The sequence below is a fragment of the Streptomyces sp. NPDC093225 genome, from assembly GCF_044753805.1.
Taxonomy (GTDB): Bacteria; Actinomycetota; Actinomycetes; order Streptomycetales; family Streptomycetaceae; genus Streptomyces.
This window is the reverse complement of the sequence record NZ_JBIVNX010000018.1, coordinates 1-57,671: the sequence shown is the minus strand read 5'-3', so window position 1 is coordinate 57,671 and position 57,671 is coordinate 1. Positions and strand designations below refer to the sequence as shown.

Genomic DNA, 57,671 nt, shown 5'->3' with positions numbered 1-57,671 from the left:
AGGAGACCGTGTACCTGCTGCGCTCACCTGCGAACGCACGCCGCCTCATGGAAGCTGTCGCGCGCGACCGTGCCGCCTCGCACTGAGCCCCTGTCGAGTGACTGCGAAATGACTGCACTGACGATAGAATGCAGTCATGACTGCATTCACGATTCGCGAGGTGCCCGACGACATCGCCCGCCGCATAAAGATCCGCGCCGCCGAAGCCGGGCAGTCCCTCCAGACCTACCTGCTCAGCCTCGTCACCCGTGATGCCGCTCAGCCCACGCTCGCCGAAATGGCGGACCGCGCCGAGCGCTACGCCACGGAGGACATCGACATCCAGGACGTCCTCGATGCCATCGACGCGGGCAGGGCAGGCCGTTGATCGTCGTGGACTCCTCCGCCGTGGTCCTGTTCCTCACGGACCGGGGCTCCCGGGGCGCCGCCGCCCGTCGACGCATCGGCGAGGAGGACGCACTCGCCGCCCCCCATCTGCTGGACACCGAAGTCGCTTCCGCCCTTCTCGGCATGGCGCGTGGCGCCAAAATCGCCACCGCGAGCCTCGACGAGCACTTCAAGACCTACCAAGGGCTGCGCCTACAGCGGCACGAGACAGGCCTCCTACTCCCCCGGGTCCGCCAGCTGTACGCCAACCTCTCGGCCTACGACGCCACCTACGTCGCCCTCGCCGAGGCATTGGGCGTTCCCCTGCTGACGGCGGACGCACGCATCGAACGAGGCGTTCAGAGGCCGCGATGCGGCATCGAGGTCATCACTGCCGGCGACGGCGCTCCTACGACATGACGAAGGCCCCGCCGCCCCGAAGGGTTGCGGGGCCTTGGCCCACATGGGATGAGTGGAGATGGCGGGAATCGAACCCGCGTCCAACGGTGCAAAAGGAGGGCTTCTCCGAGCGCAGTCCGCTTCGATTTTCTCGGCCCCGGAGATCACGCGGACAAGTCTCCGACGGGCTCAGTCACTGTTTGGTTTCCCTCCGACCCCCGTGACCGGGGTTAGAGGTTTAGATCCCTAGTTGACGCCAGGATCCGGGTCGGGATCGAGCCCGGGCTGACGCTCCTCACAGAGGCTTCTGCTCGTTACCTGAATCAGGCAGCGAGGGCGAAGCGGGAGTTATCGCTCTTGGTGTTGGCGATTATTTTTTGCGACACAGGGTTAACGAGATCATTGCCGCTTCCTCGGCTCGCTTCCCCTACTTCGACATCCGCTGTCGAAACCGATCATCCCCATGTTGATTTATCAAGCTGCGCCCCACGTGTGAGGCACAGGGCACATCGTACAGAAGCAACGCACGACCGTGCCAGCCTATTCCGGGCCGGCCGCCGGACCGGACACCGGCACGACCACGGGCAGGCCACGGGCGCGACCACCGGCACGACCACCGCGCCCGGCGGTCAGAGCGTGCCGCGCTCCTTGCGCTTGACGGCCGAGATGGCGCGGGCCGTCTCGCGGCGGTCCTGCTTCTCGCGCAGCGTCTGGCGCTTGTCGTACTCCTTCTTGCCCTTCGCCAGCGCGATCTCGCACTTGGCCCGGCCGTCCTTGAAGTACAGCGAGAGGGGCACGATCGTGTGACCCGTCTCCTGCGCCTTCGACTCCAGCTTGTCGATCTCGACCCGGTGGAGGAGCAGCTTCCGCCTGCGGCGGGCGCTGTGGTTGGTCCAGGTGCCCTGGCTGTACTCCGGCACGTGCACGTTGTGCAGCCACGCCTCGTGGCCGTCGATCTGCACGAAGCCGTCCACCAGCGAGGCCCGGCCCTGGCGCAGCGACTTGACCTCGGTGCCGGTCAGGACGAGACCGCACTCGTAGGTGTCGATGATCGCGTAGTCGTGCCGCGCCTTCTTGTTCTGGGCGATCAGCTTCCGCCCTTTTTCCTTAGCCATAGTGCGGTCATTTTCGCACTACGGGGCGGCCCCGAGGCCACCCAATACTCCTCGCGCCCGCTCCTCCGCGCGGTCCGCCGCCACCAGGTCCGGACTGATCCCCCTGCCGTCCAGGCTGCGGCCCGCCGGAGTGCGGTAGTGGCCCACGGTCAGCTCGGCCACCGAGCCGTCCGGCAGCTCGGTCGGCATCTGCACCGCGCCCTTACCGAAGGTCCGGGTGCCGACCGTCACCGCCCGTCCCCGGTCCTGCAGGGCACCGGTGACCAGCTCGGCCGCGCTCATCGTCCCGCCGTCGATCAGGGCCACCAGCGGCCGCCGGGTGTCGCCGCCCCGGTCGGCGTAGAGGGCGCGCTGGGCTCCGCGCACGTCGTACGTGGCCACCAGGCCGCCGTCGAGGAAGGCGGAGGCGGCGGCGACGGCCTCGGTGACCAGGCCGCCGCGGTTGCCGCGCAGGTCGAGCAGCACCCCGGCACCCGCCGGAGCGGTGCGCACGGCCTCGCGGACCCGCTCGCCGGAGCCCTTGGTGAAGGACCCGACCTTGATCATCACGACGCCGCCCGACAGTCGCGTCACGGTCACCGGTTCGCTGCTCAGCCGGGCGCGGACCAGGGTCTCGGTCCAGGTGCGCGCGCCGCGCCGCAGGACGAGGACCACCGGCGTACCGGCCCCGGCGCGTTGCGCGTCGCCGCGCAGCAGCGCGACGACCTGGCCGGGCCGCAGGCCCGTGGCGCGGTGCCCGTCGACGCTCTCCAGCAGGTCCCCGGCCCGCACGCCGGCCCGGGCGGCGGGTCCGCCGGCCTGCACCCGGGCCACCCGGACGATCCCGTCCCGGCCGCGCTCGACGAAGATCCCGACGCCCGTGTAGTGGCCGCCGAGGGCCTGCTCGAACTCGGCGTACTCGGCGTGGTCGTAGACCGCGCCCCAGCGGTCGCCGCTGCGGCTGACCACGTCCTCGGCGGCCTGCTTGCCGGACTTGCCGTCGGCCACGGCCGCGGCGGCGGCCCGCTCGACCGCGTCACGGTAGGCGGCGGGGTCGACGTCCGACGGTGCCGCCGGCGTACGCCCCTGGGCGCCCGTACGCCCCCCGGCCTCGGCGGAGGCCGCCGGCGGGAGTTCGCGGTCCCACCAGCCGCCGGCGGCCGCGGTCCCGAGCACACCGAGTAAGACCCATGTCAAAGCGGCCCCGCGACGCAGGTCGCGGGGCCGGATACAGAAGGCTGAGCCACCCGGCATGGGGCCGAGTCTAGGACAACCCCCGGCGCGGAACCGGCGGTTCACGGTTCCGCTCCCGGGGCGCTCGTCACACCTTCAGGTACTTGCGCAGGGCGACGAAGGCCGCCATGGCCGGCATCAGCAGGCCGATGGCGAGCACCAGCGGCAGCTTGGTGACGACGTGGTCCCAGCCGATGAAGTTGATCAGCTCGAGCTTCTTCGACAGCGAGACGCCGTGGTCGATCACGAAGTACTGGCCGCAGACCAGCATCCCGCAGGCCACGAAGGCGCCGATGAGCCCGGCGAACGCGGCCTCGGCGATGAACGGCATCTGGATGTAGAAGCTGGAGGCGCCGACCAGGCGCATGATCCCGGTCTCCCGCCGACGGCTGAACGCCGACACGCGCACCGTGTTGACGATCAGCAGCAGGGCGACGACCAGCATCACGAGCATGACGCCGAGCGCGGCCTTGTTGAGGATGTCGAGCAGCGAGAAGAGGTTGTCGAGGACACCGCGCTGGTCCTGCACCGACTGGACGCCGTCCCGGCCGGCGAAGGCGGTGGTGATGACCTTGTACTTCTCGGGGTCCTTGAGCTTGACCCGGAAGGACTCCTGCATCTGGTCCGGGGTGACCGAGGTGACCAGCGGGGAGTCGCCGAACTGCTCCTTGTAGTGCTTGTAGGCCTGGTCGGCGGACTCGTACTGGACCGTCTCGACCAGGTCCATCTTCTTGAGGTCGGCCTCGATCTGCTTCTTCTGGTCGGGGGTCACCGCACCCTTGGTACAGGTGGGGCTGCCGCCGGTCTCCGCCTCGTTCTTGTTGCAGAGGAAGATGGAGACGTTGACCTTGTCGTACCAGTAGCCCTTCATGGTGCTGACCTGGTCCCGCATCAGCAGGGAACCGCCGAACAGGGCCAGCGACAGGGCGACGGAGATGACGACCGCGAAGGTCATCGTGAGATTGCGACGGAGACCGACGCCGATCTCCGACAGGACGAACTGGGCGCGCATGGCGTCCTTTCAGTGCTGGGGTTCAGACGCCGCGCGTCAGTGCTGGTAGCCGTAGACGCCGCGGGACTGGTCGCGGACGAGTCGGCCCTGTTCGAGTTCGATGACGCGCTTGCGCATCTGGTCCACGATCTGCTGGTCGTGCGTCGCCATGATCACGGTGGTGCCGGTCCGGTTGATCCGGTCCAGCAGCTTCATGATGCCGACGGAGGTCTGGGGGTCGAGGTTGCCCGTGGGCTCGTCCGCGATCAGCAGCTTCGGACGGTTCACGAAGGCGCGGGCGATCGCCACGCGCTGCTGCTCACCGCCGGAGAGCTCGCCGGGCATGCGGTCCTCCTTGCCGCCCAGGCCGACCAGGTCGAGGACCTGCGGCACGGCCTTGCGGATCTCGCCGCGCGGCTTGCCGATGACCTCCTGGGCGAAGGCGACGTTCTGCGCCACCGTCTTGTTGGGCAGGAGGCGGAAGTCCTGGAAGACGGTCCCCAGCTGGCGCCGCATGTGCGGCACCTTCCAGTTGGAGAGTCTGGCGAGGTCCTTGCCGAGCACGTGCACCTGGCCGTGACTGGCCCGCTCCTCGCGGAGGATCAGCCGCAGGAAGGTGGACTTGCCCGAGCCGGAGGAGCCGACGAGGAAGACGAACTCGCCCTTCTCGATCTCGAGGGAAACCTCCCGCAGGGCGGGGCGGTTCTGCTTCGGGTAGGACTTGGAGACGCTGTCGAATCGGATCACGGGTGCACCACGGTCGCCGGGAGTAGGTGTGCGTGACCATACGCGACCCGGCGCGAGGGTGGCAGCCTGCGACCGGAGATGCCTGATATGTCCCCGTTATCTGTGCGGATACGTCCGGTGCGCTAGCGGCCGGGGTGGCGATTGCCCCAACGGGCCGCGCCGAATGTCGCGGGAGCTGGCACAGTGGTAGTGGGAACCGTCCCGTTCCCGACAGCGTTCTGTGGAGGGACGAGAGGAGGATGGCGCATGACATATGACCGGCTCGTGTGCGCGAACTGCGCGGCACCCGTGAGCGAGGGTCGCTGCCCGGTGTGCCGGGCGAACCGGGAGCGCCTCCAGCAGGAGAGCCCCTTCGCCGGTCTGAACCCGATGGCGCTCGTCGCGCTCCTCGCGGTCCTGGCGGCCGCCGTGGCCCTGCTCGCCCGCTGACCAGCGCGTTCCGCGCGTCGGCGACGGTTTTCGCGGGGATGCGGCACAGCTCGCCCGTCACGCACCGATCGTATGCAGGCAGGGGAAAGGGCCCGGAAGCATCGCTTCCGGGCCCTTTCCCCTGCCTGATGTCTGCTCGCGCTTCCCGCGTCAGCTCTGGACGGTCTCCTGCTGCTTGCGCCAGCGGATGCCGGCCTCCAGGAAGCCGTCGATCTCGCCGTCGAGCACGGCCTGCGGGTTGCCGACCTCGAACTCGGTGCGCAGGTCCTTGACCATCTGGTACGGGTGCAGGACGTAGGAGCGCATCTGGTTGCCCCAGGAGCTGCCGCCGTCCTTGAGCGCGTCCATCTTGGCCTGCTCCTCCTGGCGGCGCCGCTCGAGCAGCTTGGCCTGGAGGACGTTCATGGCACTGGCCTTGTTCTGGATCTGCGAGCGCTCGTTCTGGCAGGAGACCACGATGCCGGTCGGGATGTGCGTGATGCGCACGGCCGAGTCGGTCGTGTTGACGCCCTGGCCGCCGGGGCCGGAGGCGCGGTAGACGTCCACGCGCAGCTCGGACTCGTCGATCTCGACGTGGTCGCTGGTCTCGACGACCGGGAGCACCTCGACACCCGCGAAGGAGGTCTGGCGGCGGCCCTGGTTGTCGAAGGGCGAGATGCGCACCAGGCGGTGGGTGCCCTGCTCGACGGAGAGCGTGCCGTACGCGTACGGGGCCTTGACCACGAAGGTGGTCGACTTGATGCCGGCCTCTTCCGCGTACGAGGTCTCGTACACCTCGGTCGCGTAGCCGTGCCGCTCGGCCCAGCGCAGGTACATGCGCTGCAGGCGCTCGGCGAAGTCGGAGGCGTCGACGCCACCGGCCTCGGCGCGGATGTTGACCAGCGCCTCGCGCTCGGCGTACTCGCCGGAGAGCAGGGTGCGGACCTCCATCTCGTCCAGCGCCTTGCGCACGGCGACGAGCTCGGTCTCGGCCTCGGCGCGGGTGTCCGCGTCGTCCATCTCCTCCGCGAGGTCGAAGAGGACCGCGAGGTCGTCGATGCGGCCGCGCAGGGTCTCGGTCTTGCGGACCTCGGCCTGGAGGTGCGAAAGCTTGCTCGTGATCTTCTGGGCGGCCTCCGGGTCGTCCCACAGGGACGGGGCGGCGGCCTGCTCCTCGAGCACGGCAATGTCTGCCCTCAGCTTGTCGAGGTCCAGGACGGCCTCGATCGACCCCATGGTCGAGGAGAGGGACTTCAGCTCTTCGGAAACATCGACGACTGCCACGGGTCCAGCGTAACGGCTGCCGGGCCCGACGTTCCCCGGAGTATCACGACGGGGGCGCACCGGGGGCGCACGGGAGCGACGCGGAGGCCACCCCGGGGGTGGCGGGGAGGTGCGGCGGCGGCCGTCCCGGGGCGTTACGGAGCCCTCGCGGACCCGGTGCCCCCGGCCGTCCCGAGGTCGCCCCGAGGCCCCCCACCTGCCGTCGGACGGTCGTCCGGAAGGTCACGAACCCGCATCTCGGGGGGTGCACCGGCGCCCGGATCCCGCGCGCGGCAAGGGGCGCGTCCGGTATACGGACGCACCTGTCCGCAACCGGGGCGCCGGCGGGGGGCCCGGCGTACCCTTCGCTTATGACTCTTCTGCTCGTGATGCGACGCCACGTGGACTACATGCGCGTCACCACCATGAGCTGTCAGCCGCCGGACTGAACCTCAGCTTTCCTTTCCGTCTGCTTCGGTCCTGTTCCGCGGTCACGCAGCCCACGGCCCCTACCCCTCCGCCGTGGGTCCCTCCTCGCCGCGCCCCGCCACCCTTGGGGGAACAGGGCCCCGTGACATCCGAAACGGAGCCGTCATGTCGTCCGCGCACCCCTCCTTCTCCTCCTCCTTCTCGTCCTCCCTCACCTCCTCCCTCCCGGTCCTCGACCTCTCCCTCGCCGACGATCCCGCCACCCGCGAGGACTTCCGCCGGCAGCTGCACGCGGCGGCCCGCGACACCGGGTTCCTGCACCTGACCGGCCACGGCGTGAGCGAGGCCGAGATGGCCCACATCCTCGACGTGACCAGGGCGTTCTTCGCCCTGCCCGAGGCCGACCGGCTGGCCGTCAGCAACCTGAACTCCCCGCACTTCCGCGGCTACACCCGCATCGGCCACGAGCTCACCGGCGGCGCCTCCGACTGGCGCGACCAGCTCGACGTGGGCGCCGAGCGGACCGCCCCGGCCGTCGGGCCGGCCGACCCGGCGTACCTGTGGCTGGAGGGGCCGAACCAGTGGCCCGAGGCGCTGCCGGAGCTGCGGACGGTGGTACTGGACTGGCAGCGGCGGCTGGCGGCGGTCGCGCACCGGCTGCTGCGGGAGCTGCTCGCCTCGATCGGGGCGCCCGAGGACTTCTTCGACGCCGCCTTCGACCGGCCCCACCTGCACACCAAGCTGGTCCGCTACCCCGGGTCCGCGCCGTCGGGCGCCGACCAGGGCGTGGGCGCGCACAAGGACTACGGGTTCCTGACGCTGCTGCTGCAGGACTCGGTGGGCGGCCTCCAGGTGGTCAAGGACGGCGGGTTCGTGGACGTGCCGCCGCTGCCGGGCGCGTTCGTGGTGAACCTGGGTGAGCTGCTGGAGATCGCCACGGAGGGGTACCTGACCGCCACGGACCACCGGGTGGTGAGCCCGCCCGGTGCGACGGAACGTTTCTCTGTGCCGTTCTTCTACAACCCGCGGCTCGACGCCGTGATCGACACCGTGCCGGGCGACTACCTGGCGCACGCGCCGGGCGTCGCGCACGACGCGTCGAACCCGCTGCACGCGGAGTACGGCCGCAACGAACTCAAGGGCTGGGTACGGGCCCACCCCGCGGTGGCCCGCAAGTGGCACCCGGAGCTCCTCGCGGCGTAACCCCCGGGCTCCGCCCCGCGCCCCCGCGCCTCGATCGCCGGCGGGGCCGGGGGCGCGGCCTCCGCCCGCCCCCGCTCCGCCGCTACGCGCCGGACTCCCCGGGGCTCCGCCCCGGACCCCGCGCCTCAAACGCCGGCGAGGCTGGAACTGCCGGGACCGGCACCTCCAGCCCGCGCGGCGATGGAGCGCACCCGGCGCGCAGCGCCGGGGTTCCCGGGCTCAGCCCGGGAGGGCGGCGTCCGCGGTCGCTGAGGGAGCAACTCCAGCCCGCGCGGCGTTTGAGCGCACCCTGGCGCGCAGCGCCAGGGATTGCCGGGCGGAGCCCGGTGGGCGGCGTCTGTGGTCGCAAGCCACAGTTTCGGGAAGGGGTGGGGAGGGGACATCGCCCCGCAGGGCCCACCGGCCCGCGGACGGGCCACACGGCGCACCGCCCCGGGCTCAGCGGGGGCTCCGGGCCGGAGGGCCGGGCCACCCGGGACCGAGAACCGCGTCGAGGGCCGCGTCGAGGGCCGCGTCGCGGGCGGCCGGGGCCGGGAGGGTCAGGGGGTCGAGGGGGCGGAGCGCTCCGTGCCGGAGGACGGCGGTGTGGACGAGTCGTCCGCGGAGGCGGCCAGCCACCCGACCCCCACCGCCGCAGCCAGCAGCAGCGACACCGTCGTCAGGACGAGCCGCCGCTTGCGGACCGCGTCCGCCCGGTGCCGCGCGGACCCCGGCCGCGGCGCCCCCGCCGCACGCGGAACCCGGGCCGTCCCGAGCGCCCCGCCCGCGAGCTCGTCGGGCGCCGGCACCCGCATCGAGGTGTGCGTGTCGCGGTTGGAGTCCGCCGCGGAACCCCGCACCAGCGGCACCGCGCCGCGCCGCCGCACCGGCTCCCCGTCCCCGGCGGCCGGCGGCGCCTCGTCGTGCGCCGGCTCCCGCTCCTCCTCCACGTCGTCCGGCTCGTCCACGTCCAGCGGCGGCATCCCCGCCAGCATCGGCAGCAGGTCCCGCAGCCGCACGGACAGCTCGGAGGCCCGCAGCCGGGACGCGGGTGCCTTGGCCAGGCACTGGACCATCAGCTGCCACAGCTCGTCGGGGATGCCGGGCAGCGGGACGACGGTCTCGGTGACGTGCCGGCGCAGGACCGCCCCGGGGTGCCCGCCCCCGAAGGGCGTGAAACCGGCCAGCAGCTCGTAGAGCACCGTCGCGAGGGCGTAGATGTCGACCGCCGCCCGCGGCGGCAGGCCCTCGACGATCTCGGGCGCGAGGTAGTCGGGCGTACCGATGATCCGCGTCCGCGAGGAGGTCGGGCCGGCCGGGCCGGCGCCCGACCGCGCGGGCGTGTCGATCAGTTTGGCCACGCCGAAGTCGGTGAGCAGCGCCGGGTGCGCCCCGCCGGGGCCGAGCGGCCCCTGCATGTCGAGGAGGACGTTCTCCGGTTTGACGTCGCGGTGCACCACGCCGGCCCGGTGCGCGAAGGCGAGCGCGTCGGCCACGTCGGCCACGATCGCGACCGCGGCCTCGGGCGCCAGCCGGCGCTCGCGGTCGAGCCGGGTGCGCAGGTCCGTACCGCGGACGAGGTCCATGACGAGCGCGAGGTCGTCGCCGTCCACGACGAGGTCGCGCACGCCCACGACGTTCGGGTGGTCGAGGCCGAGCAGCGCGCTCCGCTCCTGGACGAAACGGCCGACCAGCTCCTGGTCGGACGCGAGGTCTTCGCGGAGCAGCTTGACGGCGACGGGCCCGTCCGGCCCCTCGCCCAGCCACACCGTGCCGGCACTGCCGCGCCCCAGGATCTGGTGGGCGGTGTACCGGCTGCCGATCTTCCGTGCCACGACTGCTCCCTCAGCGGCTGGAGTACGGACCAAAGCTACGCGGCCGGGAGGGGGTTGGAGGCCCCGGATCGCGGCGACCTTCACTTCTGCGGGCGAAATCACGTCCCAGAAGTCGACAAATCTACGAACTCGGCGTGCCGCGGACCCCGGACGGACCCCGGGGAACGCCGAAGGCCGCACCGGCGGGATGCCGGTGCGGCCTTCGGGCGCGGTACGCGCGGGCCCTCGATCCACGACGGACCGGGGCGGACGCGTCAGGAGCCGGTGGAACCCCCGCCGCCCCCGCTGACGCTGCTGCCGAGGTCGCCGACGAAGTCGACGATGTCGGAGCCCCAGCTCCACAGCTGGTCCCACCAGCCCTTGCCGGTGCCGATCCACTCCTGCAGCGGCGTCAGCTCCCAGATGAGCCAGCCCGCGACGAAGAAGAGCAGGATCGTGAACAGGCAGCCCTTGAGGCAGCCCAGGCCCGGGATCCGCATCGGGTTGGCGCTGCGGCGGCGCGGCTCGCGCGGCTCGGGCGCGGGGCGCGCCGGGGCCTGCGGCCGCTGCGGGGCGGCCGGGGGCGCCTGGTACGGCTGGGGCTGGGGCGCCTGCTGGTACGCGGGCGGCGGGGCCTGCCGGTACGGCTGGGCCTGCTGCTGCGGGGCCTGGTAGTGCGGGGGCTGCGGCGGGTACGGCCGCTGCGGGTGCGGCTGCTGCTGCTGCGGCGGCTGGTAGGGCTGCTGCTGGTACCCCTGGGGCGGCGGGGCCTGGTTGTACGGCTGGGGTTGCCGCGGCGCCTGCTGCGGCCGGGCCGGCGGCGGCGCCTGGCGCTGCGGGCGGCGGCGCAGCGGGTCCTCGCTGGGGTCGAGGTACTGGATCTGCGTCTGCTCGTTGCGCTCGCGGGCCGCCTGCAGCTGCGACTGCCACGGGTGCGGGTTGTCCGGCCGCTCGACGGGCGGCATGACGGCCGTGGGGTCGGCCTGCGGGGCACCCGCGCCGGCACCCACCGGCGGCAGGACGGAGGTCGCGTCCTCGGAGCCGCCGGGGCCGCCCGGGGCGCCGATCGGCGGCAGGACGGAGGTCGCGGCGTTCGGGTCGTACGCGCCCCGGGCGCCGTACGGGCCCGGCGCGGCGGAGCCGCTGGGCAGCACCTGCGTCGCGTCGGCCGCCCCGGGCGTCTCGGGGACCGGCGCCGGCGACGGGTCCGGCGCGAGCAGCGCGCCCACGCCGAGGGCGGCCTCGACCTCGGACGGGGAGGAGTGCACGCCGATGCCGGCCGCGACCACGCGCAGGCCGCGGGCCAGGCTCTGGGCGCTGGGCCGCTCGTCCGGCTCCTTGCGCAGGCAGCGCTCGATGACGGTCCACAGGGGTTCGGGCAGCGTGGAGGGGCGCTGCGGCTCCTCGCTGAGGTGGCGGTGCAGGACCTCCAGCGCGGTGCCGCCCGCGAACGGGGGCCGGCCGGTGACCAGCTCGTACAGCAGGATGCCGGCGCCGTAGATGTCGACGGCGGAGGTCTGCGGGCGGCCCTCGGCGGACTCGGGGGCGACGTAGGCGGGGGTGCCGACGAACTCGTGGGTGCGGGTCAGGCCCGGGGAGTCGGCGAGGCGGGCGATGCCGAAGTCGGTCAGCATCGGCCGCATCCGGCCGTCCCGCTCGTCGACCAGGACGTTCGCGGGCTTGAGGTCGCGGTGGACGACGCCGTCGGCGTGGCTGGCGGCGAGCGCGTCGGCGATCTGGGCGGTCAGCAGGCTGGCGGCGACCGGCGTGAACGGGCCGTTCTCGCGCAGGTACTTGTGCAGGTCCGGGCCGTCGATCAGGTCCATGACCAGGGCCAGCAGGTCGCCCTCCACGACGAGGTCGCGGGTGCGCACGATGTTGGGGTGGGTCAGGCGGAGCAGGACCGAGCGCTCGCGCAGGAAGCGCATCACGACGTCGGCGTCGTTGGCGAGCTCCTCCTTGAGCACCTTGATGGCGACGGTCTCGCCGGGCTGGCCGGCCACGGCCGCCTCGGCGCCCGCGGTCTCCCGCTGGCGGGCACGCCAGACGGTCCCGGTGGCACCGCGACCCAGCGGCTCCTCCAGGAGGTACTTGCTGCCGACTGGCCGCACGTCACGCGCTCCCTGCTGTCAGTTTTTCGTTCCGTGCCACTTTAGGGGGTGGCACCCCGGAAGACGCGGGCCTCGGAGTGTTGGTTGCCGTACATACGTGCGGTGGGTGATCGCCGCCGGGACCCGCACGCCGGGATCGCGGCAGGTCGGCGGCACCACCGGGGGTGCACCGGCGCGAGGGCGCGCCGGGGCGCGCGCCCGGGCGCCCATGACGACGGATGTGTGACGGTTCGCGTCCGGATTTGCACGGCGGGGCGATCGATCAAGATCATTTGTTGGCGGGTGCCGGGCGTGTTGTCGGCGGCAAGTGCGAGGATGCATCCCGTACGGAACCGCGGAGTCGGGAGCTCCCCGGTCCGGCAGACCTGACCGGGCGTCGCACGCCCGTGCCGGGCGGGGGGATCGCGGGACAGCGGGCCCGTTCCCTGCCGGGGCACGGCGGTGCGCCCGGGCGCACCGCGCAGAAGGGACCGCTGAGGGCCATGCAGATCCGGCTCACCGTCCTGGGGCCGCGCAGCGGCCACCAGACCGCGACCTGTGACGTGCTCGTGACCGCGCCGGCCGGCACCCCGCTGGCCGCCGTGGCCTCGGGCCTGGCCGCGACCGTCGGCGGCCCCGACACGGGCGGCACCGTGATCCTCTACGCCGGTCGGGACCGGCTCGACCCGCAGCGCCGGATACTCGGCGAACCGCCCCTGGTGGACGGGGCGGTGCTGTCCCTGCACGTGCCGGCCTGCGAGGACGACCCGGCCGACGACGCCGCGGCGCGACTGCACGTGGTGGCCGGCCCCGACGCGGGCGGCGTGCACCTGCTGCACGGCGGCCGGATCAGCGTCGGCCGCTCCGCCGACGCCGACGTGCCGCTGGACGACCCCGACGTCTCGCGCGTGCACTGCGCGGTGACCGTGGCCGAGGACGGCCGGGTCGCGGTGGCCGACCTGGACTCCACGAACGGCACCGCCCTCGACGGCCGCCCGCTCGGGCGCGCCCCCGTGCCGCTGCCGCCGGGCGCGCTGCTGCGCGTCGGCGAGTCCACCCTGCGCCTGGCGCCCCCGACCGCGGTCGCGGCCCTCGCGACGACCCCGGACGCCGAGGGCCACCTGCGCGTCCACGTCCCCGGCGACCCGGAGGAGGCGAGCGCCACTCCCGGCGGCAGCGGAACGGGGGCCGGCTCCACCGGCAGGGGCTCCGACGACGCGTCCGCCCGCGCGGACGGCCCGGCCGGCGGGCGGGACGCCGGCGGGGCCGCCGCGGGCGGGACGGCGGCGGGAGGAGCGGCCGCGCAGTACGGCCGCCGGGCCGCCGACGGCCGCCCCGCGTCCCCCGTCCCGGCCGGCGACCACACCCACGGCCACCGGGTCCCGGGGGCCTCCGACACCGGCCCGGCCGGGGCGCCCGGTCACGCGGCCGCGGCGGCCGCGCCGGCTCCGTACGCCCGCCAGCACCCCGTGGCCGAGGACCCGGAGGTCGGCGAGCCCCCGGTCCGACAGCGGTACGGGACCGTCAGCTCCGCCACGCACCTCGTCGACCCGTACGCCGACCGGGGCACCACCGGGCACGGTCCCGCGGACCCCGACCGCCAGGCCACTCAGGGGCGCGGCCGTACGTACGCCGGCCCGTACCCGGCCGCCCCGGGCAACGCCGCGGCGCCGCAGCACTACGGGCGCGTCCCGCACCAGCCGTCCGCCGGCGACCGCTCGGCCCCGGGTGCGCGGGCATCCGCCCCGCAGCAGCCACGGCACGCCCCGCAGCACCCCGCGCCCGGACCCGGCCATCCCTCCGCGGGTCCTCAGACGTACGGCCCGGGCACCGCGGCCGGCCCCCAGCACCCCGGCTCCGCCCCCGGCTTCCCGGCCGCGGGTCCGCAGGTGCCCGGGGGCGGGGCGCCCGGTCTCCCCGACGGCGGGCCGGTCCCCGGTACCTCCGCCGCCGGCGCGGCCGAGGCCGAGGCCGCGGAGGCACCACGGCGGCGGCGCGGGTTCGGGGCCTGGGCGCGGCGGTGGGCGGGACGGGACGGGCAGGAGACCGTCGCCGCCGGGCCCGAGCAGGCCCCGGCCGCCCCCGACGCCCGGAACGACGACCACCGCCCCGACGCGGCCGAGCTGCTGCTGACCGCCCTCGGACCGGGCCCCCGGCTGTGGGAGCGCGGCCGCCGGCACCCCGAAGCGCTGGAGGTGCGCCTCGGCTTCGGCGTCGCCGCACCGCTGCGCGCCTGCGGCGGACTGGGCCTGGCCGGCCCCCGGGCCCGGCTGGCCGGACTGGCCCGCTCCGTGCTGGCGCAGCTCGCCGCCCTGCACGCCCCGCGCGACCTGGAGATCGTGCTGATCAGCACCGACCGGGCGCGGCCGCTCCCGGACCGGCGTGCGGAGTGGGCCTGGCTCGGCTGGCTGCCGCACGTGCGCCCCGGGCACGGGCAGGACTGCCGGCTGCTGCTCGCGTACGACAAGGACCAGGCCGCCGCCCGGACCGCGGAGCTCACCCGGCGGCTGGACGACGGTGCCCTCGGCCCCCAGTGGGCCTCGCAGGCCCGGGAGGCGGTCGCCGCGGCCGCCGCCGCGTACACGGGCCCGTACACCGTGCTCGTGCTCGACGGGGACCCAGGCCCGGGCCCGCTGCGCGACACCGTCGCGCGGCTCGCGGGGCACGGCCCGGCGGCCGGCATCCACGTCCTGTGCCTCGCCGAGGCGCCCTCGGCCTCACCCGCCTCGCCGCTGGACGAGACGTACGAGACCGCCTGCGCCGCCTCCCCCGCCTTCCGCGAGTGCGGTACGGCCGCGCTGCTCAGCGGCGACGTCGCCACCGCCGTACGGGTCCTGCCGGTGCGGGGCGGCCGGCCCGCCGGGCACGGACGGCTGGTCACCGCCGACGCGGTCTCGGCCGCGTGGGCGGAGCGGTTCGCCCGCGCCCTGGCCCCGCTGCGCGCGGACTGCGCGGGCCCGGAACCGCAGCGGCCGGCCGCCGCGGCGCTGCCCGCCACCGCCCGGCTGCTGGACGAGCTGGGCCTGGCCCGGGCCACGCCCGCGTCCCTGATGGCCCGTTGGGCCGCGGCCACCGAACAAGGCCAGGAGGTCGGCGGGCTCGCCGAGCTGGTGCTGGGCGGCGGCCGCCGCGGGCCGGTGGGCGCCGAACTCGTCGCCGAGGGCCCGCACCTGCTCATCGAGGGTCCGGCCGGCAGCGGCCGCACCGAGCTGCTGCGCTCCGTCGCGGCCTCGCTGGCCGCGGGCGCGCGCCCGGACCGGCTGGGTCTGGTGCTGCTCGACGGAGCGGGCGGCGAGCGCGGCGGAGGCCTCCAGCCGTGCACGGAACTGCCGCACGTGTCGGCACACCTGGTGGCCGCGGACCCGGTGCGGATGCGCGAGTTCGCCCAGGCCCTGGGCGCGGAGCTCAAGCGCCGGGCGGAGCTGCTGGACGGGGTGCCGTTCGCCGACTGGCACGCGGCCCGGGCGCTGCCCGAGGGCCGGGAGGCGGCGGCCCGGGTGGTGGCCCCGCGCCGGCCCGGCCCGGCGGAGTCGACCGGCGACCTCGATCCGGCGCGCACGGGCACGCTGCGGCTGCGGGCCGCGGCCGTCCGGACGGAGGTGGGCCCGACGCCGCTGCCGCGGCTGGTGGTGCTGGTGGACGACTACGACGCCCTGGTCGCCCCCGCCCTGGGCAGTACGGGCCGGCCGGCCGCGGGGTCGGTCGTGCGCGCGCTGGAGGCGGTGGCCCGGGACGGGGCGCGGCTCGGCGTGCACCTGGTGGCCACCACGTCGAGACCGGACCGTACGGCGGACACGGAGCTGGGCCGGGCCGCGGGGCTGCGGGTCGAGCTGGAGGCCGTACCGGCGTCCGGGGGCGGGGCGGACCGGCCCGCGCCCGGGCGGGGGGTGCTGCGGCACCCGGACGGGCGGACCACGCCGTTCCAGGGCGGGCGGGTGACGGGGCGGATACCCCGTACGGCGACGCAGCGGCCGACGGTGGTGCCGGTGGAGTGGGAGCGGATGGGGGATCCGCCGGCTCGGCGGCCGGTGCGGGAGCTGGGGAACGGGCCCACGGATCTGGCGCTGCTCGCCAGTGCGTTGGACCGTGCGTCGCATCTGGTGTCGGCCGTACCGGTGCTCTTTCCTGCGGCCCCTTAGGAGGGTCCGGCCCCTTCGCGGGCCGGACCGGTGGGGGTGAGGGCTGCGGGCCGGGCACACCCCGGGAAGGGGGCGCGCCGCGGGACGCGCCCCCCGGACGCGGTATTGCGTCGGTGTGGGGGCGGGCGTAGACCTGGGGGATCGGGATTCCGGGAGACGGGGGCAGTCACGTGCGAAGCCGAGACCGAAACCGAAGCCGGCACGGCGTCCGCGGGCACGCGGGTGTGCGCGCCTGGGTGGTGCTGGCCGCCGCCGGGGCGCTGGTGCTCACCGCCTGCGACAGCGACGGCGGCAGCAGCGGGCCGAGCGGGAGCGGGTCACCGAGTGCGACCGGCGCCGGGACGACGGTCCGGTTACCGGACCTGACCGGCCAGCAGGTGTCGGTGGCCGCGGTGTGGACGGGACCGGAACAGGCCAACTTCACCAAGGTCCTGAAGGAGTTCGAGAAGCGCACGGGGGCGAAGACCACGTTCGTCCCGGCCCAGGACCCCATCGTGACCTTCCTCGGCACCAAGATCGCCGGCGGCCAGCCGCCGGACGTGGCCCTCCTCCCGCAGGTGGGCGCGCTGGCCCAGGCGGTGGAACGGAAGTGGGTGCAGCCGGTCGGCAAGGAGGCCCAGGCCCAGCTGGACCGCAACTACGTCGACCACTGGAAGGAGCTCGGCCGGCTCGACGGCACCCAGTACGGGGTGTACTTCAAGGCCGCCAACAAGTCGCTGGTCTGGTACAACACCCGGGCCTTCGACAACGCGGGCGTCTCCGAACCCCCGCGCACCTGGCAGGAGTTCCTCAAGACCGCCGACGAGCTGTCCGCCTCCGGCACGCCCCCGGTGTCGGTGGGCGGCGCGGACGGCTGGACCCTGACGGACTGGTTCGAGAACGTCTACCTCTCCCAGGCGGGCCCGGAGAAGTACGACAAGCTGGCCCGCCACGAGCTCAAGTGGACCGACCCGAGCGTCACGCAGGCCCTGACCACCCTGGCCCAGCTCTTCGGCCGCAAGGACTTCCTGGCGGGCGGTCAGAGCGGGGCACTGGCCACGGAGTTCCCGAAGTCGGTGACGCAGACCTTCACGGGCGGCGACCAGCCGGGCGCGGCGATGGTGTTCGAGGGCGACTTCGTGGCCGTGAACATCGCCCAGACCCAGGCGAAGATCGGCACGGACGCGAAGGTGTTCCCGTTCCCGGCGGTCGGCAAGGACGCGCCGGTGGTCTCCGGCGGCGACATGGCGGTCGCGCTGAAGCCCTCCGAAGGGGCGCAGGCGCTGCTGACGTTCCTGGCCTCGCCGGACGCGGCGGCCGTGTGGGCCAAGGAGGGCGGGTTCATCTCGCCGAACCGGAACCTGGACCCGGCGGCCTACCCCGACGACATCCAGCGGGGCATCGCCAAGGCGCTGGTCTCGGCCGGCGACGACTTCCGCTTCGACATGTCCGACCAGGCCCCGGCGTCCTTCGGCGGCACCCCGGGCGCCGGTGAGTGGAAGGCCCTGCAGGACTTCCTGAAGAACCCGAAGGACATCGCCGGGACCCAGGCGCGGCTGGAGTCCGACGCGGCCAAGGCCTACGGGCACTGATCCCCGTGTCCGGCACTCCGGAACGGACCGCGCCCGTCACCCGGGCGGCCCCCCGCGACCCGCGGCGGGCCGCCCGGAACCGGCGGCTGACGGTGGCCGCCCTGTTCCTGCTGCCCGCGCTGGTGCTGCTCGGGGCGCTGGTCGTGCACCCCATCGGCTACTCGGTCTACCGCAGCCTGTTCGACCGTACGGGCGACCGGTTCGCGGGGCTGGACAACTACCGGCGGCTGTTCACCGACGAGGCCACCCGCACGGCGCTGGGCAACACCGCGGTGTGGGTGGTGGTCGCCCCGGCCGTGGCCACCGCGCTGGGCCTGGTCTTCGCGGTGCTGACCGAACGGGTGCGCTGGGGCACCGCGTTCAAGCTGCTGGTGTTCATGCCCATGGCGATCTCGATGCTGGCAGCGGGGATCATCTTCCGGCTGGTCTACGAGCAGGACCCGGACCGGGGCGTGGCCAACGCGGTGTGGGTCGGGGTGCACGACACGTTCGCCCCGTCCTCGGCGTTCCCGCGGGCCCGGCCGCGCCCGGACGCCGCCCTGGTCCCGGCCCCGGGCGGCGGGTACGTGACGCGGGCGCCGGTACGGGCCGGGGTACCGGTGCTGCTCCCGCTGGTCGGCGTACCGCCGGAGGCGCTGCCGGACGGCACCCGGCCGGCCCGGCCGGCGGCCGCGGAGCCCGGGAGGGTGACGGGCACGACCTGGCAGGACTTCACCCGGGGCGGCGGGGGCCGGCGCGACGCGGTGGACCCGCGCGAGTCCGGGTACGCGGGCATGCGCGTCGAGGCGGTCGTGGACGGCAGGGTCGTGGCGGCCACGAAGGCCCGCGCGGACGGCACGTTCACGCTCCCCGCGGCCGCCGACGGGGCGGTGCTGCGGCTGCCGGCGGCGAACTTCCGCGAGCCGTACGCGGGCGTGGAGTGGCTCGGCCCGGTGCTGGTGACGCCCGCGGTGATCGGCGCGTACGTGTGGATGTGGGCCGGGTTCGCGATGGTGCTGATCGGCGCCGGGCTGGCGGCGGTGCCGCGGGAGCTGCTGGAGGCGGCCCGGGTGGACGGCGCCAACGAGTGGCAGGTGTTCCGGCGGGTCACGGTGCCGCTGCTGGCGCCGGTGCTCGCGGTGGTGCTGGTCACCCTCGTGATCAACGTGATGAAGATCTTCGACCTGGTGTTCGTGATCGCTCCGGGCTCGGTGCAGGACGACGCGAACGTCCTGGCCCTGCAGCTGTACCGGACCTCGTTCGGCACCGACGCCGACCAGGGCGTGGGCTCGGCGATCGCGGTGCTGCTACTGGTGTTGGTGGTGCCGGTGATGTGGTTCAACATCCGCCGCATGCGACGGGAGGCCCGCCGATGAGTGCCGTACCGCAGGCGACCGGAGGCCGGCCGGCCCGGGCCGCGGCGCCCGCCGCCCCGGCCCGGGGCGGGGTCGTCGCCCGGCTGGCGTCGCGCGCCGCGAGCGGCGGGACGCGGGTCTTCCTCGTGCTCGCGGCCGCGTTCTGGCTGCTGCCCACGATCGGCCTGCTGGCCTCCTCGTTCCTGGCCCCCGGCGACCTCAGCTCCGGCGGCTGGTGGCAGGTGCTGACGGCGCCCGCACGGCTGACCACCGAGAACTACGCCCACCTGCTCTCGGACGAGCGGATCACCCGCTCCCTGGTGAGCACCGTCCTCATCACCGTGCCGGCCACGCTCCTGGTGCTCGCCCTCGGGGCCTTCGCCGGGTACGCCTTCGCGTGGCTGGAGTTCCCGGGCCGCGACGCGCTGTTCCTGGTGGTGGTGGCGCTGCTGGTGGTGCCGGTGCAGGTGGCGCTGATCCCGGTGTCGGAACTCTTCGGCGCCATCGGGCTGTTCGAGACCACGGCCGGCGTGGTGGTGTTCCACACCGCCTTCGGGCTGCCGTTCGCGGTGTTCCTGCTGCGCAACTTCTTCGCCGAGATCCCGCGCGAGCTGCTGGAGGCGGCCCGCCTCGACGGGGCCGGCGAACTGCGCCTGTTCGCACGGGTGGTGCTGCCGCTGGGCGGGCCGGCGATCGCCTCGCTGGGCATCTTCCAGTTCCTGTGGGTGTGGAACGACATGCTGGTCGCGCTGGTCTTCGCCGACTCCACCCGACCGCCGATCACGGTCGCGCTGCAGCAGCAGGTCCGGCAGTTCGGCAACAACATCGACGTGCTGGCGCCCGGGGCGTTCATCTCGATGGTGGTGCCGCTCGTGGTGTTCTTCGCGTTCCAGCGGCAGTTCGTCTCCGGGGTGCTCGCCGGCGCCATCAAGTGAGGGAACGGGGCGGGGCGATCTTGTAATCCGACGGATAACCCGGTTGCCACGCCCCGCGTAACCCGGTCACCCGACCAGCGGTTCCTGGGCAATATGCCCGCGCCGACCCCTGGATGTGCCGTGCCCCGGTTCAGCGTCATCGTGCCCGCGTACAAGGTCCAGGCCTACCTCCAGGAGAGCCTGGACTCCGTCCTGACCCAGTCGTACACCGACCTCGAAGTGATCGCCGTCGACGACTGCTCCCCGGACGCCTGCGGCGAGATCATCGACCGGTACGCGGCCCGTGACCCCCGCGTCACTGCCGTCCACCTCCCGCACAACCTCGGCCCCGGCGCGGCCCGCAACGCCGGCCTGGCCCGGGCCACCGGCGACTACCTGGTCTTCCTCGACGCCGACGACACCCTGGTGCCCGGCGCGCTCCAGGCCGTCACCGACCGCCTGAAGGCCACCGGCTCCCCCGACGTGCTCGTCTACGACCACGCGCGCACCCACTGGACCGGCGAGACCGTCCGCGAACGGCTCGCCGGCCGGCTCCGCGAGGACGGCCCCGCCAGCTTCCGGCTCACCGACCGGCCCGACCTGCTCGGCCCGGTGCTGCTCATCGGGGACAAGGCCTACCGGCGCGAGTTCATCGAGCGCGCCGGGCTGTCCTTCCCGCCCGGCCTGTACGAGGACGTCCCGTGGACGTACCCGGCGCTCATGACCGCCACCTCCCTCGCGGTCCTGGACCGGGTGTGCGTCCACCACCGGCAGCGGCGCACCGGTTCGGTCCTGTCCACCAGCACCCGCCGCCACTTCGACGTCTTCGCCCAGTACGACCGGGTGTTCGCCTTCCTCGCCGGCCGCCCCGAGCTGGAGCGCTGGCGTCCCCTCCTCTACCGGCGCATGGCCGAGCACCTCACCGGCCTGTACGCCGCCCCCGACCGCCTCCCGCGCGGCTCCCGGCGCGAGTTCTTCCGCCGCGCCCGCGCCCAGCTGCGCCGCTACCGCGTCCCCGGCGCCGTAACCGCCCCGGGCGCCGTACCCGCCCCGGGCACCCGGATCCGGCACGCCCTCGTACGGCTGGGCGACCACACCACGTACCGCGCCCTGACCGGGGCGCGCACCGCGTTCCTGCGCGCCCGTACCCGCACCCGCGCGCTGGGCCGGGCGGTGCGCGAGCGCCTGATGCTGCTGCACCACCGCCTCCAGCGGCTGCTGCCGCTGCGCCCCGACCTCGCCGTGTTCTGCGCGTACGGGCACGGCGGCTACGCCTGCGACCCGGCCGCCGTCGAGGCGAAGCTGCGCGAGCTCGCGCCCCGGTTCCGCACGGCCTGGATCTGCGGCCCGGAGCACGACGCGACCGTGCCCGCCGGCACCGCCCGGCTGCGGCCCGGCTCGGCCGGCTACTGGAGCGCGCTGGCCCGGGCCGGGTACCTGGTCACGAACACCGACGTCGATCCCCGGTTCGTCCGCCGGGCCGGCCAGGTGCTGCTCCAGACCCAGCACGGCACCCCGCTCAAGCGCGTGGGCCTGGACCTGGTCGACCGCCCGGCCGCCGCCCCGACCCCCGACGTCGCCGGGCTGCTGCGCGGCGCCGACCAGTGGGACTACCTGCTGTCGGGCAACCACCACTCCACCCTGGTGTGGGAGAAGGCCCTGCCCGCCCCGTACACCACCCTGGAGTACGGGGCCCCGCGCAACGACGTCTTCCACCGCGCGGGCTCCGCCGAGGTGCTGGAGATCCGCGAACGGCTCGGCATCCCGCCCGGCACCACCGCGATCCTGTACGCGCCCACCCACCGCGACTACCGGCGCAGCCGCCCCGACCACCTGGACTTCGAGCGGGTGCTGCGGGACCTGGGCCCGCGCTTCACGATCCTGGCCCGCGCGCACCGCACGTACGGCGGCCCGCTCGGCCGCGACCCGCACCCGCGGCTGGTGGACGTCTCGGACCACCCCTCGGTGGAGGAGCTCTGCCTGGCCTCCGACGCACTCGTCACGGACTACTCCTCCCTGATGTTCGACTACGCCTGCCTGGACCGGCCGATCGTGGTCCACGCCGACGACTGGGAGGCGTACGAGGCGACCCGCGGCACGTACTTCGACCTGCGTTCCTTCCCGCCGGGCGCGATCGCCCGCACCGAGGACGAGCTGGTCGACATCTTCGCCACCGGCCACTGGAAGGGCTCCCGCTCGGCGCAGCTGCGGGCCGCGTTCCGCACCCGGTTCTGCCCGTACGACGACGGCCACGCGGCCGAGCGCGTGGTCCGCCGGGTCTTCCTCGGCCAGACCACCGGCCTGCCCCCGTTCGTCCCCCTCGAGGACCGCCGTCCCGCCCCCGCCGCACCCGGCACCGGCGCCACCACCCCCGGCCAGCGCCGCGCCGCCCCCGCGTACGACCGCCTGACGCTGGACTGACCCCGCCCGGCCCGCGTCACCCGTCGGGTCGAAGAACGCGCGGACGGAGCGGGCGGCGGCGTGGCCGTCGTCGTACGAGCAGGACCAGGTGCGGAAAGCGGGACGGAAGGCGGGGCGGAAGGCGGCGGACCCGGGGCGCGCGCCCCTCGGGCGGCCCAGCCGGGAGCGCCGGCGGGGTGTTCCCGCTGCCCCGTTCGGCCCAGTTCGGGTGACTCCCGCCCTCCGGACGGGTTGAGGTTGCGCGAGAACCGTAACCTTCGCCACCTTCGACATATTTCTGCACCCTTCGTCCCGGAAGGCAGCCCCTGTGAAGCCCCGCCTGAGCGTTGTCATCCCCGTCCACGACGTGGCCCCGTACCTGCTCGCGTGCCTGCGGTCGGTGGCGGGGCAGACGGAGCCCTCGCTGGAGGCGGTGCTGGTCGACGACGGGTCGACGGACGAGAGCGGGCAGATCGCGCGCCGGTTCGCCAACCGCGACAGCCGCTTCCGGTACGTCCGCCAGCCCGACGCGGGGCTGGCCGCGGCCCGCAACACCGGCGTCCGGCACACCACGCCCGGGGTCCCGTACCTGACCTTCGTCGACAGCGACGACCTGGTCGCCCCGGACGCGTACGAGCGGATGCTGGCGAGCCTGGACCGGACCGGCTCGGACTTCGCGACCGGCAACGTGTGGCGGATGCGCGGCCGCGAGTGCGAGCAGTCCTGGCAGTACCAGTGGCTGCGCGACGACCTGGAGGCCACCCACATCACCCGGCAGTGGGAGCTGCTCACGGACCGCTGGGCCTGGAACAAGGTGTTCCGCAGATCGTTCTGGGACCGGCACGCCCTCGCCTTCCCCGAGGGCCGGCTGTACGAGGACGCCCCGGTGACGATCCCGGCCCACTTCCTGGCGGACTCCGTCGACGTGCTCCAGGGGCACGTGTACTACTGGCGGGTCCGGGAGGGCTCGCTCGCGCACCGGGGCACGGACGTGGCGGGGGTGCGGGACCGGATCACGGCCTGCGAGGAGATCAGCGAGTTCCTGGCCCGTTCGGAGGCCGCCACCGCCGCCGGCGCCGACGTCCCGCGCCCCGGGTCCGTGCCCCGCCATCCGCTCGCCGGCCCGTTCGGGCGCACGTACGTACGGCCGTACGGGCGGTCCTCCATGGAGGCCCTCGCCCGCCCCCGCACCGCGCCCACCGGCTCCACCGGCCACCAGCGCACGTACGACGCCTCCTGCCTGCGCGACGACTTCATGCGGTTCCTGCGCCGGCTCCCCGAGGGCAGCCCCGAGTACCGCGACACCCTGCTGGCGGGCACGGCCGCCTTCCTGGACCGGGCGGGCCCGGACATCACCGACGGGCTGCCGGTGGACCTGCGCGCCCAGTACCAGCTGGTGCGCGAGGGCCGGGTGCCCGAGCTGCTCGACCTCATCGCCGAGGGCCCGGTCTTCGACGTGCGCCGCCACCACGCCGTCTTCCCCGGCGTGCCGCTGCCCACCGCCACGACCCGGCTGCGCGGTGCCACCGACCTGCCCGTGGTGGCCCGGCTGCTGTCCGCCACGTGGCTGCCCGAGGGCCGGCTGCGACTCACCGGCTACGCGTACATCCGCAACCTCGGCGCGGCCGCCCCACGGCTCCCGCTGCGCACCGGCGTGCTGCGCTCGGGCCGGCGGCTGCGCCTGGTGCCCACCCGCAGCACGGTGGCGGCGGAGGCCACCGAGCAGTCCGGGCAGAGCCGCCACAACTACGACGGCTCCGGCTTCGCCATGACCGTCGACCCGCACGCGCTGCGCACCGGCGACTGGCACATCGGCGTGGTCAGCGGGCTGCGCCGGGCGGCCGTCCGGGCCCTGGACCCGGGCCAGGCCCAGCCGCTGGTCTTCGACCGCGGCCTGGGCACCCGGGTCACGCTGGACTTCTCCGACGGCCGGGCGGTGCTGCGGGTCCGCCCGTACGCGGGCCTGGTCACCGGCCACGAGCTGCGCCCGGACGGCCGGTTGGCACTGTTCGGCACGCTCTTCGCGCCCGCCGCCGGCCCGCAGGCCCCGGCCCAGCTGCGCGTCGGCCGGCCGGGCGGGGAGGCCGTGGTGGTGCCCGTGGCGGTGGACGGCGCGTCCTTCACCGCGCTGCTCGACCCGGCCCTGCTGTACGACGCCCCGCCCGGCCCCGCCCGCCGGCCGGAGGCGCTGCCGGCCCCGGACGGCGAGGTGTGGACGGCCGAGCTGGTGCGCGAGGACGGCAACCCGGCCGAACTGGCCGCCTCGCCCGCACTGACGCCGGGACGCTACCCGCTGTGCGTGCTGACGGACCCGTACGGGCGGCTCACCCTGGAGGTCACGGAGCGGCCCCTGCTCGACTCCGTCGCCTGGGACCAGCACACGGGCACCCTGACCCTGGCCGGCACCTGCCCGCCCGCCGTGACGGCCGCCGAGCTGGTGCTGCGGCACACGGCACTCCACGAGGAACTGCTGGTGCCGCTGGCCCCGGTGCGCGGCAGGTTCACCGCGTCCCTCGCGCCGGGCGGCGGGCCCACGGGCCGCACGGCGGGAGCGAGGAGGGCCGCAGCCTCCGGCGCCCCCGCCCGCACCGCCCCCGGCGGCCTGCGCGAGGGCGAGTGGACGGCGTACCTGCGCGAGCCCAGCGGCACCGAACACCGGCTGCGCATGCTCGCCACCACCGCACAGGAACTGCCGCTGCACTTCACCGTCGGCGTGCGGGAGTTCACGGTCGGCCGACGGCACGGCGACCGGCTCCACCTCACCGCCGGTTCGCTGCTGCCGCGCGCCGAGCGGGGCCCGTACCGCCAGCGCATCCTGCAGACCGCCCACTACCCCGCGCACCGCTCCCGGCCGCTGCACGACGCGGTGCTGTACGCGGAGTCGCCCGCGGCCCGCGCCGTCCACGCCGAACTGCTGCGCCGCGGCACCGAGGTGGAACACCTGTGGATCACCCACGACCAGCGCCTGGACCCGCCGCCGTCGGCCACGCCCGTCGAACTGCACAGCGGCGCCTGGTACGAGGCGCTGGCCCGGTCCCGCCGGATCGTGACGGCCGCGGACCTGCCCGACTGGTTCGAGAAGCGGGCCGAGCAGACCGTCGTACGGGTCTGGCAGGGCACCCCGGTCAAACGGGTGGGCGCCGACCTGACGGGCGGGCTCTACGCCGACCACCGCAGGCTGGAGGCCCTGCCCCGGCTGGCCCGCCAGTGGTCGGTGCTGGTCTCGCCGAGCCGGTTCGCCACCGGGGTGCTGCGCCGGGCGCTCGGCCACGCCGGCGAGGTGCTGGAGGCCGGCTCCCCGCACAACGACCTGCTGCTGGCCCCCGACCGCGAGAAGGCCGCGGACGAACTGCGCCGCGCGCTGGACCTGCCGACCGGAGCCACGGTCGTGCTGTACGCCCCCACGTTCCGCGACCACCTGGCGCACGGCGAGGCCGGCACGCCCACCGCGGCGGAGGGCCCGTTCGGCTTCGACCCGAGCCGCCACCTGGACCTCCCGGAGCTCGAACGGTCCCTGGGTGCCGACCACGTCGTCCTGGTGCGCCGACACCCCCTGGCCACCGGACCGGCACTGCCGCGCACCCCGTTCCTGCGGGACGTCTCCTGGCTCCCCGACCCGGCGGCACTGCTCCTGGTGGCCGACGTGCTGGTCACCGACTACTCGTCCCTGATGTGCGACTTCACGCTCACGGGACGGCCCGTCCTGCTGCACACCCCGGACCTGGAGGACTACCGCGACCGGGTGCGCGGCCTGAGCCTCGACCTGGAACGCCAGGCCCCGGGCCCGCTGCTCCGCACCACCCCCGAACTGTGCGCGGCCCTGCGCGAGGCGCCCGCGGTCCGCGCCCGCCACGCGGACGCCTACGCCTCCTTCCGCGCCGCGTACTGCGACCTCGACGACGGCCATGCGGCCGCCCGCGTGGCGGACCGACTCCTGGCTCCGTGAGCCCCCCAGCCCGCTCAGCCCCCTGAGCCCCGGACCACTGCCCGTGCCCGTGCCGGTGCCCGAACCGAGCGAAGCCCCCGCAGGCCGCCCCGTGGTGTGCGGGGGAGGCGCTTGACTGCCCATGGCAGGCTGGTCCGGAGGCAGGCCTGGGCCGGAGGTGGCCGAAGGCCAGGCGAAGCCCCGAAGCCTCCGGGGTGGGCCTGCCGCAGGGCCTGCAGGCCATGGGCGGTCAAGCGCCGAGGGGACCCGCACACCACGGGGCGGCCCCGCGAAGCGAGCCCACCCCGACGCAGATGACCCCACCCCGACGCCGGCGAAATCGCGCCCGTTCCGGCCAGCGCCCCTCGTGACACCCGGGCTGGGGCCGCGTCACGCCCCGGGGACGGCCCCCAGCCCCGCCACCACCGCGCACGCGAGTTCGTCGAGGTAGCGCGGGGGCAGGTCCTCCCGGATCACCACGAGCCGCCAGTACAGCGGTCCGATCACCAGGTCCAGCGCCCGAGCCGGCTCGGTCCCCTCGGGGAGTTCACCCCGCTCGACGGCGGCCCGTACGACGTCCGCCGCGATGCCCTCCTGGCCCTGCGTCAGCACCCCGCGCACCGCCTCGGCGATCTCCGGATTGCGGGCGGACTCCACCAGCAGGTCCGGGATCACCTGGGAGGCGACCGGGTGGCGCAGCAGCTGGGCCATGACCTCGAGCAGCGCCCGTACGTCGCCCTGGAGCGAGCCCGTGTCCGGCGCGGGCAGCCCCTGGGCGGCGAACGCCGAGACGAGGTCGAGGACGAGGTGCAGCTTGGAGCGCCAGCGGCGGTAGACGGCCGTCTTGCCGACGCCGGCCCGACGGGCGATCGCCTCGATGGACATCTTCGAGAACCCGACCGAGGCCAGTTCCTCGAAGACGGCGGCCCGGATCGCCTCGGTGACGTCCTCGCGCAGGACGGCCGCTCCGGCGGGCGCGCGGCGGGCGGACTGCGGGGCGGCGGGCTCGGTCGTCATGCGAACGAGCATAGCGGGGGCTTTCGTCACGACGATACGGTTGCGTCCCGACGTAAGACCGCCCTACCCTCCACGTAGCGACGATACGGACCCGTCCCATCGTTCATCCGCCAGCCGCACCACCCCAGCCGACCGTCGAAAGCGACCTCCTCCGTGAGCCTGACGACCGCGCCACCACCCCCCTCCGCCCCGCCCGGCCACACCCGGGTGCGACTGCCGAGGAAGCCCCCCTCCCCCGAAGCCGCCCGGCTGGCCGCCGCGCACGGGCTGCGCGTCAGCGGCGAGCGCCCGGGCCTGTCCGCGTACGCCCGCCAGCTGTGGGGGCGCCGCCAGTTCATCGCCGCCTTCGCCACGGCCCGGATGAACGCCACGTACAGCACCGCCCGGCTCGGCCAGGTCTGGCACCTGATGACGCCGCTGCTCAACGCCGCCGTCTACTACCTGATCTTCGGCGTCGTCCTGAACACCCGGCAGCACACCCCCCAGTTCATCCCGTACCTGGTCACCGGCGTGTTCGTGTGGGACTTCTTCTCCAGTGCCCTCAACTCCGGCACCCGCGCGGTCTCCGGCAACCTGGGCCTCGTACGGGCCCTGCAGTTCCCCCGCGCCGCCCTGCCCGTCTCGACCGTCGTGCAGCTGTTCCAGCAGCTGCTGGTCACCATGGGCGCACTGGTCCTCATCCTGCTCGCCTTCGGCCAGCCGCCCCGGCCGTCCTGGCTCCTCGCCCTGCCCGCGCTGCTGCTGCTCGCGGTCTTCTGCGCGGGCTGCGCCCTGGTCATGGCCCGGATCGGCAGCCGGAACCCGGACGTCTCGCAGCTGATGCCGTTCGTGCTGCGCACGTGGATGTACGCCTCCGGCGTGATGTGGAACATCAGCCACACCCTCCAGGAGCACCACGCGCCGCAGGCGGTCGTGCTCGCCTTCCAGTGGAACCCCGCGGCCCTCTTCATCGACCTCATGCGTTTCGCCCTGCTGGACAGCTTCCACGCCGGCCAGCTGCCCCACCACGCCTGGGCCCTCGCCGTCGGCTGGGCCGTGCTTGCGGGCGTCGGCGGCTTCGTCTACTTCTGGAAGGCGGAGGAGGAATACGGCCGTGGCTGACACTCGCGTCCCCACCGTGATCGCCGACGACGTGCACGTCGTCTACAAGGTGCAGGGAGCCGGCGGCGGCCGCGGCAGCGCCACCTCCGCCCTCAGCCGGATCGTCACCCGCCGCGAGCGGCCGGGCGTGCGCGAGGTGCACGCCGTCAAGGGCGTCAGCTTCGTCGCGTACAAGGGCGAGGCGATCGGCCTGATCGGTTCGAACGGCTCCGGGAAGTCCACCCTCCTCAAGGCCATCGCGGGCCTGCTGCCGACCGCCGCGGGCCGGATCTACACCGACGGCCAGCCCTCCCTCCTCGGCGTGAACGCGGCCCTGATGAACGACCTGACCGGCGAGCGCAACGTCATGCTCGGCGGCCTGGCCATGGGGATGACCAAGCAGCAGATCCAGGAGCGCTACCAGGAGATCGTCGACTTCTCCGGCATCAACGAGAAGGGCGACTTCATCTCCCTCCCGATGCGCACGTACTCCTCGGGCATGGCGGCCCGACTGCGCTTCTCCATCGCCGCGGCCAAGAGCCACGAGGTGCTGATGATCGACGAGGCGCTGGCCACCGGCGACGCCCGCTTCCAGCGCCGCAGCCAGCAGCGCATCGAGGAACTGCGCAAGGAGGCCGGCACGGTCTTCCTGGTCAGCCACGGCATCGGCACCATCCGCGAGACCTGCGACCGGGCGATCTGGCTGGAGTCGGGGGTGCTGCGCATGGACGGCCCGACCAAGGAGGTCTGCGACGCGTACGAGGCCTTCACGCGCAAGAAGTAGCGACAACCGGCACCAGCACCAGCACCAGCACCAGCACCAGCACCAGCACCAGCACCCCACAACACCAAGGGCCCCCGGACCGAAACGGTCCGGGGGCCCTCGCGCCGTTCAGCGACCGAGCGACTAGCTGTGCGTCCGCAGCAGCGTCCGCATCGTCCGCATCGCGACCGACAGGTTCGCCAGGTCGAAGTCGTCCGACCCGTGGATCTCCTCCAGCGTGGTGCGCGCCCGGCCGATGATCGCCGCGTTCTGCTCCTCCCAGGCCTTGAACCGGTCCTCGGGGGTCGAGCTGCCGTTGCCCACCGACAGGACGTCGGCCGTGAGCCCGGCGTGCGCGGCGAACAGGTCCTCGCGGATGGAGGCGCGGGCCATGGACTGCCAGCGGTCGGCCCGCGGCAGCTCGATGATCCGGTCCATCAGCTGGGTGATGTTCAGCCGGTCGGCGAGGTCGTAGTACACCTCGGCGACGTCCAGCACGTCCTTGCCCACGCGGTCGGCGATCGCGACGATGTCGAGCGTCGGGAAGGCCGAGGAGAAGCCGGCGACCTTGACCGCCAGCTCGTCCGGCACGCCCGCCTCGGTCAGCTCGTCGAGGACCAGCTGGTACCACTCCAGGTCCGCGCCGCGCACCAGCTTGGGCAGCTCCGCCCAGACGGTGGAGACCCGCTCGCGGAAGAACTCGATGGTCTCGGTCACCTGGAGCGGCTGCGGCCGGTTGTTCAGCAGCCAGCGGGTGCCGCGCTCGACCAGGCGGCGCGAGTGCAGCCGGATCCGGGTCAGGACGTCGGCCGCGACCTGGTTGTCCAGGCCCTCGACGGCGTCCCACACGTCGGCCATGTCGAAGATCTCGCGGGCCGCGAGCTGCGCCCGGACGATCTCCTCCAGGGAGGCACCGCTCTCCTCGCGCAGGCGGTGCAGGAAGGTCGAGCCACCGGTGTTGATGGTGTCGTTGACCAGCACCGTGGTGATGATCTCCCGGCGCAGCGCGTGGCCCTCGATCTGCTCGGGGAACCGCTCGCCCAGGGCCTGCGGGAAGTACGCGAACAGCAGGCGGCGCAGGTACGGGTCGTCCGGCAGATCGGTGTGGATCAGCTCGTCCGCCGCCGTGATCTTCGTGTAGGCGAGGAGCACGGCCAGCTCGGGCTGGGTCAGCCCCTTGCCGTTGCCCAGCAGCTCGCGGATCTGCCGGTCCGCGGGCAGGAACTCCAGCGCACGGTCCAGCCGGCCCTCGCGCGACAGCCGGCGCATGAAGCGCTGCTGGGCGTGGAGCAGGCTGGGGGCCTGGGCGCTGCCGTTGCCCAGGGCGGTGTTCTGCGCGTAGTTGTTGCGCAGCACCAGGCGGCCGACCTCGTCGGTCATCTCCGCGAGCAGCTTGTTGCGCTGCTTGACGGTCATGTCGCCGTCCGCGACCACCGCGTTCAGCAGGATCTTGATGTTCACCTCGTGGTCCGAGGTGTCCACGCCGGCGCTGTTGTCGATGGCGTCGGTGTTGACCTTGCCGCCGGTGCGGGCGAACTCGATGCGGCCGAGCTGGGTCAGGCCCAGGTTGCCGCCCTCGCCGACGACCTTGACGCGCAGGTCGGCGCCGTTGACGCGGATGGCGTCGTTGGCCTTGTCGCCGACGTCCGCGTGGGACTCGGTGCTGGCCTTGACGTACGTACCGATGCCGCCGTTCCACAGCAGGTCCACGGGGGACGCCAGGATCGTCTGCATCAGCTCGGCCGGGGTCATCTTGGTGACGCCCGCCTCGATCCCGAGGGCCTCGCGCACGTGCGCGTTGATCGGGATGGACTTCGCGCTGCGCGGGTGGATGCCGCCGCCCGCGGACAGCAGCTCCGTGTCGTAGTCCGCCCACGAGGAGCGCGGCAGATCGAAGAGGCGGCGGCGCTCGGCGTACGAGACGGCCGCGTCCGGGGTCGGGTCGAGGAAGATGTGCCGGTGGTCGAAGGCGGCGACCAGGCGGATGTGCTCGGAGAGCAGCATGCCGTTGCCGAACACGTCACCGGACATGTCGCCGACGCCGACGACGGTGAAGTCCTCGGTCTGGGTGTCGTGGCCCAGCTCGCGGAAGTGCCGCTTGACCGACTCCCAGGCGCCGCGGGCGGTGATGCCCATGCCCTTGTGGTCGTAGCCGGCGGAGCCGCCGGAGGCGAACGCGTCGCCCAGCCAGAAGCCGTACGCCTCGGCCACGCCGTTGGCGATGTCGGAGAAGGTCGCGGTGCCCTTGTCGGCGGCGACGACGAGGTAGGTGTCGTCCTCGTCGTGGCGGACGACGTCCTTCGGGGGCACGACCTCGCCGGCGATCATGTTGTCGGTGATGTCGAGCAGCGCCGAGATGAAGATCTTGTACGAGGCGATGCCCTCGGCCAGCCACGCGTCGCGGTCCACCGACGGGTCCGGCAGGTTCTTCGCGACGAAGCCGCCCTTGGCGCCGACCGGCACGATGACGGTGTTCTTGACCATCTGCGCCTTGACCAGGCCGAGGATCTCCGTACGGAAGTCCTCGCGGCGGTCGGACCAGCGCAGGCCACCGCGGGCGACCTTGCCGAAGCGCAGGTGGACGCCCTCGACGCGCGGCGAGTACACCCAGATCTCGAACGCCGGGCGCGGGGCCGGCAGGTCCGGGATGGCCTGCGGGTCGAACTTCATCGAGACGTAGGAGTGCGGCTGCCCGGCCGCGTCCGTCTGCCCCCTCTTCCCGATCCCGTCGCTGGCGTTCTGGAAGAAGTTGGTGCGCAGGGTCGCCTTGATGAGGGTGAGGAAGGAGCGCAGGATGCGGTCCTCGTCGAGCGAGGCGACCTGGTCCAGGGCCCCGTCCAGCTCCTCCAGCATGGCGTCGATCAGCTCGGTGCCCGCGGCCTGGCGGCCGGGGGACATCCGGGCCTCGAAGAGCGAGACCAGCAGCCGGGTGGTGTGGACGTTGTTGCGGAGGGTGTCCTCCATGTAGTCCTGGCTGAAGGTGGAGCCGGCCTGGCGCAGGTACTTGGCGTACGCGCGCAGGACGACGGCCTGCCGCCAGGTCAGCCCGGCGCTCAGCACGAGGCTGTTGAAGCCGTCGTTCTCCGCCTCGCCCATCCAGACCGCGGCGAAGGCCTCCTGGAAGCGCTCGCGGGCGTCCTCGCCGAGGTCGCCGTTGCCGCCCACGGCGGGCATCCGCAGACCGAAGTCGTAGATCCACGCCTGGGTGCGGTCGGCGCAGCGCAGCTCGTACGGGCGCTCGTCGGTGACCTCGACGCCGAGGCGCTGGAGGACCGGCAGGACCGCGGACAGGGAGACCTGCTCGCCGCGGCGGTAGATCTTGAAGCGGCGCTCGCCGGCACCGGCGTGGACCGGCTCGTACAGGGAGAGCGCGAAGCCGCGGTCGGTGGCCTTGAGCCGCTCCAGGTGGACCAGGTCGGCGACGGCGGCGCGCGGCGAGTGGTCGCCCTTGTAGCCCTGGGAGAAGGCGTCGCCGTAGCAGCGCATCAGCTCGGCGGCGCGCTCCTCGCCCAGCTCGTTGACCAGCGCCTCCTGGAAGCCGTCGGCCCAGGAGCGGGCCGCCTCGACCAGGCGGGCCTCGACGCGCTCGGCGTCGGCGTCGGTGAGGTCGGGCAGCACGGTGCCCTGCGGGACGCGGACGACGAAGTGGATCCGGGAGAGGACCGACTCGGTGTTCCAGGCCGTGAAGTCGACGCTGGAGCCGTTCAGCTCCTCCTTGAGGATGTCCATCAGGCGCAGCCGGACGCCGGTGGTGAACCGGTCGCGCGGCAGGTACACGAGGGCCGAGTAGTAGCGGCCGTACTCGTCCTGGCGCAGGTACAGCCGCAGTCGGCGGCGCTCCTGCAGGTACAGGACGGAGGTGACGATCTCGCGGAGCTTGTCGACCGGGGTCTGGAACAGCTCGTCGCGCGGGTAGGTCTCCAGGATCTGCAGCAGGTCGCGGCCGTCGTGGCTGGACGGCGCGAAGCCGGCCAGCTCCAGGACCTCGGCGACCTTGCGGCGGATGACGGGCACGCGGCGCACCGACTCGGTGTACGCGGCCGAGGAGAACAGGCCCAGGAAGCGGCGCTCGCCGACGACGTTGCCCTCGGCGTCGAACTTCTTGACGCCGACGTAGTCCAGGTAGCTCGGGCGGTGCACGGTGGCGCGGCTGTTGGCCTTGGTCAGCACCAGCAGGCGGTGCTCGCGGGCCTTGGCGCGGGCGTCGGCGGGCAGCCGGTTGAAGGACGGCGAGACCGGGTGGCCGTCCTCCTTGCCGTGGTGCGGGTCGGCGCGCAGGATGCCGAGGCCGGTGCCGGGGACGGCGGCCAGCGAGTCGCCGTCGACCAGGTTGTACTCGCGGTAGCCGAGGAAGGTGAAGTGGTCGTCGGCGAGCCAGCGCAGCAGCTCGCGGGCCTCTTCGACCTCGTACTGCTGCAGGTCGGTGGCGACGTGCTCCTCGGGCAGGCCGTCGGCGATGCGCAGCGCGGCGTCGCGCATCTTCTCCCAGTCCTCGACGGCCTCGCGGACGTCGGACAGGACGCGCAGCAGGTCGGCGGTGATCTGCTTGAGGTCGGCCTTGTCGGTCTCGCGGTCGGTCTCGACGTGGATCCACGACTCGACGAGCGCGTCGTGCGGGCGGGCGGTCTTCGGGCCGTGCGCGTCGCAGTCCGGGCCGAGGATCTCGATGAGCTTGCCGGTGACGTCGCGGCGGACGACGACCTGCGGGTGGATCACGACGTGGATGCCGCGGCCCTGGCGGGAGAGCTCGTTGGTGACGGAGTCCACGAGGAAGGGCATGTCGTCCGTGACGACCTCGACGACCGAGTGGCTGGAGGTCCAGCCGTTCTCCTCGACCGTGGGGGTCTGCACGCGGACGCTCGCGGTGCCCTGGGGGCGGTTCTCGGCGAGCCGGTAGTGCGAAAGGGCGGCACCGAAGACGTCGACCGGGTCCCGGTCCAGCAGGTCCTCGGGTGCGGTGTGCAGGTAGTAACGCTGGAGGTACGAGAGCAAGGTGCCCTCGTCGGGCCGCTCCCTCTGCTCGGACCCAGTCGGAAGTGTCCCCCCGGCCGGGCTGTTCTCAGCGACCCGGGCGGCCCGTGCGAGCAGCTCGGCCTTTGCTTCGTCCAGCTTGGTCTGCATGTCCTCTGGCTCCTGTCGCGCGCCGTTGCGTGACGTAAGGGAAGAAGGGTGTGGCGCAGCGCCGCGACACGGGATGTCCGGCCCCGTTCGACGCTATGCCGTGGGAAAGGGCGACCGGAAAGGAATCAGCCAAGATCGGCGAGGGCTTCCGGCAGCGGGAATCAGCGACTGCCCGGACGCGTCGGCGTGCCGGGCGCAGGCCGGGGGCTGCGCTGCCCCCGATGGATATCGCGCTGATCACGGGTCCTAGGCTATCTCGCCTTCCCCCCACCGCGTCATGAGCTGCATGTGTACAAAACCCTGGCGGTAACTTTGACACTCTGGACAGCGACGGCGGGCGGAGTGCCCCTCGAGCTCGCTATTGAGCCAGTTCAGCGGCGGTGGCCACGGCCTCCGCGAGGGTGTCGACCACGGGGACGCCCACCCTTTCCAGACTGGCTCGACTGTGCGAGCCTCCGGTGTAGAGCACCGCGCGGGCACCCACGTGCGCGGCGGCCGCGGCGTCGTCGGCCGCGTCGCCGATGACGACCGTACGGGCCGCCTCGACGCCGTCGAGGGCGGCGAGGTGGCGCACGAGGTGGCCGGCCTTGCTGGTGTGCGAGGGGCCGGTGCGGCCGTCCACGCGCAGGAAGTACCGGTCGATGCGGTGGGTACGGACCAGGGGGACGAGCCGCTCGTGCGGCGCGAGGGACAGCAGGGACTGCGTCAGCCCCGCCTCCTGCCAGCCGGCCAGCAGCTCACGGGCTCCGTCGGTGAGGCCCACGTGCTCGGCGAAGATCCAGTAGTGCCGGTGGAAGACGTCGTCCATGACGAGCCACTCGGCGTCGGTGGGCATGCGGCCCATCAGGCGCTCGTAGAACTTCGGCACGGGCACGCAGTACAGCTCGCGGTAGCGCTCCAGCGTGATCGACTCCAGCCCGAGCTCGGCGAACGAGGCGTTCGTCGCGTCGATGACTGCGTGGATGTCGTGCAGCAGCGTGCCGTTCCAGTCCCACACGATGTGCGGTGCGTGCGTCCCCATGCCTCCGACGGTACCCGTCCCGTACGGACGTGACGGTCAGGGGGGCGGGGCCGGGACCTGGGCCGGGACCTGGATCGGGACCTGGATCGGGGCGCGGCCGGGACCCGGCCGGGGATGATTCGTCCCCGGCCCGCGTCATCGTCCCCGGTGCCGGTCCCCGGTCCTCGTCCCGGTCACTGCACCAGGTTGGGGATCTCCTGCACGCCGAACCACAGCAGCTCGTGGTCCTCGGCGCCGTCGACGGTGAACTGGGCGTCGTCGTCACCGTGGTCGGCGGCGCCCAGGGCGTCCGCGGCGGCCGCGATGTCCGCCACCGCGTCGTCGGCGTCGACGTGCACGGCCGCGGCCCGCTTGAGCGCGACGGCGCCGGCGACCCGCACCTCGCCCAGGGTGGCCTCGTCCATGCCCGGCACGGTGCTGGCGGCCTTGTCCTCCACGTCCACGGCCACCACCACCCGGCGGCGGGCGGCCCCCGGGTCACCGGCGAGCATCCGCAGCGAGGCGGCCGCGGCGCGGCTGAGGGCCGCGTACTCCAGCTCCTCGATGTCGTCCGAGACGTACCACTCGCGCAGCGACGGGGTCACGGCGTACGCGAGCAGCGGGGCGGGGCCGAGCTCGCCCGCCGCGTGCACCTCGGCGAGACCGGGAAGGGTCAGGGGGACGTACACGCGCATGGCCGCCGCTTTCGGTAGTCGTCGTCGCCGTTCGGGCGCCCTCAGGATACGTGCGGCCGTCCCCCTTCGTGGTGCGGACCCCGGCCTTGCGGCCGTCCACTTCCGTCCCCTCCGGAACGGGTCTGACCAGCCGCTACACGGTCGCGGTCACACGGATAGGTGAACCCGGCGGGGGCCCGCCGGGCCGCCCCGACCGCGTTGCGGGGGACGTCGTCGGCCCGTAGAAGATCCCCGACCAAGTTACTGCCCGGTACTCACGGCCGGGCCCGGCGGACGGGGACAGCGCATGGCGACGGACGGGACCAGGCCGGCTGGACGGGGACGGCAGACGGGGGCGGACCCGACCCGGCCCGGCGGACGGGGGTCCCGGGCGGGGACGGACCCGACCCGCCCGGGCGGGCGGCACGACCAGCGGCGGCCGCGCGATCCGCGGGTGCCGCGGCAGGGGACGCCGCCGGCACCCGTGGCCGTGGGCGGCCCCGCCCGGTCGGCCGTCCTGCCCTCCACGGGGGCCGCGGTGCGCGGCGTACGGCCGCACGACTGGTTCGCGGAGCGGCTGCTCGCGGTGTTGAGCGGGCAGCGACCGGTGCACTGGATGCTCGGGCACACCGTCGCCCCGGCCTACGACCAGCTGATCGACCTCGCTCCGGGGGCGCCGCTACGGCCGGCGTCCCGCGTCCGGCCGCGGGTCAGCCGGTGCGACTGGCGGGCGCCGGTGCCGGGGGTCCTCGAGGCCTTCGCCCGCATCGCGGCCGGTGACCGCGTCACCGCCATGGCCTTCCGCCTCGAGCGCGGCCCCGACCACCGGTGGCGCTGCGCGGCGGTGGAAATCGGCCCCCGCCCCTGACCCACCCCGGTCCCGGCCCGCGCGGCCCTGGAGTTGCCCCCAGCGACCGCGGACGTCGCTCCGCCGGGCTCCGCCCGGAAGACCCTGGCGCTGCGCGCCGCGTGCGCGCAAACGCCGCGCGGGCTGGAGGTGCCCCGCACCGGGCTCCGCTCGGAAGACCCAGGCGCTGCGCGCCAGGTGTGCTCGAACGCCGCGCGGGCTGGAGGTGCCGGTCCCGGCGATTCCAGCCTCGCCGGCGTTTGAGGCGCGGGGTCCGGGGCGGAGCCCCAGGGGGTGCGGGCGGTGCCGGCCCGGGGCCCGTCCCGCCCGGGTGCGGGCCCCCAGCCCGCCCGGCGATCGAGGGCAACGGGGGCCGGGGCGGAGGCCCGGGAAACGGTGAAAGGGCGGGTAGGGGACCGGCCCCGCAGGGCAGCGGCCCGCCGCCGACGCGACGGCAGCGAGCCCACGAGGCCCGCCACGGGCGCCACGGGCCGACGGGGCGACCGCACGGCGGCCCGAACCACACCGCGACGGCGAGACGGCACTGTACGGGTCCGCACGACCTCGCACGGCCCCCCACCGCCGTACGGGTCGCACGGCCCGCCACAGCCCCGCGCCGGCGCCAGCGGACCGACCCGAGCCGGCCCGGCCACCCCGCGGAGGCGCCACCGGCGCCACCCCACCCAGGCCCCCACCCCGGCGATCGGGGCGCGCCCCGGAAGCCCCCGGAAGCCCCCGGGAGCCCCCGGACGCAGCCGGGGCCGGTACCAAGCGGTACCGGCCCCGACCCGACTCACACGGCGTGCGTGAGTTACTTCTTGCGGCGACGCCCGCCCGCGGCCTTCGCCGCCTTGCGCCGCTCCGCCCGCGTCAGCCCGTCACCGTCGCCCAGGCCCGCGCCGCCGTCCTCGAAGTCGCCCTCGACGACGCCGCCCTCACCATCCACGGTCGGGGCGGAGAAGTGCAGCCGGTCCGGCCGCTGCGGCGCGTCCAGGCCCTTGGCGCGGATCTCCGGGCGCGAGTCCTGCGCCGGCACGGCGTCGGCCATGGCCGTGTCCGACACCGGCACCTCCTCGACCTGCTGCTCGACCTGGACCTCCAGGTTGAACAGGTAGCCGACGGACTCCTCCTTGATGCCGTCCATCATGGCGTTGAACATGTCGAAGCCCTCGCGCTGGTACTCGACCAGCGGGTCCTTCTGCGCCATGGCGCGGAGGCCGATGCCCTCCTGCAGGTAGTCCATCTCGTACAGGTGCTCGCGCCACTTGCGGTCCAGCACCGACAGGACGACCCGGCGCTCCAGCTCGCGCATGATGTCGGAGCCGAGCTGCTTCTCGCGGGCTGCGTACTGCTCGTAGATGTCGTCCTTGACGGACTCGGCGATGAACTCGGAGGTGATGCCGTCCCGGCCGCCCGCGGCGTCCTCCAGCTCCTCCACCGTCACCTTGATCGGGTAGAGCTGCTTGAAGGCGCCCCACAGGCGCTCCAGGTCCCACTCCTCCGCGAAGCCCTCGACCGTCTCGGCCGCGATGTACGCGTCGATGGTGTCGTCCATGAAGAAGCGCACCTGCTCGTGCAGGTCCTCGCCCTCCAGGACGCGGCGGCGCTCACCGTAGATGACCTCGCGCTGGCTGTTGAGCACCTCGTCGTACTTCAGGACGTTCTTGCGCGTCTCGAAGTTCTGGGTCTCGACCTGCGACTGGGCCGACGCGATCGCGCGCGTCACCATCTTGTTCTCGATCGGCACGTCGTCCGGCACGTTGGCCATGGCCATGACGCGCTCGACCATCTGGGCCTTGAACAGGCGCATCAGGTCGTCGCCCAGTGAGAGGTAGAAGCGGGACTCGCCCGGGTCGCCCTGACGGCCGGAGCGGCCGCGCAGCTGGTTGTCGATGCGGCGCGACTCGTGGCGCTCGGTGCCGAGAACGTACAGGCCGCCGAGCGACTTGACCTCCTCGAACTCCGCCTTCACGGCCTCCTCGGCCTTCTGGAGCGCCGAGGGCAGGGCGTGCGCCCACTCCTCGATGTGCTCCTCCGGGTCGAGGCCGCGCTGGCGCAGCTCGGCCTCGGCGAGGTCGTCCGGGTTGCCGCCGAGCTTGATGTCGGTACCGCGGCCGGCCATGTTCGTGGCGACCGTGACCGCGCCGCGGCGACCGGCCTGGGCGACGATCGTGGCCTCGCGCTCGTGCTGCTTGGCGTTGAGGACCTCGTGCGGGATGCCGCGCTTGGCGAGCTGCTGCGAGAGGTACTCGGACTTCTCGACCGAGGTGGTGCCGACCAGGATCGGCTGGCCCTTCTCGTGCTTCTCCGCGATGTCGTCGACGACGGCCGCGAACTTGGCCACCTCGGTGCGGTAGATCAGGTCGGGCTGGTCCTTGCGCTGCATCGGCCGGTTCGTCGGGATCGGCACGACGCCCAGCTTGTAGATCTGGTGGAACTCAGCGGCCTCGGTCATGGCCGTACCGGTCATGCCGGACAGCTTGGCGTAGAGGCGGAAGAAGTTCTGCAGGGTGATCGTGGCGAGGGTCTGGTTCTCGTCCTTGATGTCCACCCCTTCCTTCGCCTCGATCGCCTGGTGCATGCCCTCGTTGTAGCGGCGGCCGGCGAGGATACGGCCGGTGTGCTCGTCGACGATCATGACCTCGCCGTCGATGACGACGTAGTCCTTGTCCTTCTTGAACAGTTCCTTCGCCTTGATGGCGTTGTTCAGGTAACCGACGAGCGGCGTGTTGACCGACTCGTACAGGTTGTCGATGCCCAGCCAGTCCTCGACCTTGGCGACACCGGACTCGTGGATGCCGACGGTGCGCTTCTTCTCGTCGACCTCGTAGTCGCCGGTCTCCTCGATGCCCTTGAGCGGGTTGCCCGGCTCACCCTTGGTCAGGCGGGTCACGAGCTTGGCGAAGTCGCCGTACCACTTCGTGGCCTGGTCGGCCGGACCCGAGATGATCAGCGGCGTACGGGCCTCGTCGACCAGGATGGAGTCGACCTCGTCGACCACGGCGAAGTTGTGGCCGCGCTGCACCAGCTCCTCGCGCGACCACGCCATGTTGTCGCGGAGGTAGTCGAAGCCGAACTCGTTGTTGGTGCCGTAGGTGATGTCGCAGCTGTACTGCTCGCGGCGCTCGGCCGGCGACATGTTCGCCAGGATGCAGCCGATGCTCAGGCCCAGGAACTTGTGGACGCGGCCCATCATCTCGGAGTCGCGCTCGGCCAGGTAGTCGTTCACCGTGATCAGGTGGACGCCCTTGCCGGACAGCGCGTTGAGGTACGCCGGGAGCGTGCCGACGAGCGTCTTGCCCTCACCGGTCTTCATCTCGGCCACGTAGCCGAGGTGCAGCGCGGCGCCGCCCATGATCTGCACGTCGTAGTGGCGCTGGCCGAGGACGCGCTTGGCCGCCTCACGGACGGTCGCGAACGCCTCGGGGAGCAGGTCGTCGAGGCTCTCGCCGTTCGCGTACCGCTCCTTGTACTCCTCCGTGAGGGCCTTCAACTCGGCGTCGGAGAGGTTGACGAAGTCCTCTTCGATGGAGTTGACCTGGTCCGCGATGCGGTGCAGTTTGCGCAGGATCTTGCCTTCGCCTGCACGCATGAGCTTGGTGAGGACGGACACTGAGGCTGGTCTCCTTGCCGGTCGGGCCTGGGCACTGGTTCGTACACGGGCACGGCAGGTGGGCCCCACCGCAACGGCCATCGTAAGCGAGGACGTGGTCGCGCCGGGAGGTCCGCCATCGCCGCAGAGCAGCGGGCGCCCGGAATGAGAACGTACGGGGGACCCGGAAGGTGCCGGTCTCCCCCCATCTCCCCCGAAAACTGTTCGTCGACCTCCCCCGACGACCGGATAATCCGTTCATGGAACCGACCGCCCTGACCACCGAGCGCCTCGTCCTGCGCCCGCACGTGCCCTCCGACGTCCCCGAGACCCACGCGGCCTGCCAGGACCCGGAGATCCAGCGTTGGATCCCGGTGCCCGTCCCGTACGAGGAGAAGGACGCGGTCGAGTACGTCACGCAGAACGCGCCCGCCCGGTGGCAGGAGGGCTCCGAGTACAACTTCGCGGTGCGGCTGCGCGGCGCCGGTGCGGAGGGCGCCGAAGGCACCGAAGGGCCCCTGGTCGCCACCCTCGGCATCCACCCCCACGGCGAGTTCTCGTACGAGATCGGCTTCTGGGCCGTCGCCGGCCACCGCGGCCGGGGCTACACCACCGAGGCCGTGCTGGCCCTGGCCCGCTGGGCCTTCACCGAACTCGGCTGCGACCGCCTCATCTGGCGCGCCGGCATCGGCAACACCGCCTCCCGTGCCGTGGCCGAGAAGGTCGGCTTCACGGTCGAGGGCGTCCAGCGCTCCGGCATGGAGCACCGCGGCACCCTGCGCGACTGCTGGCTCGGCTCCCTGCTCCCCTCCGACATGGGGCTGCCGTCCAGGATGCCGTACCTGCCGACGCCCGAGCGGGCCGCCGCACCCGCCGCGCCCACCGCCCCCGCGGCATCGACCACGACCGCCGCGACCCCCACGACCGCCGCGTAGTCGCAGGTCAGCACCGTTGTCAGTGGCCGGCCGTAGGGTGCGGCCCATGACGACCGTGCCGCCGCCCACCGTGACCCTGTCCGCCGACGACGCGCGCCGCATCGCCCTGCGCGCCCAGGGCTTCCTCGGCGCGCCGGACCGGCGGGCGGGGGTGCGCGGGATGCTCCGCCACCTGGGCGCCGTACAGCTGGACACGATCTCGGTGCTGGCGCGCTCGCACGAGCTCGTCCCGTACGCCCGCCTGGGAGCCGTCGGCCGCGACGTGGTGGAGCGGGCGTACTGGACCGAGCAGCACGCGTTCGAGTACTGGTCCCACGCGGCCTGCATCCTGCCCATCGAGGAATGGCCGCACTTCGCCTTCCGCCGCCGGGTCAAGCGGGCGCACGGCTACCGCTGGCACAAGATGAAGGACAAGGACGCCTCGTGCCGACTGGTCCTGGACCGGCTGCGCGCGGACGGCCCCCTGACCTCCACCGAGCTGGGCGGGGCGAAGAACGGCGGTCCGTGGTGGGACTGGTCCGAGACCAAGATCGCGGTGGAGTGGCTGCTGGACGCGGGCGACGTGGTCGTGACGGAGCGGCGCGGCTGGAAGCGCGTGTACGACCTGGCCGAGCGCGCCGTACCGGACGCACTGCTGCACGACGACCTCGACGACGCCGAGTGCCTGCGCCGCCTGGTGGCGCTGGCCGGCCGGTCGCTGGGTGTCGGCACCCGCGCGGACCTGGCCGACTACCACCGGCTCAAGGGAGAGCAGGTCGACGCCGTGGTCGCCGATTCGGGCCTGGTGCCGGTCGAGGTCGAGGGCTGGGGCAAGCCCGCCTGGGCCGACCCGGCCGCCCTGGCCTCGCCCCCGCGCGGCCGGCACCGCACCACGCTGCTCTCGCCGTTCGACTCCCTGGTCTGGGACCGGGCCCGCACCGAGCGGGTCTTCGGCCTGACGCACCGGCTGGAGGCCTACGTGCCCAAGCCCCAGCGGGTGTACGGGTACTTCGCGATGCCCGTGCTCTCCGGCGGCCACCTGGTCGCCCGCGTCGACCCGGCCCGCGAGGGGAAGACCCTGGTGGCCCGGCAGGTGACGCTGGAGTCCCCGAAGGCAGCCCCCGCCACGGCCCGCGCCCTGCGCGAGGCGGCGGAGTGGGTGGGCTGCTCCGACGTCCGCGTCGAGCGCGCCACGACCCCGGCCGAGGCGGCGGCGGTCACGGCGGAGCTGGCCGCGCTGGGCTGACGTACGCACGCCGCGGCACCGGACCGGCGGGACCCGGCTAGCGGATCTCGAGGATCTTCTCCCGCATCGCGTACACCACGGCCTCCATGCGGGAGTGCAGCTGCAGCTTCTCCAGGATGTTGCGGACGTGGTTCTTGACCGTGTTCTCGGAGATGAACAACTCCTTGGCGATGTCCCGGTTGTTCATCCCGGTGGCGACCAGCTTGAGCACCTCCAGCTCACGGTCGGTGAGCCGGGGCGCCGGCACCAGCCGGCGCTCGTCGGTGCGCTGGATCATCGACTTGAACTCGGTCAGCAGCTTCGAGGCCATCGAGGGGCTGATCTGCGACTGGCCGTCGGCGACCGCGCGGATGGCGGTGGCCACCTCGTCGGTGGAGATCTCCTTCAGCAGGTACCCGGTGGCCCCGGCCTTGATCGCGTCGTAGAGGTCGGCCTCCTCGTCGCTGATCGTCAGCATGATGATCTTCGCGCTGGGGGCCACCTCCTTGATGGAGGTGCACGCCTCGATGCCGCCGCGCCGGGGCATCCGCACGTCCATCAGGATGATGTCGGGCAGCAGGTCGGCGGCCTTGTCCACGGCCTCGGCGCCGTCCCCGGCCTCACCGACGACCTGGATGTCCTCCTCCTGGGCCAGCACGATCTCCAGCCCGCGGCGGAAGAGGGCGTGGTCGTCGACGACCAGGACCCGGATCGGTTCTGCGCCCGGGCCCCTGCCCGGTGTTCCGGAGCAGCCGGGCTCGTCCTCGCCGTGAACCGGTCCGAAGCTGTCCGCCATCGTTCCTCCCCCTGAAGGCCGTGGCCCGAAGTACGTGTGCCGCGCCGCACCGGGCGCCCAGGCCACCGGTCGGCTGCGGGCCATGATTCCATGCCCGGACGCCCAAGTGGGGGCTCAACGGCGGCAAATGGACGCCCCCGGTGGCGCAAAGAGCACCGCCCGGGGGCATCACGCGAATTCCTATTCCCGCCCTGCGGCGGGGGCTTCCCGCCCTGTCGCGGGGGTGGGGCCCGGGGTCGTCAGCCGCCGAGCGCCCCGCCCGCGCCCTGGGGCGGCTCCTCCGAGGTGGAGTGACTGTCGGCGTTGAGGTGGATGACGCCGTAGTCGTACGCGTGGCGCCGGTACACGACGCTGGGCTGCTTCGTGTCGGAGTCGACGAACAGATAGAAGTCGTGCCCGACCAGTTCCATCTCGTAGAGAGCCTGGTCGAGGGTCATGGGTGCGGCCGAGTGGGTCTTCTCGCGGACCACCAGCGGCCCTTCACCCTGAATTTCCAGTGAGCCGATCCGCTTCGTCGGAATCGACTCCTCCTCCTCGGTCACGAGCTGCCCGCTGCCGTCGAGGGTCGCGGCCCCGGCGGCGTCGGCCACTTCCGCGGCCGACAGGCGGCCGGCTCCGCGGCGACTGAAGCGCTTGTCGTGCTCCCTGCGCAGTCGTGCTTCGAGCTTCTCGTGTGCGAGGTCGAGGGCCGCGTACGCGTCGGTCGCGGCTGCCTCGGCCCGGATCACCGGGCCGCGTGAACGGAGCGTGATCTCCACCCGGTCGGAACGGTCGGCCTGGCGGGGGTTGGACTCCTTGGTCACCTCGACGTCCAGGCTGATCACCTTGGCGTCAAGCTTCTGGATCTTCTCCAGGTTCAGCTTCTCGGCCACGTGCTTGCGGAACCGCTCGGGCACCTCGGTCTTGCGTCCCTTGACGACGATGTCCACGCAGAACTCCGTTCCCGGAACACTCCGCCTCGTCGGGGCGAAGCGTCTCCCTTTTTGCACCAGACTCCGGTGAGCACCGGAGCCTCGGACTTGGCGACTTTCACCTCCTCCTCCCCCATCGGCAAGATCTACACCCCACCGACTTCGGGAGTCGAGAGAAACCTGCGCAGAACTCCGAAGCACGCGATCCGACGGTGGGGCCGTAGGCTCGCCATTACCGCTTACCCCCGAACATATCTCGCTCGGACGGTTGTCGGCACCCGCTACCGGGACGTACCTCCGCTCAGGTGTGTTTTCCCTCTTACCACCTGCAACGTTGCCCCAATCCCGTTAGTTCCAATTGCTTTCGAAAGCGCGCACGGGTCCCGCCACCACCACCGCGCACACCCCGGAAGACCCCTGCTCCGGCGCACCGGGGCGGCCGTCGCGGGGTCCGGCAGGAAGGCCGAGAACACCCCTTCCGCCCCACCCGTCCCGGGCCTCCGGCGGGCCCGGAGCCCCCCGGACGGGCCCCCGCCGCGCCGCCCCGGACCCCCGCCCCGGCACCCCGCCCCGCCCCGACACCCCGCCGGAGGCACCCCGCCCCGCCCCTCCGGACGACGGCCGGGTGCCCAGCGCCCGGGCCGCCTCCGCGAGCGAGGCTCCGGTGGTCATCAGGTCGTCGACGAGCACGACCCGACCGTCCGCCGGCAGGCGCGCCCCGCCGGGCCGCAGCTCCAGGGCCCCGGCCAGGTTCGCGAACCGCTCGCGGGCCCCCAGCGCGGCCTGGTCCGCCACCACCCGCCGCTGCCGCAGTACGGGCGCCACGCGCGCCGCCACCCCCACCCGGCGCAGCTCCCGCGCGGCCACCAGCGCCATCCCGCGCACGGGATCATGACCGCGCGCCCGCACCGCCCGCCGGGAGGACGGCACGGGCACCAGTACGAGGGGACCCACCGGGGTCGGACGCCCGCCGCTCGCCCGGGGCCCCTCCCCCTCCCCTCCCCTGCGGTCCGCCTCCCCTCCGCCGCCTTCGGCCGCCAGTGCCGCCAACACCGCCCGCGCCACGGCGCTCCCCAGCACCCCACCGAGCACCAGGGCGCCCCGCTCCTTGTGCGCGAGTAGCACCGCCCGCACGGCGTCCCGGTACGGCGCCGCCGCGTACACCGCCGGCAGCCCCCGGGGCTCCGGGTCCGGCCGCACCCGCCGCACCCGGCACTCCTCGAACTCCCGCCGGCACCCCTCGCACAACACCACCCGCGGCGCCCCGCACCCGCCGCAGTCCACGGGCAGGACGAGACCGGCCAACTCCCGCCACCACCCGCGCATGTGGCAACTGTCCCGCGGCGCGTCGGATCCGCCCACCCCTGTGGAAAACTCGGGGCGTCGCGAGTAGTGTCGTACCTCATTATGAATGACGTAACTAATTCTTCGGAGACTCTGGCCCTGGACGACGACGGACTGCTCTACCGACCCGGCGTCCGGGCCTCGATGGAGGCCTTCACCACCGGCGGCGGCACCGCGGCCCTGGAGGCGGCCGCCGCGGTGCGCGCCGCCGCCCAGGCCGTCGAGCGGCTGCGCTCCCACGGGGCCAGCGGGCGCGGCCTGAGCGCCGGCGCACTCGACGTCCTCACTCGACTGGGCGTGGCCGGCGACGAGGGACTACCGCTCGGCGAACTGGCCCGCGCCGCCGGGATGAGCCCCCGCAACGCCACGGGCCTGGTCGACACCCTGGAGCGCGACGGCCTGGTCCGGCGGGTCCAGGACCGCCGCGACCGCCGGTCCGTCCGGGCCGAGATCACCTCGGGCGGCCGCGACTGGCTCGAGTCGTTCCGCGCCCCCACCCAGCGCGCGATGTCCGCCGTCTTCCAGGGGTTCACGGACGACGACCTGGCGCGGCTCCGGCACCTGTGCCTGCGCCTGGTCGAGAACCAGCAGCGCATCGAGGCGTATCTGAACGCGCCCCCGACGCACCCGCAGACCCCCTGACCCCCTGACCCCCTGCACGACCCGCACCGGCACCCGCACCCGCACCCGCACCGACGCCACCACCCCGGACCGCCCGACCCCGAGCATGCCGCGGCGGGCTCCGTGACCACGGAGCCCGCCCCCACGGACCGGACCGGCCACCTACCCCGGATAGACCGGTGCCGCTCCCCCGTCGACCACCGTCCGCCACTGCGCGCCGTGCGGCAGCCACACGATGCCGTCCGACCGCGAGTACGCCACCACCGGCAGCTGCTCGTCCTCCGACGCCGCGACCGCGATCACGCCGGTGGCGCCGGGCAGGCTCCCGGAGACCACCTCGGACCCGTCCGCCTGCATGTACCGGGCCTGCACCAGGCCACCGGCCTCCCGGCCCACCACCAGCAGCCGGCCGCGCGAGGCCCACGACATGGCGGTCACGTCGACCATCTGTGGTGCCGCGGGGCGCAGTTCGCGCACCAGCACCAGCGGTTCCTCGCTCCCGCCCCGGCTGTCGGGCCGCTCGACCCGCCCCACCTTGAGCGTCTGCCGGCCGTCCTTCTCGATGAGCAGCGCGATGCGCACCCCGTCCGAGGACACCCGCAGCGATTCGATGCGGCCGCCGTTCAGACCGGCGACGTCCACCTTGCGCGGCGTCCCGGTGCCGTTCTCCAGCACCCACACCGCAGGATTGGCCGGATTTCGATCGGCCACCCACAGGTCGCCGCGCGCGTCCCAACTGGGCGCCGACAGCCGGTGCTCCGGCCCTGCGGCGGCGCCCGCGGCACTGGTAAGCACGGGCTGGCCGAGCGGACCGCCGGTGGTCAGCGACACCACGTACAGCTCGCGGCCGTTCTCGCTCACCACCGCCGCCCGCTTCTCGTCGTGCGTGACGGCCGCGGTGCCCACCTTCAACTGCGAGGTGGCCAGCGGTCCCGGCACCGGCTCCGCCGGTGCGGGTGCCGACTCGCTGTCCGCGCGCAGGTGCATGCGGCGCAGCCGGTGCTCGGTGTCGACGTAGTACTGGCTCTGCGGGGAGGCGCCGGAGAAGCGGTTCGCCACGATGACGGCCTCCGGCTGGTCCAGCTGGCACAGCGAGGACCCGTCCGCCCGCACCAGCTCGACGCTCGTCACCCGCGAGGCCGTCAGGTCCTGTGCGGTGAAGAGGAGTTGGGCGGCCATCCGCTTGCACTGGGCGTTGGCGACGTTCTCGGCCTTCTTGTTCAGCGGTACGCGCAGCGCGTTCTGGCCGTCGTACGCCAGCGTGCGCGTGCCCTCCTTCAGGGCCGTGCCGGAGGGGAAGCTGGAACTGACCACCGGTCCGAGCCACTTCGACGGCCCGGCCAGCAGCGACTGCACGGTCTGCGTCATCGCGTCCATGCGGGACTCGGGGTCCTGGCGCTGCCGTACGAACACGGGGTCGGCGACGAGCATCCCGGACGCGAAGTAGTACTTGTTCGCGGACCGGAAGATGCGCCCGAAGTCGGACTCGCCGAGCACCAGTCCGTCGGGCAGGTCGGCGATCCGCCACTGCCCGTCCTCCTTGACCAGCTGGAGGAACTCCTTGTACGGCGCGCTGCCCGACTCCGGCTGGTAGGAGCCGCGTTCGTCGACCCGCGCCATGCGGGTGCCGGAGAGCTCGAAGCGCTGGCCGACGGCGTCCTGGTCGTTGGCCCCGGCCATGCGCAGCCGGGTCAGCTCGCTGGACAGCACGGTGATGCCCCGGCCCGGGTTCCACTTCGCCCCGGCGTCCTTGGTCAGGTACTCGCGGGCGGTGGCGAGCTTGGGGTCGTCGCTGGTCATCGCGTCGACGAAGCCGTCGACGATCTCCAGCGGTGAAGCCTTGTCCGGCGGCGGCACGCCGAAGACGCGGACCTGGGAGTCCACTCCCTGCGAGGCCTGGACCTGCTTGATCTCTCCGCTGCTGGGCATGGAGGCGCAGCCGGCGAGCGCCAGCACGCCGGCGCCGAGCGCGGCGGCGGCCGCGTACGAGCGACCCCGGCGCCCGGACGTCCGTACGTCGACGTCAGCGTCCACCTGCGCCCTCCTCCCGGTCCGCACCCGTCACTCCGCTCTCGTCATCGGCATCAGAACCCGAACCCGAACTCGAGCCGGCACCCGAACCGGAAGCCGAACCAGCCCCCGAACCGGAACCAGCCCCAGCCCCAGCCCCAGCCCCAGCCCCAGCCCCAGCCCCAGCCCCAGCCCCAGCCGATCCTCCCGGCCTGGCCACGACCCGGGCGCCGCCACCGCTCCCCGGCATCGCCGTGGGATCCGACGGCACGGCCGTCGCCACGAGCGTCCGCGGCGGTATCGGGTCCCGCTCGCCGGGCCCGCGCACGCCCTGCACGCCCTGTACGCCCTGCGCGCTGACACCCTGGACGCGCGGCGCGCCCGCCCCGGTGCCCGACGCGCCGTTGTGCTGCCCCGGCACCGCGCCGCCGGCCGCGCGCTCGGCGCGCTCCGCCTCGGCCCGCGCCCGCGCCGCGCGCGAGTCCTCGGGCTCCAGCGGGATCGGCGATCCGCGCAGCGGCTCGTCCGCCGTGCGCGGCAGCGTCAGCCGGAACTGGGAGCCGCCGCCCGGCTCGCCCCACGCCTGCAGCCAGCCGCCGTGCAGCCGGGCGTCCTCGACGGCGATGGACAGGCCGAGGCCCGTGCCGCCCGTCGTGCGCGCCCGGGCCGGGTCGGCCCGCCAGAAGCGGTTGAAGACGCGGGTGGCCTCGCCGGGCTTCAGGCCGACGCCGTAGTCCCGTACGGCCACCGCGACCGCGCCGCCCGCGGAGGCGAGCCGGACGATCACGTCCCGGCCCTCCCCGTGCTCGACGGCGTTGACGACCAGGTTCCTGAGCACCCGCTCCACGCGCCGCGGGTCGACCTCGGCCACCACCGGCTGGGCGTCGCCGAGCACCCGGATCCGGCTGCCCTTGCGCTCCGCGAGCGGTTCGGCCCCGTCGATGACCCGGCGCACGACGTCGCGCAGGTCGATGGGCTCGGCCTCCAGGGCCGCCGCGCCGGCGTCGAACCGGCTGATCTCCAGCAGGTCCGCCAGCAGCGACTCGAACCGGTCCAGCTGGCCCGCCAGCAGTTCCGCCGACCGTGCCGTGACCGGGTCGAAGTCGGCCCGGGCCTCGTGGATGACGTCGGCGGCCATCCGTACGGTCGTCAGCGGCGTGCGCAGCTCGTGCGAGACGTCGGAGACGAACCGGCGCTGCATGCGGGACAGGTCCTCCAGCTGCTGGATCTTGAGGTGGAGGTTCGAGGCCATCTTGTTGAAGGCCTCACCCAGACGGGCGATGTCGTCCTCGCCGCTGACCTTCATCCGCTCCTGCAGACGCCCGGCCGACAGCCGCTCGGCGATCCCGGCGGCCATCCGCACGGGCGTGACGACCTGCCGCACGAGCAGCCAGGCGATCGCGCACAGCAGGGCCACGACGAACACGCCGGCGGTCGCGATGGTGCCCTTGACCAGGGTCAGCGACTCCTCCTCCTGCGTGAGCGGGAAGAGGTAGTAGAGGTGGTACGGCTCCCCGTTGATGTCCGTGAGCCGCTTGCCGATGACCAGCGCGGGCTCCGACGCCTTGCCCGGGACCGTGTACTCGATCTTCGAGAAGGTCTGGAAGGGGCCGGTCCCGCTGTCCACCGCCCGGCGCAGCGACACGGGGACGCTCGCGGTCGGGTTGACCCCGCCGGAGGCGCGCGGGCCGCGGACGCCGGTCCCGAGGTCGCCGGAGACGGCGTCGGCCGGGCCGGCGCCGAGGGCGACGACGGAGTACGCCTTCTGGCCGCTGCTCGCGAGCTGCTCGACCAGGTCGGACATCCAGGCGCTGACGTTGCGGCCGAGCTTGTTGTCCCCGGTCGCGGTGTCCTGGGTGTCGGTGGCGGGCGGGGTGTTGGCCTTCTCCTGCGCGACGGCGAAACCGCCGGAGGCCTGGCTCTGCGCGGCCTCCTCCTTGGCGTCGAGGAGGCCGTTGCTGACCTGGCCGATGACGACGAAGCCGAGCATCAGGACCACGACCAGCGACATCAGCATCGTGCCGGCGACGACCCGCAACTGCAGGTTGCGCCGCCACAGCCGGATCGCCGGCAGCAGGGGCCGGCGCACCCAGCGCGCGAACAGGCGCAGCACGCGCCGGCCCAGCACGCGCCGCCGGCCGGGGAAGCGCAGACCGCCCCGCCGCGCGGAAGCCGGAGCCGACGGCCGTGCCGTCGGGTCCGGGGCCGTGCTGGAGGGCATGTCAGCTCGGTCCGGCCTTGTAGCCGACGCCACGGACGGTCACCACGATCTCCGGGCGCTCGGGGTCCTTCTCGACCTTCGAGCGCAGCCGCTGGACGTGCACGTTGACCAGGCGGGTGTCGGCGGCGTGCCGGTAGCCCCACACCTGCTCGAGCAGCACCTCGCGCGTGAACACCTGCCACGGCTTGCGCGCGAGCGCGACGAGCAGGTCGAACTCCAGCGGCGTCAGGGCGATGGACTGCCCGTCCCGCTTCACGGAGTGCCCGGCCACGTCGATGACGAGGTCGCCGATGGCCAGCTGCTCGGGCGCGGGCTCCTCCGACCGCCGCAGGCGGGCGCGGATGCGGGCGACCAGCTCCTTGGGCTTGAACGGCTTGACGATGTAGTCGTCGGCCCCGGACTCGAGCCCGACGACCACGTCGACGGTGTCGCTCTTGGCCGTGAGCATGACGATCGGCACGCCGGACTCGGCGCGGATGAGCCGGCAGACCTCTATGCCGTCCCTTCCGGGCAGCATGAGGTCCAGGAGCACCAGGTCAGGCTTTGCCTCGCGGAAAGCAGACAGTGCCTTGTCGCCGTCCGCGACGAACGACGGCTCGAAACCCTCTCCCCGCAGCACAATGCCGAGCATCTCGGCCAGCGCGGTGTCGTCGTCGACGACAAGGACGCGTCCCTTCATGGTTGACATCATCCCATTAGCTAATCGTTACCTGGCGGTGAGCTGGCCCACAGCCGGGCGACCGCCGGCTCAGCACCGGTCACCCCACGTGAATCCAGCCCCAGTCTGCCCCGTCCACCCGCCACATTCGAAGGGGGTCCCCGGACCTTCCCCTCCGCCGGGGTCCCGATCCCGACCCGGTCGGGCCGCCCCGTGGTGTGTGGGGCAGCCTCTTGAGGCGTCATGGCAGGCTGGTCCGGAGGCAGGCCCGGGCCGGAGGTGGCCGAAGGCCAGGGCGAAGCCCCGAAGCCTCCGGGGTGGGCCTGCCGCAGGGCCTGCAGGCCATGGCGGGTCAAGAGGCGAGGGGACCCACACACCACGGGGCGGCCCCACGAAGCGGGAGCGGGCCCCGACACCGATCCGCCCCCACCCCCGTCAAGCCGCGAGGCCCCGGCCCGGCCGAGGCGGCCCAGCCCGGCCGACAAGCGACCGGACCAAGGCGACCGGACCAGACACGACCGCACCAGAGGTGACCGGACCAGAGGCGACCGGACCGGTCCGCTCGGCGATCACGCATGGCACGATGGCAGCCGACCAGCGCCACCGCCCCCGTACGGGCACGAAGGAGCGACGATGAACGACTCTCCGGGCTCGGCATCGCCCGGATCCACCCCGGCGGACGGCGAACGGCCCGACGCGGCGGCACCGGAGCGCGACCCGTCCACCAGCACCCCGCCCCCGGCCACCGGCCCGAGGTGGTCCAAGGAGCAGCCCCCGCCGGGCCAGTGGGTCGCCCCCGGCACCCCGGAGGCCCAGCAGCCCCCCACCGGCGGGCCCGGGACCAGCGGAGCCGACACCGGCGGAGCCACCGGGACCGGCGGAGCCACCGGCACCGGCGGCCCCACCTGGACCGCCCCCTCCGGCACCACGCCCCCCGGCGGCACCACACCCCCCGGCCCCGCGGAAGGCACCCCCGGAGCAGCACCCGGAGGAGCCCCCACCTGGGGCGGCCCCCAGCAGTCCGGCTGGGGCGGGCAGCAGCCCGCGCAGCCGTCCTGGGGCACCCCGGGCGCCCCCTGGGCCGGTCCGACCAAGCCCTACGCCCCCAAGCCCGGCGTCATCCCCCTGCGCCCGCTCAGCGTCGGCGAGATCCTCGACGGCGCCGTGTCGACCATGCGCGCCCACTGGCGCAGCGTCCTGTCGGTCACCCTCGCCGTGGCCGTCGTGACCCAGCTCGCGATCACGCTCGTCCAGGGCTTCGCCCTCGACAGCCTCGACGCCGCCCCCGCGGACCCCAACGCCTCCCCCGAGGAGGTCCTCGACGCCCTGGGCGCCAGCATCGCGCAGAGCGCCGTGGCCCAGGTGATCACCCTCCTCGGCACCGTCCTGGCCACCGCCATGCTGACGATGATCTTCAGTCGGGCGGTCCTCGGGAAGACGTCCACCGTCTCGGAGGCCTGGCGCGAGGCGCGCCCCCGCCTGCTGCCCCTGACCGGGCTGGTCCTGCTGATGCTCCTCATGGTCGCCGGCATCCTCGTCGTCGGCGTCGTGCCCGGCATCGTCGTGGACAGCGCCCCGCTGTCCGTCGCGGGCCTGCTGGTCGCCCTCCCGGTGGCGATCTGGCTCTACGTCCGCTTCACCCTGGCCTCGCCCGCCCTGATGCTGGAGCGCCAGGGCATCGGCGCCGCGCTCGGCCGCTCGGCCCGCCTGGTGCGCGGCTCGTGGTGGCGGATCTTCCTGATCATCCTGCTCACGTCCGTGATCACCGGCATCGTGTCGATGATCATCGTGTTCCCGTTCACCATCCTCGGAATGCTGTTCGGCGGGGGCGGCATGGACGCCCTCATGGACGGCAGCTTCGCGTACAGCTGGGGCTTCCTCGTCGTCGCCGCCATCGGCTCGGTGGTCGCGCTGACCATCACCCTGCCGATCAGCGCCGGCGTCGTGGTCCTGCTCTACATCGACCAGCGCATCCGCCGCGAGGCACTGGACCTGGAGCTCGCCCGGGCCGCCGGCCAGGCCGGCCCCGCCGACGCCCCGCCCGGCCCCACCGGCACGGGGAGCTGATGCGGTGAGCGGTACGGGGGGTGCCCTCACGCAGGCGGCGAGCACGGCAGGGGCGGCCCTCACCGGCCGCCTCCCCGCCGCCGACGGGCCGCCGGTCACCGTGCCGCGCGGCCCGGCCCGCGAGGAGGCCGAGCGCGAGCTGTCCAGGCCGATCTACCACGAACACGACCCGAACCTCCTCCAGCGCGCCATGAACCGCTTCTGGGACTGGGTCGGCGACCTGTTCGACGCGGCCTCCGGGGCCACCCCCGGAGGCACGCTCGGCGTCATCGCGGTCGTCGTCCTCGCGCTCCTCCTCCTGGCCGTCCTCTGGTGGCGCCTGGGCACCCCCCGCCGCCTCCCCGCGCCCACCGGCGGCACCCTCTTCGACGACCGCCCCCGCACCGCCGCGGAGCACCGCACCGCCGCCGAGGCCCACGCGGCCGCCGGCCGCTGGACCGAGGCCGTCCAGGAGCGCATGCGCGCCCTCGTCCGCTCCCTCGAGGAGCGCACCCTCCTCGACCCCCGGCCCGGCCGCACCGCCGACGAGGCCGCCGCCGAGGCCGCCCGCGCCCTGCCCGACCACGCCCCGCGCCTGCACGCGGCGGCCCGGGCCTTCGACGACGTCACGTACGGCGGCCGCACCGCGGACGCCCAGGGGTACGCCGACCTGCGCGACCTCGACCTCGTCCTCGAACGCACCCGCCCGCACCTCGCCGCGCACCCGGGAGCCCCGGTATGACCGCTCCCACGCCCGCCGCGCCCCCCACCCGTCCCGGCGCCGACGCACCCCCCACCGCCGACACCCCCGCCCCGGGCCCGGCCGCGACCAGCGCTTCTCCGACCCCCACCGCCCTCTGGCGCCGCTTCCGCGGCCCCCTGCTCGCGGTGGCCGTGCTCCTCGCCGCCGGCCTCGTGCTCGCCACCCTCACCTCCGGGGGCGACCACGGTCGGCTCGACCCCCGTTCGCCCGACGCGCAGGGCGCCCGCGCGCTCGCCGAGCTCCTCGCCGACCACGGCGTCACCACCCGGACCGTCACCACCACCGACGAGGCCGTCGCCGCGGCCGCCCCCGGAACCACCCTCGTCGTCGCGACCCCCGGGCTCCTGACCGAGGGTCAGCAGGCCGCGCTCAAGACCGCCATGGACCTCTCCGGCGGCCGTACGGTCCTCCTCGCCCCGGGCCCCGCGGCCGTCGCCGCCCTCACCCCGGGCGTCCGGGCCGTTCCCGCGACCACGACCGACACCGACCTCGCCCCCGACTGCCCGCTGCCCGCCGCCGTTTCGGCCGGCCGCGCCCGCACCGGCGGCGGCTGGACGTACCGCACGACCCTCCCGGCCGCCACGGGCTGCTACCCGCAGGACGGCCGCCCGACCCTGCTGACCCTTCCGGGCCGGGCCGTCCCCGGCACCCCGGCGGGCCGCACCCCCCACCCCGACACGGTCCTCCTCGGCTCCCCCGCCGCGCTCCTCAACGAGCACCTCGACGAGCAGGGCAACGCCTCCCTGGCCCTCCAACTCCTCGGCACGCGCCCCCATGTGACGTGGTACCTGCCCACGCTCGCCGACCCCTCGGCCGCCGCTGCCGACGAGCGCCGCAGCTTCGGCGACCTCATCCCCGCCGGCTGGTCCTGGGCCCTGCTCCAGCTCTTCGTGGCCGCCGCCCTCGCCGCCGCCTGGCGCGCGCACCGCCTCGGCCCCCTGGTCACCGAACGCCTGCCCGTCGCCGTCCGCGCCTCCGAGGCCACCGAGGGCCGCGCCCGCCTCTACCGCAGGGCGAACGCCCGCGACCGCGCCGCCGCCGTCCTGCGCGCCGCCACCCGCGAGCGCCTGGCCGCGCTGCTCGGCGTGCCGCCCGCCGCGGCCCACGACCCGGCGAGCCTCCTCCCGGCCCTCGCCACCCGCCTCACCCGCACCCCCGGCACGGCCGGCACGGCGGCCGGCGCCCCCCAAGGGACGCCCGTCCCCGACGACCTGACGGCGCATCCGCCGACGCTCCTCTTCGGCCCGCCGCCCACCACCGACGCCGCGCTCGTCGCCCTCACCGACCACCTCGACGCCCTCGAAAGAGAGGTCCGCTCCTCATGACGTCCCCGACCACCGCCCACCCGGGCGACGCACGCGCCTCCCTCGAAGCGCTCCGCACCGAGATCGGCAAGGCCGTGGTCGGCCAGGACCCCGCCGTCACCGGCCTCGTCGTGGCCCTCCTGTGCCGCGGCCACGTCCTCCTGGAAGGCGTCCCCGGCGTCGCCAAGACCCTCCTGGTCCGCGCCCTCGCGGCCTCCCTCGAACTCGACACCAAGCGCGTCCAGTTCACCCCGGACCTGATGCCCAGTGACGTGACGGGCTCTCTGGTCTACGACGCCCGCACCGCCGAGTTCTCCTTCCAGCCCGGCCCGGTGTTCACGAACCTCCTCCTGGCCGACGAGATCAACCGCACCCCGCCCAAGACCCAGGCCGCCCTCCTCGAAGCCATGGAGGAACGCCAGGTCACCGTCGACGGCACCCCGCGCCCGCTGCCGGACCCCTTCCTCGTCGCCGCCACCCAGAACCCGGTCGAGTACGAGGGCACCTACCCTCTCCCCGAGGCCCAGCTGGACCGCTTCCTGCTGAAGCTCACCGTCCCGCTGCCCTCCCGCGACCACGAGATCGACGTCCTCACCCGCCACGCCGCCGGCTTCGACCCGCGCGACCTCGGCTCCGCGGGCGTACGCCCGGTCGCCGGCGCCGCGGACCTGGAGGCCGCCCGCGCCGCCGTCGCCAAGACGGCGGTCTCCCCGGAGATCACCGCGTACGTCGTCGACCTGTGCCGCGCCACCCGCGAGTCGCCCTCCCTCAGCCTCGGGGTCTCCCCCCGCGGCGCCACCGCCCTCCTGGCCACCTCCCGCGCCTGGGCCTGGCTGACCGGCCGCGACTACGTCATCCCCGACGACGTGAAGGCCCTCGCCCTGCCGACGCTGCGCCACCGCGTCCAGCTGCGCCCGGAGGCCGAGATGGAAGGCGTCACCGCCGACTCCGTCATCAACGCGATCCTGGCCCACGTCCCCGTACCGCGCTGATGGCCCTCACCGGACGCACCGCGCTCCTCGCGGCCCTCGGTTCGATCCCCGTCGGGCTGCTGGAACCCAGCTGGACGGGCCTGCTCGCCGTGAACGCACCGCTGGCCCTGGCCTGCGCCTGCGACTACGCCCTGGCGACCCCCGTACGGAGCCTGCGCCTGACCCGCTCCGGCGACACGACCGTCCGCCTCGGCGAGACCGCGGACGTGCGCCTCACCGTCGCCAACCCCGGCCGCCGCCCCCTCCGGGCCCGTATCCGCGACGCGTGGCCGCCCAGCAGCTGGCCCGCCGGCACCGGCCCCGAAGCCTCCCGGCACACGCTGCGGGTCCCGCCGGGCGAACGCCGCCAGCTCACCACCCGGCTGCAGCCCACCCGCCGCGGCGACCGCACGGCCGACCGCGTCACCGTCCGCTCGTACGGGCCCCTCGGCCTCCTCTCCCGGCAGGGCACCCACGTCCTGCCCTGGACGGTCCGCGTCCTGCCGCCGTTCACCAGCCGCAAGCACCTGCCGTCCCGGCTGTCCCGGCTCCGCGAACTCGACGGCCGCACGTCCGTCCTCACCCGCGGCGAGGGCACCGAGTTCGACAGCCTGCGCGACTACGTGCCCGGGGACGACACGCGCTCCATCGACTGGCGGGCCACCGCCCGCCAGCACAGGGTCGCCGTCCGCACGTGGCGCCCCGAACGCGACCGGCACATCCTGATCTGCCTCGACACCGGCCGTACCGCGGCCGGGCGGGTGGGTGACGCCCCCCGTCTGGACTCCGCCATGGACGCGGCCCTGCTCCTGGCCGCCCTGGCCTCCAGGGCGGGCGACAGGGTGGACCTGCTGGCGCACGACCGGCGCACCCGCGCCCTGGTCCAGGGCCGCGCCGCGGGCGAGGTCCTGCCGGCCCTGGTGCACGCCATGGCCCCGCTGGAACCCGAGCTCGTCGAGACCGACACCCGCACGCTCGTCTCCACGATCCTGCGCAGTGCCCCGCGCCGTTCCCTGGTGGTCCTCCTCACGAGCCTGGAGGCGGCCCCCATCGAGGAGGGGCTGCTCCCCGTCCTCCCGCAGCTCACCCAGCGGCACACGGTCCTCGTGGCTTCCGTCGCCGACCCGGAGGTGGCCCGCATGACGTTGGCCCGCGGCTCCGTCGAGGCCGTGTACGAGGCCGCCGCCGGCACCCAGGCCCAGGCCCAGCGGCGTCGCACCGCCGCCCAGCTGTCCCGCCACGGCGTCACCGTCGTCGACGCCACCCCGGACACGCTCGCCCCGGCCCTCGCCGACGCGTACCTGGCCCTCAAGGCCGCCGGCCGCCTCTGAAAAAGAAAGAGGCCCCGCCGACCGGCGGGGCCTCCCCATCCTGCAGATCCTGAACGTCCCGGCGCCCGTCGGCCCGTAAACGCAGAAAAGCCCCGCACCAGAAGGTGCGGGGCTTTCCCACAATGATTGTTCGGCGGCGTCCTACTCTCCCACAGGGTCCCCC

40 protein-coding genes and 1 other RNA gene (1 of these 41 running past the window's edge) are annotated in these 57,671 nt (G+C 73.9%); 22 read left to right on the top strand and 19 right to left on the bottom strand.

The window, feature by feature from the left end; all coding sequences use genetic code 11:
• The 3 genes in view from ACIQCH_RS18435 to ACIQCH_RS18425 are tightly spaced (at most 50 nt apart) and all read left to right on the top strand, a layout consistent with a single transcriptional unit that may run on beyond the window.
• On the top strand, window positions 1–86 hold the 3' end of the coding sequence (locus ACIQCH_RS18435; protein ID WP_402582032.1) for a type II toxin-antitoxin system Phd/YefM family antitoxin. The gene continues 139 nt to the left of window position 1, outside the view; the window shows 86 of its 225 coding nt (coding positions 140–225); its start codon lies off the left edge, out of view; the stop codon is at window positions 84–86.
• A gap of 50 nt (window positions 87–136) precedes the next feature.
• Window positions 137–367 carry a FitA-like ribbon-helix-helix domain-containing protein gene (locus ACIQCH_RS18430; protein ID WP_402582030.1) on the top strand — a complete coding sequence of 77 codons (231 nt, stop codon included), beginning with the start codon at window positions 137–139 and terminating at the stop codon, window positions 365–367.
• Window positions 368–372: 5 nt separating this feature from the next.
• The gene (locus ACIQCH_RS18425; RefSeq protein WP_402582159.1) at window positions 373–786 is read left to right on the top strand and encodes a type II toxin-antitoxin system VapC family toxin; all 414 of its coding nucleotides are present in this window, start codon (window positions 373–375) and stop codon (window positions 784–786) included.
• Between the two features lie 50 nt (window positions 787–836).
• Here the strand turns inward: ACIQCH_RS18425 and ssrA are convergent.
• The 5 genes from ssrA to ftsE all read right to left on the bottom strand — a co-directional run bounded on the left by ssrA (window position 837) and on the right by ftsE (window position 4,830).
• Window positions 837–1,228, bottom strand: a transfer-messenger RNA (tmRNA) gene (gene ssrA, locus ACIQCH_RS18420).
• Window positions 1,229–1,394: 166 nt separating this feature from the next.
• Window positions 1,395–1,880, bottom strand: coding sequence for an SsrA-binding protein SmpB (smpB, locus tag ACIQCH_RS18415; protein ID WP_402582028.1), 486 nt, complete (start codon window positions 1,878–1,880; stop codon window positions 1,395–1,397).
• A gap of 18 nt (window positions 1,881–1,898) precedes the next feature.
• On the bottom strand, window positions 1,899–3,113 hold the full coding sequence (locus ACIQCH_RS18410; protein WP_402582026.1) for a S41 family peptidase: 1,215 nt from the start codon (window positions 3,111–3,113) through the stop codon (window positions 1,899–1,901).
• 67 nt (window positions 3,114–3,180) lie between these two features.
• Entirely contained in the window at window positions 3,181–4,104 is a 924-nt protein-coding gene (ftsX, locus tag ACIQCH_RS18405) for a permease-like cell division protein FtsX (RefSeq protein WP_030201237.1), read from the bottom strand.
• 36 nt (window positions 4,105–4,140) lie between these two features.
• Window positions 4,141–4,830 (bottom strand): cell division ATP-binding protein FtsE, encoded by a 690-nt coding sequence (gene ftsE, locus ACIQCH_RS18400; RefSeq protein WP_402582024.1) that lies wholly within the window; start codon window positions 4,828–4,830, stop codon window positions 4,141–4,143.
• Between the two features lie 246 nt (window positions 4,831–5,076).
• Here ftsE and ACIQCH_RS18395 point away from each other — a divergent pair, with 246 nt between their 5' ends.
• The gene (locus ACIQCH_RS18395) at window positions 5,077–5,259 is read left to right on the top strand and encodes a hypothetical protein (RefSeq protein WP_030201249.1); all 183 of its coding nucleotides are present in this window, start codon (window positions 5,077–5,079) and stop codon (window positions 5,257–5,259) included.
• Window positions 5,260–5,409: 150 nt separating this feature from the next.
• Here the strand turns inward: ACIQCH_RS18395 and prfB are convergent, their stop codons facing one another.
• Complete coding sequence (gene prfB, locus ACIQCH_RS18390; RefSeq protein WP_402582022.1) at window positions 5,410–6,522, bottom strand: peptide chain release factor 2; 1,113 nt, start codon at window positions 6,520–6,522, stop codon at window positions 5,410–5,412.
• A gap of 573 nt (window positions 6,523–7,095) precedes the next feature.
• Between prfB and ACIQCH_RS18385 the strand changes: the two genes are divergently transcribed.
• Entirely contained in the window at window positions 7,096–8,133 is a 1,038-nt protein-coding gene (locus tag ACIQCH_RS18385) for an isopenicillin N synthase family dioxygenase (protein WP_402582020.1), read from the top strand.
• A gap of 539 nt (window positions 8,134–8,672) precedes the next feature.
• On the opposite strand, the gene ACIQCH_RS18380 is transcribed toward ACIQCH_RS18385, so the two are convergent.
• Together ACIQCH_RS18380 and ACIQCH_RS18375 are read right to left on the bottom strand one after the other, a co-directional pair.
• Entirely contained in the window at window positions 8,673–9,947 is a 1,275-nt protein-coding gene (locus tag ACIQCH_RS18380; protein ID WP_402582018.1) for a serine/threonine-protein kinase, read from the bottom strand.
• A 254-nt stretch (window positions 9,948–10,201) separates the two neighbouring features.
• Complete coding sequence (locus ACIQCH_RS18375) at window positions 10,202–12,037, bottom strand: serine/threonine-protein kinase (protein WP_402582016.1); 1,836 nt, start codon at window positions 12,035–12,037, stop codon at window positions 10,202–10,204.
• A 482-nt stretch (window positions 12,038–12,519) separates the two neighbouring features.
• On the opposite strand from ACIQCH_RS18375, the gene ACIQCH_RS18370 reads away from it, so the two are divergent.
• The 6 genes from ACIQCH_RS18370 (at window position 12,520) to ACIQCH_RS18345 (ending at window position 26,320) form a co-directional block, all read left to right on the top strand.
• Window positions 12,520–16,155: an FHA domain-containing protein gene (locus ACIQCH_RS18370; protein ID WP_402582014.1), complete on the top strand. Its 3,636-nt coding sequence runs from the start codon at window positions 12,520–12,522 to the stop codon at window positions 16,153–16,155.
• Between the two features lie 224 nt (window positions 16,156–16,379).
• Complete coding sequence (locus tag ACIQCH_RS18365; RefSeq protein WP_402582012.1) at window positions 16,380–17,726, top strand: ABC transporter substrate-binding protein; 1,347 nt, start codon at window positions 16,380–16,382, stop codon at window positions 17,724–17,726.
• A gap of 5 nt (window positions 17,727–17,731) precedes the next feature.
• The gene (locus ACIQCH_RS18360) at window positions 17,732–19,081 is read left to right on the top strand and encodes a carbohydrate ABC transporter permease (RefSeq protein ID WP_402582010.1); all 1,350 of its coding nucleotides are present in this window, start codon (window positions 17,732–17,734) and stop codon (window positions 19,079–19,081) included.
• Window positions 19,078–19,995, top strand: coding sequence for a carbohydrate ABC transporter permease (locus ACIQCH_RS18355; RefSeq protein WP_402582008.1), 918 nt, complete (start codon window positions 19,078–19,080; stop codon window positions 19,993–19,995). Before ACIQCH_RS18360 ends, ACIQCH_RS18355 begins: the two co-directional genes overlap by 4 nt.
• Before the next feature lie 120 nt (window positions 19,996–20,115).
• Complete coding sequence (locus tag ACIQCH_RS18350; RefSeq protein WP_402582006.1) at window positions 20,116–22,395, top strand: CDP-glycerol glycerophosphotransferase family protein; 2,280 nt, start codon at window positions 20,116–20,118, stop codon at window positions 22,393–22,395.
• 307 nt (window positions 22,396–22,702) lie between these two features.
• Window positions 22,703–26,320 carry a CDP-glycerol glycerophosphotransferase family protein gene (locus ACIQCH_RS18345; RefSeq protein ID WP_402582004.1) on the top strand — a complete coding sequence of 1,206 codons (3,618 nt, stop codon included), beginning with the start codon at window positions 22,703–22,705 and terminating at the stop codon, window positions 26,318–26,320.
• Between the two features lie 369 nt (window positions 26,321–26,689).
• Here the strand turns inward: ACIQCH_RS18345 and ACIQCH_RS18340 are convergent, their stop codons facing one another.
• Window positions 26,690–27,328 (bottom strand): TetR/AcrR family transcriptional regulator, encoded by a 639-nt coding sequence (locus ACIQCH_RS18340; protein ID WP_402582002.1) that lies wholly within the window; start codon window positions 27,326–27,328, stop codon window positions 26,690–26,692.
• A gap of 141 nt (window positions 27,329–27,469) precedes the next feature.
• On the opposite strand from ACIQCH_RS18340, the gene ACIQCH_RS18335 reads away from it, so the two are divergent.
• Window positions 27,470–28,417: an ABC transporter permease gene (locus ACIQCH_RS18335; RefSeq protein WP_402582000.1), complete on the top strand. Its 948-nt coding sequence runs from the start codon at window positions 27,470–27,472 to the stop codon at window positions 28,415–28,417.
• Complete coding sequence (locus tag ACIQCH_RS18330; RefSeq protein ID WP_402581998.1) at window positions 28,410–29,180, top strand: ABC transporter ATP-binding protein; 771 nt, start codon at window positions 28,410–28,412, stop codon at window positions 29,178–29,180. The genes ACIQCH_RS18335 and ACIQCH_RS18330 overlap by 8 nt, the downstream gene beginning before the upstream one ends.
• A 123-nt stretch (window positions 29,181–29,303) precedes the next feature.
• Here the strand turns inward: ACIQCH_RS18330 and ACIQCH_RS18325 are convergent, their stop codons facing one another.
• The 3 genes from ACIQCH_RS18325 to ACIQCH_RS18315 all read right to left on the bottom strand — a co-directional run bounded on the left by ACIQCH_RS18325 (window position 29,304) and on the right by ACIQCH_RS18315 (window position 35,975).
• Complete coding sequence (locus tag ACIQCH_RS18325) at window positions 29,304–34,280, bottom strand: NAD-glutamate dehydrogenase (protein WP_402581996.1); 4,977 nt, start codon at window positions 34,278–34,280, stop codon at window positions 29,304–29,306.
• A gap of 358 nt (window positions 34,281–34,638) precedes the next feature.
• Window positions 34,639–35,301, bottom strand: a complete 663-nt coding sequence (locus ACIQCH_RS18320) for an HAD family hydrolase (RefSeq protein ID WP_402581994.1) — start codon at window positions 35,299–35,301, stop codon at window positions 34,639–34,641.
• Between the two features lie 173 nt (window positions 35,302–35,474).
• Window positions 35,475–35,975, bottom strand: coding sequence for a DUF6912 family protein (locus tag ACIQCH_RS18315; RefSeq protein WP_402581992.1), 501 nt, complete (start codon window positions 35,973–35,975; stop codon window positions 35,475–35,477).
• A gap of 286 nt (window positions 35,976–36,261) precedes the next feature.
• Here ACIQCH_RS18315 and ACIQCH_RS18310 point away from each other — a divergent pair, with 286 nt between their 5' ends.
• Entirely contained in the window at window positions 36,262–36,822 is a 561-nt protein-coding gene (locus ACIQCH_RS18310; protein ID WP_402581991.1) for an Rv3235 family protein, read from the top strand.
• Window positions 36,823–37,612: 790 nt separating this feature from the next.
• Here the strand turns inward: ACIQCH_RS18310 and secA are convergent.
• Complete coding sequence (gene secA, locus ACIQCH_RS18305; protein ID WP_402581989.1) at window positions 37,613–40,414, bottom strand: preprotein translocase subunit SecA; 2,802 nt, start codon at window positions 40,412–40,414, stop codon at window positions 37,613–37,615.
• Window positions 40,415–40,653: 239 nt separating this feature from the next.
• On the opposite strand from secA, the gene ACIQCH_RS18300 reads away from it, so the two are divergent.
• Both ACIQCH_RS18300 and ACIQCH_RS18295 read left to right on the top strand, forming a co-directional pair.
• Complete coding sequence (locus tag ACIQCH_RS18300; RefSeq protein ID WP_402581987.1) at window positions 40,654–41,328, top strand: GNAT family N-acetyltransferase; 675 nt, start codon at window positions 40,654–40,656, stop codon at window positions 41,326–41,328.
• Between the two features lie 46 nt (window positions 41,329–41,374).
• Window positions 41,375–42,553 (top strand): winged helix-turn-helix domain-containing protein, encoded by a 1,179-nt coding sequence (locus ACIQCH_RS18295; protein ID WP_402581985.1) that lies wholly within the window; start codon window positions 41,375–41,377, stop codon window positions 42,551–42,553.
• 37 nt (window positions 42,554–42,590) lie between these two features.
• On the opposite strand, the gene ACIQCH_RS18290 is transcribed toward ACIQCH_RS18295, so the two are convergent.
• The 3 genes from ACIQCH_RS18290 to ACIQCH_RS18280 form a co-directional block, all read right to left on the bottom strand.
• Complete coding sequence (locus tag ACIQCH_RS18290; RefSeq protein ID WP_402581984.1) at window positions 42,591–43,328, bottom strand: response regulator; 738 nt, start codon at window positions 43,326–43,328, stop codon at window positions 42,591–42,593.
• 239 nt (window positions 43,329–43,567) lie between these two features.
• Entirely contained in the window at window positions 43,568–44,257 is a 690-nt protein-coding gene (gene hpf / locus ACIQCH_RS18285) for a ribosome hibernation-promoting factor, HPF/YfiA family (RefSeq protein ID WP_402581983.1), read from the bottom strand.
• Between the two features lie 330 nt (window positions 44,258–44,587).
• On the bottom strand, window positions 44,588–45,565 hold the full coding sequence (locus ACIQCH_RS18280; protein ID WP_402581981.1) for a ComF family protein: 978 nt from the start codon (window positions 45,563–45,565) through the stop codon (window positions 44,588–44,590).
• Window positions 45,566–45,631: 66 nt separating this feature from the next.
• On the opposite strand from ACIQCH_RS18280, the gene ACIQCH_RS18275 reads away from it, so the two are divergent.
• Window positions 45,632–46,225, top strand: a complete 594-nt coding sequence (locus tag ACIQCH_RS18275) for a MarR family winged helix-turn-helix transcriptional regulator (RefSeq protein ID WP_402581979.1) — start codon at window positions 45,632–45,634, stop codon at window positions 46,223–46,225.
• Between the two features lie 141 nt (window positions 46,226–46,366).
• On the opposite strand, the gene ACIQCH_RS18270 is transcribed toward ACIQCH_RS18275, so the two are convergent.
• Genes ACIQCH_RS18270 through mtrA form a run of 3 tightly spaced genes read right to left on the bottom strand, consistent with a single transcriptional unit; the run spans window position 46,367 to window position 51,126 of the window.
• Window positions 46,367–48,238: an LpqB family beta-propeller domain-containing protein gene (locus ACIQCH_RS18270; protein ID WP_402581977.1), complete on the bottom strand. Its 1,872-nt coding sequence runs from the start codon at window positions 48,236–48,238 to the stop codon at window positions 46,367–46,369.
• Window positions 48,228–50,435 carry an MtrAB system histidine kinase MtrB gene (gene mtrB / locus ACIQCH_RS18265; RefSeq protein ID WP_402581975.1) on the bottom strand — a complete coding sequence of 736 codons (2,208 nt, stop codon included), beginning with the start codon at window positions 50,433–50,435 and terminating at the stop codon, window positions 48,228–48,230. The genes ACIQCH_RS18270 and mtrB overlap by 11 nt, the downstream gene beginning before the upstream one ends.
• A gap of 1 nt (window position 50,436) precedes the next feature.
• Complete coding sequence (gene mtrA / locus ACIQCH_RS18260; RefSeq protein WP_402581973.1) at window positions 50,437–51,126, bottom strand: two-component system response regulator MtrA; 690 nt, start codon at window positions 51,124–51,126, stop codon at window positions 50,437–50,439.
• A 600-nt stretch (window positions 51,127–51,726) separates the two neighbouring features.
• On the opposite strand from mtrA, the gene ACIQCH_RS18255 reads away from it, so the two are divergent.
• Genes ACIQCH_RS18255 through ACIQCH_RS18235 form a run of 5 tightly spaced genes read left to right on the top strand, consistent with a single transcriptional unit; the run spans window position 51,727 to window position 57,508 of the window.
• A complete protein-coding gene (locus ACIQCH_RS18255) occupies window positions 51,727–53,160 on the top strand; it encodes a glycerophosphoryl diester phosphodiesterase membrane domain-containing protein (RefSeq protein ID WP_402581971.1) in 1,434 nt (477 codons plus the stop codon).
• 4 nt (window positions 53,161–53,164) lie between these two features.
• A complete protein-coding gene (locus tag ACIQCH_RS18250) occupies window positions 53,165–53,881 on the top strand; it encodes a DUF4129 domain-containing protein (RefSeq protein ID WP_402581969.1) in 717 nt (238 codons plus the stop codon).
• On the top strand, window positions 53,878–55,227 hold the full coding sequence (locus ACIQCH_RS18245; RefSeq protein ID WP_402581967.1) for a DUF4350 domain-containing protein: 1,350 nt from the start codon (window positions 53,878–53,880) through the stop codon (window positions 55,225–55,227). Before ACIQCH_RS18250 ends, ACIQCH_RS18245 begins: the two co-directional genes overlap by 4 nt.
• Complete coding sequence (locus ACIQCH_RS18240) at window positions 55,224–56,198, top strand: AAA family ATPase (protein ID WP_402581966.1); 975 nt, start codon at window positions 55,224–55,226, stop codon at window positions 56,196–56,198. Before ACIQCH_RS18245 ends, ACIQCH_RS18240 begins: the two co-directional genes overlap by 4 nt.
• Window positions 56,198–57,508, top strand: a complete 1,311-nt coding sequence (locus tag ACIQCH_RS18235; RefSeq protein WP_402581964.1) for a DUF58 domain-containing protein — start codon at window positions 56,198–56,200, stop codon at window positions 57,506–57,508. The genes ACIQCH_RS18240 and ACIQCH_RS18235 overlap by 1 nt, the downstream gene beginning before the upstream one ends.
• Window positions 57,509–57,671 lie beyond the last annotated feature (163 nt).

What these genes read in the sequence shown, in the direction of transcription:
- ACIQCH_RS18430 (WP_402582030.1), top strand. Translation starts at nt 137, where the DNA reads ATGACTGCATTCACGATTCGCGAGGTGCCCGACGACATCGCCCGCCGC.
- smpB (WP_402582028.1), bottom strand. Translation starts at nt 1,880, where the DNA reads ATGGCTAAGGAAAAAGGGCGGAAGCTGATCGCCCAGAACAAGAAGGCG.
- ACIQCH_RS18410 (WP_402582026.1), bottom strand. Translation starts at nt 3,113, where the DNA reads ATGCCGGGTGGCTCAGCCTTCTGTATCCGGCCCCGCGACCTGCGTCGC.
- ftsX (WP_030201237.1), bottom strand. Translation starts at nt 4,104, where the DNA reads ATGCGCGCCCAGTTCGTCCTGTCGGAGATCGGCGTCGGTCTCCGTCGC.
- ACIQCH_RS18395 (WP_030201249.1), top strand. Translation starts at nt 5,077, where the DNA reads ATGACATATGACCGGCTCGTGTGCGCGAACTGCGCGGCACCCGTGAGC.
- ACIQCH_RS18385 (WP_402582020.1), top strand. Translation starts at nt 7,096, where the DNA reads ATGTCGTCCGCGCACCCCTCCTTCTCCTCCTCCTTCTCGTCCTCCCTC.
- ACIQCH_RS18370 (WP_402582014.1), top strand. Translation starts at nt 12,520, where the DNA reads ATGCAGATCCGGCTCACCGTCCTGGGGCCGCGCAGCGGCCACCAGACC.
- ACIQCH_RS18355 (WP_402582008.1), top strand. Translation starts at nt 19,078, where the DNA reads ATGAGTGCCGTACCGCAGGCGACCGGAGGCCGGCCGGCCCGGGCCGCG.
- ACIQCH_RS18340 (WP_402582002.1), bottom strand. Translation starts at nt 27,328, where the DNA reads ATGCTCGTTCGCATGACGACCGAGCCCGCCGCCCCGCAGTCCGCCCGC.
- ACIQCH_RS18325 (WP_402581996.1), bottom strand. Translation starts at nt 34,280, where the DNA reads ATGCAGACCAAGCTGGACGAAGCAAAGGCCGAGCTGCTCGCACGGGCC.
- ACIQCH_RS18320 (WP_402581994.1), bottom strand. Translation starts at nt 35,301, where the DNA reads ATGGGGACGCACGCACCGCACATCGTGTGGGACTGGAACGGCACGCTG.
- ACIQCH_RS18315 (WP_402581992.1), bottom strand. Translation starts at nt 35,975, where the DNA reads ATGCGCGTGTACGTCCCCCTGACCCTTCCCGGTCTCGCCGAGGTGCAC.
- ACIQCH_RS18310 (WP_402581991.1), top strand. Translation starts at nt 36,262, where the DNA reads ATGGCGACGGACGGGACCAGGCCGGCTGGACGGGGACGGCAGACGGGG.
- ACIQCH_RS18300 (WP_402581987.1), top strand. Translation starts at nt 40,654, where the DNA reads ATGGAACCGACCGCCCTGACCACCGAGCGCCTCGTCCTGCGCCCGCAC.
- ACIQCH_RS18295 (WP_402581985.1), top strand. Translation starts at nt 41,375, where the DNA reads ATGACGACCGTGCCGCCGCCCACCGTGACCCTGTCCGCCGACGACGCG.
- ACIQCH_RS18290 (WP_402581984.1), bottom strand. Translation starts at nt 43,328, where the DNA reads ATGGCGGACAGCTTCGGACCGGTTCACGGCGAGGACGAGCCCGGCTGC.
- ACIQCH_RS18280 (WP_402581981.1), bottom strand. Translation starts at nt 45,565, where the DNA reads ATGCGCGGGTGGTGGCGGGAGTTGGCCGGTCTCGTCCTGCCCGTGGAC.
- mtrB (WP_402581975.1), bottom strand. Translation starts at nt 50,435, where the DNA reads ATGCCCTCCAGCACGGCCCCGGACCCGACGGCACGGCCGTCGGCTCCG.
- mtrA (WP_402581973.1), bottom strand. Translation starts at nt 51,126, where the DNA reads ATGATGTCAACCATGAAGGGACGCGTCCTTGTCGTCGACGACGACACC.
- ACIQCH_RS18255 (WP_402581971.1), top strand. Translation starts at nt 51,727, where the DNA reads ATGAACGACTCTCCGGGCTCGGCATCGCCCGGATCCACCCCGGCGGAC.
- ACIQCH_RS18245 (WP_402581967.1), top strand. Translation starts at nt 53,878, where the DNA reads ATGACCGCTCCCACGCCCGCCGCGCCCCCCACCCGTCCCGGCGCCGAC.
- ACIQCH_RS18240 (WP_402581966.1), top strand. Translation starts at nt 55,224, where the DNA reads ATGACGTCCCCGACCACCGCCCACCCGGGCGACGCACGCGCCTCCCTC.
- ACIQCH_RS18235 (WP_402581964.1), top strand. Translation starts at nt 56,198, where the DNA reads ATGGCCCTCACCGGACGCACCGCGCTCCTCGCGGCCCTCGGTTCGATC.